Here is a 42,821-nt window from a genome sequence, read left to right as displayed (position 1 = left end):
GGGCTGATCACGGATGCGGTGGTCGCGGCATCGCTGGATCAGGCGCGGCGTATCTGGGCCCTGCGCGAACGCACCCCCGAGGCGCAGAAACGCGCGGGCGGTTCGATCAAGCACGACATCTCGGTCCCCGTCAGCCGCCTTCCCGATTTCATCGCCAAGGCGACCGCAGCGGTCACGGCCTATATGCCCGGCATCCACATGTGCGCCTTTGGTCATGTCGGCGACGGCAATGTGCATTTCAATTTCACCCAGCCTGACGGCATGGAGCGGCAGGAATTCCTGTCTCATTGGGACGCGATCAACGATCTGGTCCACCCGATCGCGCTGCGGATGGCCGGTTCCATCAGCGCCGAGCACGGGCTGGGATTGCTGAAAGCCGAAAAGATCGCTGTGCACAGATCCGACAGTGAAAACGCGCTGAACATGGCACTGAAACGGGCGCTGGATCCCCGAGGGCTGATGAACCCCGGTAAATTCATCGCCGTGCCGGATCGCCGCTTCTGACAGGCCACGCCGCCCCAAGCGGGCGTATCTGGTCATGCGGGATTTTTATCTGAAAACCGGTGCCCACATTTCAGGAATCCTGCCTAACCCGCCAGCGCGGCCAGCAATTGCCCGTGCAGCGAGGGGCTGGCGACGATCAGGCCGTCAACCATCGCGCGCGGGCTGTTAAAGCGCATCCTTTGTCCGTGGCGATCCGAGACTTTTGCCCCGGCACGCTCGGCGATCAGGCTGCCGGCGGCGATGTCCCATTCCCAGGCCCCGCGCAGAGAAAGAGCGGCATTGAACCGGCCCTGCGCGGCAAGGCACAGCCGCCAGGCCAATGATGGCCGGAATTCGCGGCGAAAGCCCGGAACATGGCCGCCGCGCCAATGGCCCGGCTCGGTCGCGGCGCGATAGGTCAGGACGGTCGCGCCGCTGATATCGGCGGGCGCTGGTGCGATGGGTTCTCCGTTCAGTTGCGCCGGGCCGTCGGCAAAGGCGGTATAGGTCAGCTTGCGGACCGGCAGATGCACCACCGCCGCCACGACACGGTCGCCCCGCGACACGGCCAGCGAATGCGAGAACCCCTCTTGCCCGTCGATAAAGGCGCGGGTGCCGTCAATCGGGTCCAGGATAAAGCAATGCCCGGCATTGAGGCGCGAGGGGTCGGCCTCGCTTTCCTCGGACAACCAGCCATAGTCGGGACGCGCGGCACGCAGCATCGCCTGCAATTCCTCGTTCACGGCAAGATCGGCCTCGGTCACGGGACCGGCACCGTCACCCTTGTCCCAGCTTCGCGGAGCATTGCGCCAGTATTCCAGTGCAATCTGCCCGGCACGCAGCGCAGCGTCCTTCAGCAAGGCCAGGTCGTCCTCAGGCACCGGCAACGGTCATCCCCTCGACCAGCAGGCCGGGAACCTCGGTCGCGCGCCATGGCAGGGCATCATTTGCGGCGCGCAGCGTCATCAGCATGTCGCGCAGATTGCCCGCGATGGTGCATTCATTGACCGGCCAGGCGATCTGGCCGTTTTCCACCCAGAACCCCGACGCACCGCGCGAATAATCGCCCGTCGTCGCGTTGATCGACGCCCCCAGCATCGAGGTCACGATCAACCCCCTGCCCATATCGGCCATCAGGTCATCAAGGCTCTGATCGCCGGGACACAGGATGACGTTGCTATACGCAGGCGAGGGGCCCGACGCCACCCCGCGCCATGCCGAACCGGTGCTGTCCATCCCCAGCTTGCGCCCTGTCGCCATATCCAGCGCCCAACCCTGCAACACGCCCTTGTCCACGATCTTGCGACGGGACTGCGCCAGCCCTTCGGCATCGAAGGGGCGCGAATAGGGAAAGCGCGGACGCAAGGGATCTTCGATCAGGGTCATGCCTGCTGGCAGAACCTGCTGGCCCAGGGCATCGCGCAACCAGCTTGCGCCGCGCGCGACCGCCGCCCCGTTCACCGCCGCCAGCAAATGCGAGATCAGGCTGGCCGACACGCGCCGGTCAAAGATGATTGGAAAGGCGCCGGTGGGCGGCTTTTTCGATCCGGCGCGGGCCAGAGTCCGCTCGGCGGCGAGGGCACCGATTTCCTCGGGGGCGGGCAGATCGGCAGCCCATGCGCGGGCCTCTCCGGCATAGTCGCGTTCCATCCCCAGCCCCTCGCCGGTAATGGCGACGGCAGAAATGCTGTGGGTGCTGCGTTCAAAGCCGCCGGAAAACCCGTTCGAGGCCGCCAGCCATGTCGCCCGGCGGCTGAAACCTGCGGCGGCAGCCTCGACCTGAGCTATGCCTTTGGCAGCCAGCGCGGCAGCCTCGGCACGCAAGGCCATATCCTGAAGAGCCTCGGGCGTCGGGTCGGGGCCCTCATCGTCCAGTTCCAGCCCGACCGCATCGCGTTGCCGGCCCAGCAGCCGCGGTTCCGCCAGACCCAGCGAGTCATCGACCGGCGCCTCGCGGGCCATGGCCACGGCGCGTTCGGCCATCCGGGCAATCGCCGCCGCGCCGTGATCCGAGGATGACACGCAGGCCTGCCGCCCCCCGATCAGCACCCGCAGCCCGATCTCGACCCCTTCAGCGCGTTCGGCCAGTTCCAGACTGCCGCCGCGAACATCGATACTGACCGAGCGACCGTTGACGGCCAAGGCATCCGCCTGATCGGCCCCCGCCGCACGCGCGGCATCGACCATCGCCTCGGCCAGCGTCTTCAAATCCGTTTCCGCGCGTCCGCCACTCATGCCCGCCTCGTTTGTCTTTTGTTGCTTGTCCTGCACAGCCGCCCGCCGTGCAAATGAAAAGGGCCGGATGCGGTGCCCGGCCCTGTCCCTGTTACAGTCAGCCCTATTTCATTTGCTGACCATTGGCAAAGATGGAACCGTCTTCCTTGAATTCCAGCGTCGTGCTGAGATTGTCAGGATCGCCCTCGGCCGGTTTGGCGAACATCGACATCATCATGCGTACGGGCATCAACTGATCCTGCGGAAGCAAGCCAACCGTGACCAGCTTGTCCAGCAGCGCGTTCACACCGACAAGGCTGCCCTGCACGGTCCCGACCGGCTGTTCCGCGCCTTCGGGCAGGGTCAGATCGCCGCTGAAATCCGCCGAGGCACCGACCGCATCCAGCGCAACCCGGTTGATCTTGATGGTCTGCGGGATAAAGGGCGTCGCGGGCTTCGCGGGGGCTTCGCCAGGCTCGGTGGCCCCGTTCGCAGTCGCTTGTGACAACTTCTCGGCAAGGTCCGGATCGAGCAGATCGTGGCTCAGCATCGCGTCACCCTCGACATCGACGGACAGCGAGACGGGATCGCGAGACAGAACCTTTTGGGGATCGAGCATGTTCCAGATGCCGTCATCCAGCGTCAGCCCGGCCAGCGAATAGGTCAGCTTATAGGGCTGCGCGGCATCCGAGGCCGCAATCGGGAACAGCAATTGCGCCGAGGCATCCTCTAGCGCATAGCTGACCGGAAAGGGCAGGCTGTCTGCAGTCAACGAAGCGTTGATGCCCTTGACCGAACCGCCATAGGAAAGCCCGTCTTTCGACATCGAAAACTCGACCGCCAGCGCGCCGGACGTATAGTCCGCCTTGCCGGTCTGGGGCGCGCCCTGCGCATCGATGCCTGCAAAGGTCATACCGCCGGTGATGGCCCCGACCGTCACATTGCCGCTGCCGTTCAGGCCATTGTTCAGCGCCAGATCCAGACGCGAGGCTGCGTCAAATCCGCCTTCGGGAACGATCACCGTGCCCGAGGTCGCGATACCCTCGACATGGGCGTTCATGGTCATCTGCACGGCGTCAGTGGCACCGTCTGCACTGGCGGGCTGGCTGACTTCGGACGACATGTCCATGCTTGCAGCCGTGGCGCTATAGGTCGTTTCGATCTGCCCCGCCGTAACCTGATGATACTGCATCTTCACGTCGTTCATTGTGACCGTCGCCGGAACCTCGACTGCGTCGTCCCCCTCTTCGATGATGCGCAGGTCCATCGTCACGGTCGGATAGGTAAAGTCATGGGTCATGTCCGCAGCCGAACCCGAGGACAGGATCTCGTTCTCGGGCATGGCCAAATCCAGAGTGATCGAGGTGCTCGGCATGTCCTGCACTTCGTTGACCACGTTGAAATGCGCGTTCCCTTCAATCGTGGTGCGGACCCTGGCGTCGCCGGTCTGCTGAAGGACGATCTTCGGGACGGTGATCGACGCCTTGGCGGTCGGGACTTCGGCGGTCAGCACCACATCGGTCAGGGTCAGGGTGTCACCTGCCTCGTCTCTGGCTCCGGTCGTGACGGCATATCCCATGCTGGAATAATAGCCGGACAGGTTTTCCCAGACCTCGTTCGGGGTGACATCTGCCATAACCGGCGATGCTGCGACGATCAGCGCCGTGGCCGAGCTTGCAAGTGAGCGGAACATGCGGATACCTTTCGTAATGCCAAACGTGTGCTGGTAGTGTCATAACGGCGCTGCAAGGGAAAGGGAACATTCCGTGATCCGATCAGAGTGCCGGGCTGGCGTCACCTTTCTGACCATCGACCGCCCTGACAAGGCGAATTCGCTGACCGGCAGGATGCTGCGCGATCTGATGGCCGCGCTGGACGATGCCGCCGCACATGACTGCCATGCGCTGGTCCTGACCGGCGCGGGCAAGGTGTTTTCCGCCGGGGCCGATCTGGCCGAGGCCAGGGCGGGGCTGGCGACTTCGGCCCTGTGGGAACAAGTGTCGTCGCGCATGGCCAGCATGCCCTGCCTGACCATTGCAGCGCTGAATGGCACGTTGGCGGGCGGTGCGTTCGGCGTGGTGCTGGCCTGTGACCTGCGGCTGGCCGTGCCCGAGGCCAAGTTGTTTTATCCGGTAATGAAGCTGGGTTTTCTGCCCCAACCCAGCGATCCGCGCCGTCTTGCCGCGCTGGTCGGTCCAGCCCGCGCCAAGATGATCCTGATGGCCGGTGCCAGGGTCGAGGCGACCGAAGCCCGCGACTGGGGTCTGATCGACTGGATCGTGCCCGCCGATGTATTGCTGGGTGCCGCGACCGAGCTGGCCGCGGACGCCATTTCAGCCTCGCCGGAACATGTTGCGGCGATCAAGGCAATGATCAATCAACCATAGACCGATTGCTTGCCGAAATGCCGGCACAGCATGTAATAAACCACCGGTCGGTACTTGCTTCGGTTCGCGCGGCCATATTTGTCGATGACGGCATCAATCGCCTCGGTCAGTTTGGGGCCGTCAGGAAGCCCAAGTTTTTTCATCAGATAGCTGGTGCGAATGCGGTCCAGTTCGGCCTTGTCGCTGGCCGCGACGGTTTCGGAATCGGCATTATAGATGGACGGCCCGCACCCGATGGTCACTTTGGTCAACAGGTCCATATCAGGCGTTTCGCCCAGCTTTTCGGTAATGTCTGCGGCATATTTCGCAATCAGTTCATCACGCTTGCTCATTATCCCTCCTATTATGCGATTGACCGGAACGGGGGCAGGATGCGGCGAAAGCGGCGATCTATCAACAGGTTCCTTAAAATTGCACGCAAAAATCCGCTGATGGCGCGCGATGTTTCCGCTAGCATCCGGTTGCGGGACTGTATCATAATCACCGCCTGACAGTGACCGGCAGAACGATAAGGAACCCTGCGATGGCGATGCTTTTGGGCGATGTGGGTGGCACGAATGCACGTCTGGCGATTGCCCGGAACGGCGCAATTGATCACCAGACGGTGACGCGGTTTCGCGGCGACGATTACGCGACCTTTGACGAGGTCGTGCGCCTCTTTCTGGCCGGACAGGGCAATCCCCGCATCTCGGCGGCTTGTGTCGCTGTGGCCGGGCCGGTCAGCGGCGGGCAGGCGACGCTGACCAACCGCGACTGGACCTTTTCCGAGGACGGGCTGGCGCGGCTGACCAATGCCGGTCATGTCCGTCTTTTCAATGACCTGACCGCCCTGGGCTATGCCACGCCCGCCCTGACGGGCGACGGCCTGACCGAATTGCGCGCAGCGCCGGAAAGCCGCGCGCGCAATGGTCAATCGCTGGTCGTGGGGCTGGGAACCGGGGTCAATGTCTGCGCCGTCCGGGTTCTGCCCGGCGGCACCATCACCGCGCTTGAGGCCGAACTGGGTCATACCTGCCTGCCCGCGAATATCTGGCAGCGGCTGGTCGATCTGCTGGGCCGGGTCGGCGCGGCGCCCTTTGATTCCGTCGAAGAGACCTTTGCCGGCCGTGGCCTGTCGCGCCTGCATGCCGCGCGCACCGGCACCCCGCCCATGCGCAGCGAGGCCATCGCCGAGGCGGTGCGGCAGGGCGATCCGTCGGCCATTGCCACCTATGATCTGTTCACCGATCTGGTCGGCCTGCTGCTGCGGGAACTGAGCCTGCAATTCATGCCCCTTGAGGGGCTGTTTCTGGCGGGCAGCGTCGGGCGCAGCATCGCGGACCGCGTGACCCGGCTTGAAACCGCGTTTCTGTCTGAACATTGCATGCGCCATATCCCGCAGAACACGCCGATCTATCTGATCCGCGACGACATGGCCGCGCTGCACGGCTGTCTGGCGGCGCTGTCCTGAACGGGATTTCCGGAAAACCACAAGGCGAAATTCGCTCAAAAGCCCGCAACTTCAACCAAAGTCGGGCTTGCAGCGGCGGCAAAGCCGCAGAATTTGGCCCGGACGCCACAGTTATCAAAGCCTTTGATAAATCATTGTGAGTGGCCCTTGATTTTCTGGATTCACGGGACGGTTTCAGGTCATATTGCGCCAAGAACGATAAACGGGGCGGTACGGAATGCGCGGATATCTGAGGGCTTTACTTCTGGCCAGCACGGCACTGGGCATCGGGGGGATGGCGCTGGCGCAGTCGTCATCGCCCTTTTCGGGTCTGTTTGGCGGTGGCAGCAAGGCGGAAAGCCCGGTCAAACTGGAATTCAGGATCAGCGGCGATGACGAGGGCGATCTTGAAAGCTCGATCACGAACAGTTCGCTGATTTCGGGCGCGCTGACCGAGGGCAGATATACCGGACAGGACATTCTGGCCGCCGCGCGCGGCGATTATGCCCGGATTCTGGGCGTGCTTTATGATCAGGCGTATTATTCGGCAGTGATCAATATCGCGCTTGACGGGGTCGAGGCGGCCGGGATCGCGCCTCTGGACGCCCCGGTCGAGGTGCGCAAGGTCACGATCACCGTCGATCCGGGCAAGCGGTTCAAATTCTCGCGCGCCGCGATTGCCCCTCTGGCACCCGCGACCGAGCTTCCCAAGGAATATGCCAAGGGCCAGCCAGCCGGGACCGGCACGATCAAATCGGCGGCGGTGGCAGGGGTCGAGGGCTGGCGCGACGCAGGCCACGCCAAGGCAGATGTCGGCGGGCAGGATATCATCGCCGACCACAATGAAAGCCGGGTGGACAGCCAGATCATGCTTGACCCCGGCCCCGCCGTCACCTTCGGCAAGCTGCATATCAGCGGCGAAGACCGGATGCGCCCCGACCGCCTGCGCGAGATCGCGGGCTTTCCCGAAGGCGAGGCGTTCAACCCCGAAAAACTGGAGGATGTACGCAAGCGCCTGCGCCGCACCGGGGTATTTTCGGCGATCACCCTGGACGAGGCCGCCGATCTTGGCCCGGCGAACACGATGGATGTGGACCTGACCGTGGTCGAGGAAAAGCCCCGCCGTATCGGAGCGGGCTTTCAGTTGTCGAACACCGATGGCGCGCTGCTGTCGGCCTATTGGATGCATCGCAACCTGTTCGGCGGCGGCGAGCGGCTGCGTTTTGACGTGCAGACCTCGGATATCGGGTCAACCACCAGCGAACGCGACGACCAAATCTCGGCCCGGCTGGAACGCCCCGCGACCATCACCGCCGACACGACCGCCTATGTCGAGACGTCGGTGGCGCGGATGCGGGAAGAGGATTACGATTCCGACGTCGCCAATTTTTCGGTGGGGTTCAACCGCTATTTCAGCGATCAGCTTACGGCGGATGCTGCGGTCGGCTATATGTTCTCGCGCGTGACGGACGATAACGGCAAGACCAATTTCAAGGCCGTCACGTTCCCGATGGACATCATCTGGGACAAGCGGGACGAGCCGACCAATGCCAAGCGCGGTTTTTACCTTGCCGGCTATGCGACGCCCTTCATCGGCATGGGTCAGGCCGATTCCGGCGCGATGCTGCAAGGCGACGGGCGCGGCTATTATTCGTTCGGCACCGATGACAAGTTCACGCTGGCCGGGCGGTCCTTGCTGGGCACTATTCTGGGCAGTGACATCGAACACACGCCGCGCGAGTATCTGTTCTTTTCGGGCGGGGGCGGCTCGGTTCGCGGGCAATCCTATCAATCGCTTGGGGTCTATGAAATCACCGGTCCCGACGGGCCGATCAAGACCGGCGGGAAGAGCGTAGTGAACCTGAACGCCGAGTTGCGCGGTCAGGTACGCGACAAGATCGGGCTGGCTGCGTTCAGCGACTCTGGCAAGCGGTGGACCGACAGCGGTTGGAGCGGTGACAGCAGTTGGCAGGCCGGGGCAGGCGTGGGAATCCGCTATGATACCCCGGTCGGCCCGTTGCGTTTCGACGTAGGCGCCCCGCTTGGCGGTGGCGCCACCAATGACGGCATGCAGGTTTATCTGGGACTGGGGCAGGCATTCTGATGCGCAAGATCGTATTCATCATTTTCGCCCTTTTGCTGCCTCTGGCCGTCATCGCCCAGAACGCGGCGGATGGCGATGACGACAAGGACTTTATCACCCGGCTGCTGGAAAAGAACCTGTCGGGCGAGGGCCGGACGGTACAGATTGACGGGTTCGAAGGCGCCCTGTCCTCGCGCGCGACGTTTCGGCAGATCACCATCGCCGATGCCGACGGACCATGGCTGACGCTGAGGGACGGCGCGATCCAGTGGACGCGCTCGGCCCTGTTGCGGGGGCGCGTGCAGATTGCGGAACTGTCCGCGCAGGAAATTCTGCTGCCCCGCCTGCCAGCCCCCTCGGGGCAGGATCAACCCACTGCGGAAACGGGCGAATTTGCCCTGCCCGATCTGCCGGTTTCGGTGAATATCGACAAGATTCAGGCCGGGCGCGTCGATCTGGGCCAGCCGGTCATGGGCCTGGCCGCAGTGATCGCCGTGGATGGCAGCATGAGCCTGGCCGATGGCGAGGGCAAGGCACATCTGAAGATCGACCGCGTGGACGGACCCCGCGGGGTGTTCGATCTGGACGCGGGCTATGCCGAGGATAGCAAGACCCTCAACCTCAGGTTGCTGCTGGACGAGGATGCCGACGGCCTGCTGGTCAATATGGTAAACCTGCATGGCAAGCCTGCCGTCAATGCCGAGATCAGCGGCGAGGGCCCGCTGGACGGGTTCGCCGCCAATCTGCGGCTGGCGACCGACGGACAGCCGCGCGTGACCGGTACGGCCTCGCTGACCGCGCAGGCCGATGCTGGCGGCAATCCGGGCCGGGCCTTCCGGCTGGAACTGGGCGGCGATGTGGGCGCACTGCTGCCCCCTGACGACCGCGCCTTTTTCGGCCCGCAGACACAGCTTGTCGCCGATGGCTGGCGCGGCGACGATGGGCGGCTGACCCTGCCGGAACTGAAAATCGACACGGACGGCCTGGATCTGGCGGGCTCGCTGTCGGTGGCGGCGACGGGCGCGCCAGAACAGGCCAACCTGCTGATCACCCTGGGATCCGACGCGGGCGCGACCGAATTGCCGGTCAGCCTGCCGCGCGCGGGCCAGAACTCGACCGTCGAATCCGGCAGGCTGGAGCTGCAATTCGACGCGGCGCAGGGTCAAGGCTGGACGCTGAAGGGCAATGTCGGGGAACTGGATCAGGACATGGTTCATATCGGCGATCTGACGCTGGACGGCGCGGGCTCGGTCCTGTTGTCGGATGACGGCGCATTGTCCGAGGTGAACGGCAAGCTGAATTTCGGCGGCAAGGGGCTGACCTTTGCCGATCCGGGCATCGGTCAGGCGGTGGGCGACGCGATCACCGGCGTGACGACATTCGCCTATGGCGGCGGCAAGCTGGAATTTGACGATCTGGCGATCAACGGCGCGGATTACGGGCTGTCGGGCTTTGCCATGCTGTCGGGGCTGACCGGCGGGCTGATCGCCTCGGTCGATCTTGCCGCCGATTATTCAGACCTGTCACGACTTTCGGCCGTCGCGGGCCGCCCCGTCAGCGGGCGGGCCGATGCGACGGTTCAGGGCTATTACACGGTCCTGACCAAAAGCTTTGACATCGACGCCGAAATCAAGGGGCAGGACATCACCGCCGGGCAGGACCAGCTTGACCGCCTGCTTGCCGGGGAATCGCAGATCAAACTGCTGGCGCGGCGCGACGATACCGGGATCGAACTGTCCGAATTTTCGGTGAATGCGCAGCAACTGACGGCGCAGGCGCAGGGTTATCTGAACAGCACGGACAGCGATCTGACGGCGCGGATCTCGATGCCATCGCTGTCCGGCCTGGATGCGCAATTCAACGGAGCCTTGCAGGCCGACGCCCGGCTGACCGGCCCGGCGGGGGCGCGGCAACTGTCCGTGACCGGCGATGCCAGCGACCTGAAGATCGGAATCGAGGCACTGGATGGGGCGTTGCAGGGGAAAACCGATCTGGCACTCAGCGCCGCCGAGGCTGCGGGCGGGTACGAGCTGCGGAATTTCCGGCTGGCAAATCCGCAACTGAATGCCGAGGCGCAGGGCAGTTTCATCGCGGGGGCGATGGACGCGACCGCGCGCTTTGCCGTGGCCGACATGTCGTCGATCATGGCGGGCTGGTCCGGCGGGTTTCAGGCGGATGCGCGGCTGACCGAAAAGGACGGCACGCGCTTTATCGACCTGACCGGCACCGGCCAGAACCTGTCGCTTGGCCAGCAGAATGTCGATGGCGCGCTGACCGGCACCACCGATCTGCGCGTTCTGGCCGAGGAAAATGGCGGCGTGATCACGCTGCGCGATGTCTTGCTGAAGAACGATCAGGTCGATGTCGCGGCGCAGGGGGTCTATGGCCCTGGCGTGACCGATCTGACGGCCAAGGTCGATATCGCCTCTTTCGCCTCGTTCGGGCCGGGCTGGCGCGGGTCGCTGAACGCCGATGCCAGTTTTCGCGAGGCGGGCGACAGTGTCCGGCGGCTGCAACTGACCGGCACCGGGCGCGATCTGGCGCTGGGGCAGGCGCAGGTCGATGGCGCGCTGGCGGGCGAGACGCGGCTGGCCGTGACCGGCACCGAAAAGGACGGCCTGTTCACAATCGAACAGGCGCAGATCGAAAACCCCCGCCTGAATGCCAGTGCGACCGGCAAGGTGGGTGCGGGTTCGACCGATATCAACGCAACGCTGCGCGCGGGCGATCTGCGGTTTCTGGGCAATGGCATCGGCGGCGCCATCAATGCCGAGGCCCATCTGACCGAGGCAAACGGCACCCGCCGCATCAGTGCTTCGGGAACGGCGAACGGGCTGTCTTTGGGTCAGGACCGGATCGATCCGGCGCTGCGCGGGCAGACCAGCTTTGACGTGGCGGCGACCCAGTCGCCAACGGGCATTTCCCTGCAACGCCTGTCGGTCGAGAACCCGCAACTGCGGGTCAGCGCCGACGGAGACCCTGCGCGTTCGCTGAATATCGACGCGCGGCTGTCCGATCTGGCGCTGATTCAGCAGAACATGCCGGGACCGGTTCAGGCGCGCGGAACGCTGCGTCAGACCGGCCAGAACTTTGTCATCGACCTGAACCTGGATGCGCCGGGCAATACCAGCCTGCGGCTGGCCGGAACGGCGGCGCAGAATTTCTCGAACACCGATCTGACGGTGACGGGCAGCACCGACGCGTCCCTGGCCAACGGCTTTATCCGCACCCGCAATGTCGAGGGGCCCATCGACCTGAATCTGCGCATTCAGGGCCGCCCGTCATTGCAGGCCCTGTCCGGGCGGGTTCAGCTTAGCAATGGCGTTCTGGCGGATCCGGGGCTGGGGCTGCGGCTGGAAAATCTGGGCGTGACGGCAGATTTTCAGAACGGCCGGATCAATCTGGACGGCGGCGCGAATGCCTCGGCCGGGGGGACGATTGCGATTGCCGGACCGGTGGATCTGCGTGCCGGGACGATTGACATCGGCGTCACGCTGGACGGGTTCGTCGCGCGCGATCCAACGCTGTATGAAACCAGCATTTCCGGCACGGTACGCATGTCGGGGCGGTTGGGGAACGGGCCGCTGATCGCCGGGCAGGTCAATCTGGGACCGACCGAGATTCGCATCCCCTCGACCGGTCTGGGCGGCGCGCATGCCATTCCCGACATCATGCATGTCGGCGACACGCGCCCGATGCGGTCCACCCGCGCCAAGGCCGGACTGGAGCCCTATCCCAGTGCGGCCGCGCGCGAGGCGGGTCTGGGCGGGCCTCCGGCGACGCCACCCGCCAACCCGCCACGGCTGGATCTGACGATCAACGCGCCCAATCAGGTGTTCATCCGTGGTCGCGGGGTCGATGCCGAACTGGGCGGCACGCTGCGCGTCACCGGGACCACGCGGAATGTGGTGCCGATCGGGCATCTTGGCCTGATCCGGGGCCGGGTCGATCTGCTGGGCAAGCGTTTCGATCTGAGCGAAGGTCTGGTCGAGTTGCAGGGCAGTCTGATCCCGATGATCAGGCTGGTGGCCGAAACCAGTCAGGATGGCGTTACAACCCGCATCATCATCGACGGAGAGGCGCGCGACCCCGAAATCAGCTTTGAATCCTCGCCGCAGATGCCCGAGGAAGAGGTTCTTTCGCAACTGCTGTTCGGGCGCGGGATCGACGCGATCAGCCCGTTGCAGGCGGCACAGCTTGCCAATTCGCTGGCGGTCCTGGCCGGTCGTGGTGGCGAGGGGATCGTGGGGCGGATGCGCAACCGGGTCGGGCTGGACGATCTTGACCTGCAAACCGATGCCGAGGGGAATGTTCAGGTCCGGGCGGGCAAGTATCTGACCGAAAAGATCTATACCGACGTTTCAGTGGGCGATAACGGTAAGACCTCGGTTAACCTGAACCTCGATATTTCCGACATGCTGCGCGCGCGCGGATCGGTCGATAGCGAGGGGCAAAGCACGCTGGGGCTGTTCTTCGAACGCGATTACTGACGCTTGGGGGCATGCGCCCCCTATTCCGCCCCCACCGCAGTGGCCAGTTCCGGCGTCTGATCCGGACCGATCGGAGGCAGGGCCGAGGCGGGCGCGTGAAAGCGCAGCATCTGATGAGCACCGCTGACGCGCGCGATGTTCCAGCCCAGCAACTGACCCTCGGGGCCCGAAATCGCGCCACTGTCACGCGCCTGATCGCCGCCCTTCAGCCGGTCGCGCAAGGCGTTGAACCCCGGCCCCGCATCGATCTGCCTTTCCCATCCGGCGATAGCCTCGGTCAGGGTGGTGCCGCAATCGCCCCACAGCTTGCGATAGGCCGAATTGGCAAGGACCAGCTTGCCGGTTGGCGCAAAGACGGCCAGCGCGTCCTCCAGCCCGTCGATCACCGTGTTTCCCAGCAGCAGATCGGCACGGAACTTGCGGGTCAGCGTCACCTCGGAGGTGATATCGTCGAACAGAAAGGCCACCGCACCGTCGGGGTGGGGCCGACCGGTCACGCGATAGGTGCGGCCACCCGGCAGGGACCAGGTCTCGCTGTGATGGCCGGTGGCGGCGGCACTTTCCAGATTGCTGATCTGCTGGCGCCAACTGCGGTAATCCTTGGGTTCGGGCACCATGCGCTGTTCACGCAACTGATCGAGGAAATCGAACAGTGACGGGCGCGCCGTCAGAAAGCCGGTCGGCAGCCCGGTCAGATCGATCAGCGCCGGGTTGAACAGTTGCAGCTTGCGTTCCCTGTCGAAAATCGCCAACCCGATTGGCAGGTCGGCAAAGGTCTTGGTCAGGGTCTGGACAAATTCGCGCAGGCTGCGTTCCGCCCGGACGGCAGCATCGGCGGGCAGGGCGAACATCATGGTCTGGTCGCCCACGCGATGACTGTGACAATCGTACCACGACACCATGCCATTGTTGTCCAGAGGCGCGCGGCGGGTCGAGGTTCCGGCCCCCGGCACGGGTTTGGGATGTTCCAGCAGACGCGGCAGCGGCCAACCCAGATCACCCTCGCCCTGCGATTCGGCCAGCCGAAAATAGGCGGCATTGGCCCATGATATGCGGTCGTCCGCGTCCTGACGCCAGACCAGCATCGGCGTCTGGTCCAGCGATTGCCGCAGCAGGTCAAGTTCCTCTTCCATCGCCAGAAGGGACATCGAATCGACGATGATGCCGGAATGTTCGCGTTCGGGATCGGTCAGCAGGACACGGCGCAGCCCCTTGCCCAAATCTTCGGCCACAAGACGCAGCCTTGCGGTTCCCGTGCCGCTATTGCCGGTCAGTTCGATGCGGCCCTGCCGATCAAGTTCGGTCCAGCGCGCCGCAATATCGGGAAAACGCGGGCCAAGCCAGGCGCGCAGGCGTTGCCACGAACAATCCTGCGGCGCGCCGATATGGTCCAGCAAGCCACGGGCCGTGCCGGTCGCGTCAATCAGCGCATCGTCGCGGAACAGGAAAACCAGTGGTTTCGGCCCATGATCCAGCAGATTGCGCATGGATCGCGGCCGGTAATCGCCCCGCCACCGGTCCCAAAACCGGATCAGCCAGATCGCCAGTATGACAGACAGCGTCCCGGCAACCAGCGCCAACCCCGCAACCCACAGCCCCTGAAAACTCACACCGCATCCTCCTGCCTTTTGCCCGACCTTAATCTCAAGAGCTTTAAGAATCGGTTAAGGCGAAACCGTGGAGATCCTGTTCCGGGTTTTGCCCCAGGGGCAAGCGGCTGTTGGCGCGCAAACGCTCTAACGGCCAGCAAACCGTCACCATGGCACCCGGTCCGCCATTCGCGAATTGCAGCCGCGCACCAGAACGTTCGAGCAGCGTCTTGGCGATGAACAGCCCAAGCCCCATCCCGTCATAGCCTTTGCGCTGCCGGCCATTGCGGCGGCTGGTCAGATAGGGATCACCGATCCGGGGCAGCAATGTCGGCGGAAAGCCTGGCCCGTCATCGCGGATGGTGATCGTCAGATTCTGTTCATCATGGGTCGCGTCGATCACCACGCGCCCCGCCGCGAAATCGACGGCGTTCTGAATCAGGTTGCGCAATGCGTGAATGATGGCCGGATCGCGACGGATTTCGGTGCCATCGGCGTTGATCTCGATACTGATGCCTCGATCCGCATGGGGATTGGCGGCGCTTTCGATGATGGTGCGCAAGGGTCCGATACGCATCAGCAGATCGTCTTTCCCCGCCCGCCCCATGTTCCGCAGGATGCCCGCGCAGCGGTCGGCGGCATCGCGCAGGCTGGTCAGGTCCGAATCAATATCGGGACGATCCTCCAGCTCATCCGCCAGTTCCGAGGAAATCAGCTTGATGGTGGCCAGAGGCGTGCCCATCTCATGCGCGGCGGCGGCAACGACTCCGCCAAGATGTTGCAGCCGGTGTTCGCGGGCCAGCGCCATCTGGGTGGCAAACAGCGCGTTTCTGGTGTCGGTCAGTTCCGAAGTCACACGATGCGCATAGCCCGAAAAGAAAAACACCCCGATGACCAGCGCAAGCCAGTGCCCCGCAGCCAGCAGGCGGTCCGGATCCAGCCGCGCACCGTCAGGGCCGGTCAGGGGCTGAGCCAGCAGGGCAGCCAGCGTGATCAGCGCCACGGTTGCGGCGCCAAGCGTCATGGTCTGCCGCGCGTTCAGGGCTGTCGCCGCAACCGTCACCGGTGCCAGCAGCAGCAGCGCAAAGGGGTTGGCCATGCCGCCCGTCAGCATCAGCAGCGCAGCAATCTGGGTCATGTCGAACAAAAGCTGATACAGCGTGCCGCGCGGGGAATTGGGCACAGCCCCCCGCAGCAGCAGCCAGACATTCATCACCGCCGCCGCCGCGATCAGCGTCAGAACGGGCTGAACGGCAAAGCCGATCCCCATGGCCCGCGCCGCAGCAATGGCGGTCAACTGGCCTCCTATTGCGATCCACCGCAGCAGAATCAGCGTTCGCGGCCGGATTGTGACCGGCAACGATGCTCCAAAACCTGTGAATGGTGCGGGCTGGATCATGGAAAGCCTTTGGTGCGACACTGCCTACCTTGATAGCGAGTGCCGGATAGGCGATCAATGTCGGCACGTTCTGGCGACAAAGGAAGGTTCCATGGCTGACCGCAAAATCCTGATGATCGGTGTCGGTGCCACGCTGACGCTGCTGGTCGCTGGCGGCGCTCTTATCGCGCTGCGCAGCAACGCAGACGTTTACGCACAATGCCGCGCCACCTCTGTCGCTGGCGGAATGGATGCTTTTGGCACCGCGTTCACGCTGACAAATGCCGATGGGCAACTCGTGACCGACCAGCAAGTGTTTAATAAACCGTCGCTGCTGTATTTTGGCTACACCTTTTGTCCGGATGTCTGCCCGCTGGATAATGCGCGCAATGCCGACGCGATTGCAGCCCTTAAAGATCGCGGTCTGGATGCGCAGGCGGTATTTATTACGGTTGATCCCCGGCGCGACACGCCCGAAGCGCTGAAAACTTTCACCGGCATTTTTTCCGATGACATGATCGGACTTACCGGTACCGAACAAGAGATTGCAGCCGTCAACAAGGGCTGGCGGAATTACTACAAAGCGAATGATCAGGACGATAAGGAATACTATCTGGTCGATCATATGACCAATACCTATCTGGTCATGCCGCAAAACCAGACGGTCGAATTTTTTGGCCGTGATGTCCCCCCGGAAGAGATGGCAGACCGCGTCGCCTGCTTTATCGACGCCGCAAGTTAAGGCATGCATCGCCGAACCGCTTGAAACCTAGTATCAGTCTTCGCAGATGAATATGAGGTATTAAGGGGGAAGCCATGTCAGATAATCTGTTGGAACGGATCGGCCGTGACCGATCGCTTTTGCTGGTCGATGACGATGAGATTTTTCTGAACCGGCTGGCGCGGGCGATGGACAAGCGCGGGTTTGAAACCCGCACCGCCCTGAGCGTGGCCGAGGCCCGCCAGCGCATCGCCGACAGCGCCCCGGCCTATGCAGTGGTCGATTTGCGACTGGAGGATGGCAGCGGGCTGGATGTGGTCGAGACGCTGCGCGACAACCGCGACGACACGCGCGTGATCATCCTGACCGGCTATGGTGCCATTGCGACGGCGGTTGCAGCGGTAAAAATGGGTGCGACGGATTATCTGGCAAAACCGGCCGACGCAAACGACGTCACCTCGGCATTGCTGTCGCTGGACGTGGTTTTACCGCCTCCGCCGGAAAATCCCATGTCTGCTGATCGCGTCAGGTGGGAACATATTCAGCGGGTTTATGAACAATGCGGTCGTAACGTAAGCGAAACTGCGCGACGTTTACACATGCATAGAAGGACACTACAGCGAATTCTTGCCAAACGCGGTCCAAAGTAGTGTATATTTGGGGTCTTGAAATTCCTTGTCATTAGTATAGATTATTATCGCAGAATACAAATGGACGGCCAATAAAATGAACATCGACTTTGAAACCATGTCGCTGAAAGAGATGCGCGATCTCAGATCAAAACTTGATCGTGCAATCAATTCTTATGAGGATCGCAAACGCCGTGAGGCGCTTGCAGCAGTTGAAGAAGCCGCAAGAAATCACGGTTTCAATCTGTCGGATCTGACTGGCGGAAAACCGAAACGGGCAGGCACTGTTCCGCCTAAATACGTTAATCCGGATGATCCGACGATGACCTGGACAGGTCGCGGTCGCAAGCCTCGTTGGGTCCAGCAAAGCCTTGAAAAAGGTCTGGAACTGGAAGAGCTTCTGATCTGATATGGCATGGGTCGCCCCTTGGGGCGGCCCCGTAACCTCGGTCAGTGTTTTTTGTCGATCTGAGACATTAGCAGCGAAAATCTGCCGATATAGTCATCTCGGACATCCGCAGGTGGCCTCAGTTTTATTTCCAGACCCGAAAGTTTGGTTTTTTCCGGAATCGGAAAAAGGTGGCGGGCTTCGGTTTCGCTGAAGCCTGCAATCTGCCTTGCTTCCAACCGCGCCGAAACGCGATCTGCGGTTTTTATCCGCTTTTTAATGGTTGCCGGCAGAGTTGCGGGTAGACCAAAGCGACGATGTATTGCGGTTGCAATTCTTTCATCCATTTCGCCGTACTCGATGCCAAGCGTCGCCTTCACCGGCGAAATCATATCGCCGATAACATACTCGGGCGCGTCATGCAGCAAAGCAGCAAGTCGCCAGATTGGTTCAATTCCGGGATTCAGGCGAAAAAAAATGCTTTCGACCAAAAGCGAATGCTCGGCCACCGAATAGGGCCAGTCACCCCGCGTCTGGCCATTCCAGCGCGCGACAAAGGCAAGCCCGTGGGCGATGTCCTCAATCTCGATGTCAAAAGGGGTCGGATCCAGCAGGTCCAGACGGCGGCCTGACAGCATGCGCTGCCAGGCGCGCCGGGGTTTGGCGGCCATTACAGGCGGACCGTCAGGACGGCTTCTGTTCCGCCACGTTTTCGGGGGTTTGCTGCTCAACGCGGCGGGCCAGCTCTTGACGGTACAGCGCCACGAAATCCACCGGTTCCATATTGAAGGGCGGAAAGCCGCCATCTCGCGTCACATCAAAAATGATCCGCCGCACAAACGGGAACAGCATGCGCGGGCATTCGATCATCAGGAACGGATGAAGCTGATCATCGGGCACGCCTTCGACGTGGAACACCCCGCCATAATCCAGTTCGGTCAGGAACAATGTCTGGCCGTCCGCCTTGTTCGAGGACGAAACACGGAACTTGGTAATCACCTCGTACTGGTGTTCAGTCCCGCGCTTGCGGGCGTCCAGACTGACCTGAACGCTGATCTCGGGCTGAACCTCTCCGGTCGGAGCGCCTTTCTGGGCGACCGCGTTTTCAAAGGACAGGTCGCGGATATACTGCGCCAGAATCTGCATCCGCACCTGCGGCTGCTGCGGGGGTTGTGCCTCAGGGGTGGCACCATTGGGTTGGCTGTCGTCGGCCATCTTCTACCTCGTTAAGTTCGGACTCGCCGAACCTTCTAGCAGGCTGGCCGCACCGCCTCAATGGCGCGTCCACCCCGATTTGCCGCGCGGGCCACGATCCGGGGGTGGCAGGTCGGGCGGCATGGGCCGGTCTGATCCCGGCTCGTCCTCGACGACATAGTCGCCGTCGATCACGCCATCGCCATAGGGCGGGCGGTGCGGCTCGGGGCGGGTGTCCGCGAACCCAAGATCGACGCGCGACACCTGGATGCGGCTGGCGATGCGCCGCATCAGCCAGTCACGGACGCCGGGAATCAGCAGCAACAACCCAATACTGTCGGTAAAGAAGCCGGGCGTCACCAGCAGCATCCCGGCAATGACGATCATCACGCCATGGGCCAGCGGACGGCTGGGATCGCTCATCTCGGCAAAGCTGCGCTGAACTTCAAGCCATGCGCTGGCCCCCTGGCTGCGCATCAGCGCGGTCCCCACAACTGCGGTCGTGACGACGATAGCCAGCGTCGGCCACAGGCCAATCAGCCCTCCGACCTGAATGAACAGCGCGATCTCGATGATCGGCACAATGATGAACAGCCAGACAAGCCACATGCGAATTCCCCTTCCCGGCCAAGGCGCGAACTGGACTTGCCCCGGTCCAGCCCCTACATAGTGAAACAATACAGATATACCAACCGACCCGCAGAGATTTGAGGTTGCCTGAATGAACAATTCGCTGATCCAGCTGCTGGTCCTTGCCGCGATTGCGATTTTCCTGATTCTCAGGCTTAGAAATGTGCTGGGTACGCGCGATGGTTTTGAACCGCCAAGGACTGATAACGCCAACGAAAGCCAGCGCCGCCGCCGTTTCGAAGTGATCGACGGCAACGCCGAGGAAGTGGATCACGACATCGGCGACCATGCCGAACCGGGCAGCCCGGCTGCCACCGCGCTGATGGCGATGAAGCGGACCGAGCCCTCCTTTGGCGTAGGCGATTTCCTGACCGGGGCCAAATCCGCGCATGAGATGATTCTGATGGCCTTTGAACGAGGCGATCTGTCCGAAATCCGACCGTTCCTGTCCGATCCGGTAGCCGAGGCATTTCAATCGGTGATCGATTCGCGCAAGGCCCATGGTCAGACCGTCGAGGCACAGTATCTGGGCACCCGCGAGGTCGCGCTGGAAGGGGCCGAATTCGACAACTCGAACGGTCTGGCCGAGGTATCAGTCCGGTTCGTGGCCGAACTGATCGTGGCCACGCGCGATGCTTCCGGTAATGTGGTCGAGGGCGACGCCAAGGCTTCGCGCAAGCAGCGCGATCTGTGGACCTTCGCGCGCCACATGGGCCAGGACGATCCCAACTGGCAGTTGATCGCGACCGGCTGATGGCGCGGCGACGACGGGGCCTGACGCCCGAGGAAGGGGAGTTGTGGTCCCGCATCGCCCGAACGGCAAAGCCGATGCATCCTGCGGGCCCGCAACCCGTCCCCAGGCCGCTGCCCGAACCCCTTTGGCCCACTGCCCCGTCCGGGCACAGGCCGACCCCCCCCGTCTCTGGGCCCGCCGTGTCTGGGCCGGAAATCGACATCGGCCGGATGGCGGCGATGCCACCTGCGTCACGCTTTGCTCATGCCCCCACCCCGGCCGAGCGTCTGGCCTCGGTCGCGCTTCGAATGGATCACAAGACCCACAAACGCATGACGAAAGGCAAGCTTCGCCCCGAGGCGCGGCTGGATCTGCACGGTATGACGCTGGCTGCCGCGCATCCCGAGCTGATCGCCTTTATCCTTTCCTGCCACGCTGCCGGCCGGCGCCTTGTGCTTGTCATCACCGGAAAAGGCCGGGGCGATCACGGCCCCCTGCCCACCCGACCCGGCGCGCTGCGCCATCAGGTGCCCGTCTGGCTGCACCAGCCGCCCCTGGCGGCTGTCGTCCAGCAAGTGACCGCCGCGCATTATCGTCATGGCGGCGAGGGAGCCTATTACGTCTATCTGCGGAAGCGGGCCGGTTAGGGCAAAGGCTGTCCGGCACCATGGCGGCGCAAGGCGCATACACCACCCTCGAACATGACCGGGATCCGTGGCGCGACGTCACCGCCGGAGAATTTGCGCCCCGCAGTGGCCAAGGGAGCTATGCGCCCCCCCCTCCGGACCCCCTGCAAGTGCCTGCAACAGTGATCGGCGTAGCGGTTGGTCTGGGCTGGCGATACCGCTTCACCACGGTGGATGTTCACCCGGCTCAGTCCCTCAATGCAGCAAGAAACCCGTCCCAGCTTTCTGCAATGGGATGGATTGAAGCTTCTCCGTCATCGGGCGCATTTTCCAGATCCAAATACACTACTGCCGGAAACTTGCCGTTTCGATAATCAAAGGCAAATATCCCATTACCCGTATCCGATGAGAAGGGGACCATGCTTTGTACGACATTTTCATCGTAGTAATTATCCAACGCGCGAAACCAGTACCAGACATTCATCGACCTTCCGGTACCTTTGAAATCTTCTTTGGAAAAAAAGAGCGGGCCAACTGGCACGCCCCCCCAGCTGATCGCTACCACATTCGGAACAGGTGTTTCACCGCAGTGGATCTTGACTGTATTCCGATAGCCTTCAGGCAAGATCACGCCTCGCCGTTTTTGTACCAAGTCCAAATCCGTGTCGCTGACAGATGGCAGTTCGGTTTCGCATCTTTCCCACGTGATGTTCATATCATAAGCCTTGAGCTTGGTCAGCATTCTATAGCGAAAAATCTTGGGAATTACAACGCTATTTCTCGAAGAAAGGCCGCATTTTTACTATGATTTACCCCATATCGACATACCCCCGAGATGGCCAAAATCCGCGTGAATGTCTTTATCCACTAACTGCATTTTTCCAGTATCCTGATGGTGATGCCAAGTCAAACCTGGCGGCGACGAAGATTTTGCAGAACCCTCCATCAGCCAATCATACTGCTGATCTGTCAGTCCCATTTTTTCCTTCAAACCGGGGTCTTTCGTTAGTTCTTCCCGCAACGCCTCGTTCGAGGCCTTGAAATGTGCACTTTTACTGCCCGTGCCGATATGCTGGGCATCCAAAAATATATCTGCCTTAGAGTCAAATACCGGGAAGCCGTCGGCATCATAGGTAAGGGTCTCGCCAGTCGTTTTGGTGTAGGTCGCAGAGCCGTCAGCATGTGTCACAGTCTTGGTGGAATCAATGTCCGTTCTAGGCTCATTTATCTTGCCGGTTGTACCGTTTGCCTTCGTCACCTCAAGACTACCATCCGGCCTGCGGTTGACAGTTGGAGAATCGCCGACCTTGATCACGCGTCCATCGGGCAGCTGTTTCGCCGAACCGACCGCGTCATCAACCACCAATGGCGCGCGCCGGGCCCCGGCCGCAATTGCGTCGTCAAGCTTGCTGATCATCCCCTGGATCGCGTCCTGCGCCGATTTTGGCAGCTTGCCGAGGACGGATTCGGGGATGGCTTTCAGGGCCTTTTGCAAACCCTCCAGCATCGGGCGGACCTTGTCCATGAATTTGGCGCTGCGGCCCGCCAGATCGACGACGTTTTCTATCGTCTTGACCCATTTCTCAAGCTTGCCGACCTTGGCCAGATCGCCCAGATAGGGGACCATTCCGGCAGCCGAGATCAGCGCGTCGCCAATCTTCCCCCGGAACAACGAAATCAGCGCATTTGCCCCGTCCGACACCGGCGTCGGATCGACGATACCGGATACATCCAGCGCCATCTGCGCCAGATCGGCATAGACCTCGCCCTCGGACGGCTGACCGCCGCTGGCTGCGGCACCGGGATTGCCCGGAGCATTCGCCAGCGCCGGAGCTTCCAGTCCGTCATATTGTCTGGCGTCAAGGCGGACATCACCCCTTGCGACCTCGTTCAGGGCCCAGAGGCGCGAACCCGTGGTGGCATCGGAAGAAAGCAGCATGTCGCGGCCACCTTCGGTCTCCATCACGTCGGCGATGTTCGACGCCATGACATCGCGGGCCATCTTGTCCTGAGGGCTGTCGCCCGGCTGTCGCGCCAGTGCGATTGCCTCGGCCATCTTGCGCCGATACTCTGGCGAGGCACCCGCCCCTCCTTTGTCGGCAAAGAAAAGCGAAGTCGCCAGCGCCTGTTGACTTTGTTCGGTCAGCCGCCCCGGATCTGCTGCCAGCGACCAGGCGTTTTGCCGTGTGTTCTGATCGGTATTTGCAAGTCGCCTGGAAAGCGCGGTCTCGTTGCCCTGATAGCTTTGCGCGACTGCGCCGATATCCAGCTTTGCCGCAGCATCGAACATTTCGCCATGCCGCTGTGTCGTGCCTTCGGCAGTAATGATTGCGCCTGCCGTACGGATTGCGTCGTCTTCACCAAGCGCGGGTGCCGCCAACGCCCTGGCAAGAGTGCGGCTGGCAGCTGAATCGCCGCGCACCGCATCCACCGCTTCGTCGATATTTTCGCGCCGGCCACCATTGTCGTCGGTCTGACCGTCCCATGCCTTGACAGATTCTTCGGCCAGATAGGTGCGTTCCGCTGGGGTAAGCCTGCCTAATGACGAATCGCCGCGCAGAGCCTCGCCTACCCGCTCTCCGCCATTACTGTCCAGGCGAATTGGCCCGACCTTGGTTTGGTGTCTGGCATTTTCAGTGACAAAACGGTCTATTTCTGCCTGCCGTTCGGGGGCGGGTTTCGCCGCAGGAGCACTGCCCCTGGCGTGCGGTTCTGGCAGCGAAGGCCCGAATGTCGGCGCGCTGGCCGGAGGGCTGGTCGGTGGCTGAGCAGGCTTGTTCGCCGGCAGAGACGGCAGAAGTTTCTGAGGTGCCAGAGGGGTCGGACGGGCGGACGGTTTGCGGACAGGATCAATTCCCATGACCGTAATTCCTTGCGATTTAAAACAGATAAATTACGGCACAAAACTAGGCCGCACGGAAAAAAGGGCTGATTTGTGGCCAGTGTAGCCCAGCAATGGTCCCCTGAGAATAAACCAGCCGTTTGTCAGCGAACATTCGCCGGTTTTTATAAATAGTGACGTAAATACAAAAATATATGCAGAAAAATCATGCGCCTTTGCTGTATCGGGAACGCCTGACGCTTCGGTAACACCCCGCTACATCCGCGCGGAATTCACCAGATCCTCGTTGATCTCGATGCCCAATCCCGGCCCGGTCGGCAGGTTCACATAGCCTTCGCCGTGCCAGACCGGCCTGTCCACCAGATCCTTCTGTGCGGGGCCATAGACGGGTTGCAGTTCCAGCAGGGTGCAGGCGGGACAGGCGAAGCTGAGGGCCTGGCTGGCCGCGCCGACGATCGCGGTCGAGAAGTTGTGCGCATTCGCCTGCCGGCGGTTCAGGGCGCAGATATCGGCGGCCTTGCGAAAGCCGGTAATGCCTTCGACGCGGCCGGGATCCAGACCGATGACATCCACGGTTCCGGTGCCGACGATCCGTTGCACCCCCCGCGCGTTCCATTCCCTTTCGCCATAGGCGATGCGGATGCCTGACGCGGCGCGCAGCGCGGCATAGCCCTGCGGGTCGTCATGGCCCAACGGTTCCTCAAGCCAGGCGACGCCGCGTTCCTCGAAGGCGCGGGCGCGGCGGATGGCGGTGGGTACATCCCAGAAGTTTCGGACGCCAAGGTCGATCATCAGATTCTTGCCCGGCCCCATTGCCGCCTGCACCTTGTCCACAAATTCCAGATCGCGCGCCTCGTCAAAGCCCAGATGCGCATCGCCCGCCTTGCCGAACCCCACCTTGGCCCCATGCAGGCCGGTATCGGTATGCGCGGCGATTTCGGCGGCCATCTCATCGATGCTGGCCTTTGTGCCATGCAGGCTGGCGATGGCGGGCAGGCGGTCGCGGACCGGGCCGCCCAGAAGGTCCAGCACGCTGACCCCCAGTTGCTTGCCCTTCAGATCCCACAGCGCAATGTCAATGCCGGATATGGCCAGCGACGCGATGCCCGATCCGGTGCCATACCACCAGCTTTGATCTTTCAGTTTCAGCCAGATCGCTTCGGTATGCAGCGGGTTTTGCCCGATCACCAGCGGGGCCATGCCCTCGACGATCTTCGCGGCGGCCAGCGTCGCCTCGGGAAAGAAGGCACAGGCCTCGCCCCAGCCGGTGCGGCCATCGCTATCGGTGATCCTGACCAGACAGACCGAGCGGAACCGGTTGTGATCGGTCGGTTCCTGGTACGAGACCGGAATCGCCTCGACGCTGTGGACTTTCATCGGATGCCCTTTCCTCAGGATCGCGTCATCATCTTGCGAAAGAATTCGTCGCGGACGTCAAGCAGGATTTCGTCGTGCACGCGCGCATCGGGGCCACACAGCCATGCCATGATGCTGGCCGGAACCTCGGGACGGACCAGATCTCCTTGCGCGATCTTGCTGACCGGGTTCAGCCCGGCGGTGCGGATTTCTGCCTGCATGCCGGTATCGGTGGGTGGGATGCCGACAAAGCGAAAGGCGACCTCGCCTCGGTCCAGATCCTTGGCGAACATCAGCGTCAGCATCCGCGCGCCCGCCTTCGAGGCGCAATAGGCGGCCCATCCCTCCATCGGGGTTGTCGCGGCCCCGGTTCCCGCATTGATCACGATCCCCCGCGATGCCCGCAACAGCGGCAGGGCGGCGCAGGTCATACGGTGCAGGCCCAGTACATTCACCTCATGCGCATTGCGCAGGGATTCGGTGGGCAGGGTATCCACATGGCCGATAGGCGCGATGGTTCCGGCGTTGTTGACCAGCGCATCAAGGGTGCCCGCCTCGGCCCGGATCCGGGTGATGACCGACGCGACAGAGGCGGCGTCGGTCACGTCCAGATCAACCGTTGTGCAGCGTTCAGGCTGGTCCGAAAGCGTGGGGTCCGCCTCGCGGTAAATGCCCGCATAGACGCGCGCGCCCTTTGCCGCCAGCATTCCGGCGAGGGTCGCCCCGATGCCACGACCGGCACCGGTGACAAGGATGGTCCGGCCCGACAGGTCGGGAACGTCGATCGGGGACAGGTCGAACATCGGTCGTGATTTCCTTCTTGACAGATGAATTGGTAAGGCCAATTAATTGGTAATGTGACCGAGCCCGCAAGTCAAAGCCTATCTGGCCGGTCCGCAGCGAGGAGGGGCGCCATGCGCAAAACACGTTTCGGGCTGACAAGGCCGGACGTCGCGGATATTTGCAAAAGCGGGTTTTCGACACCCTGGGATGCGCCCATGGTGCCCCCCTTTCCGTTCGAGTTCCGCAATGCGGAAGTGCTGACCGTTTATTGGCGCACCGACCCCGAGGCGATGGCGTTCCTGCTGCCTCCGCCGCTGGAACCGGTCGGCGACGTCGTCTGCGCGCATATCTACCGGATGAACGATACCGACTGGATCGGCCCCTATGCCGAGGCGAATGTGATGTTCGCCGCGCGTCTGGGCGACCGGGTCGGGGCCTATTCGCCCTATCTGGTGCTGTCTTCGGATATTGGCGTGGCCCATGGTCGAGAGGTGCATGGTCAGCCGAAAAAGCTGGGCCAGCCGGGGCTGGAGTTTCGCGGCGATCTGATCGTCGGGCAGGTCGAACGCAACGGAATCGATGTGATCACCGCCACCATGCCCTACAAACAGCGCCGCATCGGCGCGGACGGGCTGAAGCCGCATTTCGATTTTGCGACCAATATCAACCTCAAGGCGGTTGATCATATCAACGGCCACCCGGCCATCAGGCAACTGACCAGCCGTCGGCTGGACAATGTCCGCGTTCACGAGGCCTGGACCGGGCCGGCGACCGTCGAATTGCGCCCCAACGCCCAACTTCCGGTGTTTCGCCTGCCGGTTCTGGAACCGCTGGAGGGTATTTTCTGGCGGGCGGATTTCACGCTGGTCGCCGGTGAAATCGTTCACGATTACCTTGAGGACAGTGCATGAACCGTAAAGTCGTCGTCACCGACCACACCTTTCCCGACCTCGCCGCAGAACAGGCCGCCGCCCGCGAGGCCGGTGCAGATTTCGCGGCGTATCAGTGCAAGACCGATGCCGAAGTGGCCGAGGCCGTCGCCGGGGCGGATGCCGTCGCCGTACAGTTCGCGGCCTTTGGCCCGCTGGCCGCCGCCTCGGTCAAGCCCGGCGCGACGGTGATCCGCTATGGCGTGGGCTACGACAATATCGACCTTGCCGCCGCCCGCGCGGCCGGGCTGAAGGTCGGATATGTGCCCGATTACTGCGCCGACGAGGTGGCCGACCACACAGCCGCCGCGATCCTGACGCTTCTTCGCAGGCTGGCGGGGCTGGATCGTTCGGTCCGGGCGGGGGAATGGGCTGCTGTGCGGGTGGCCAGTCCGCTGAAACCGTCCAGCGAAACTGTCATCGGCTTTTTCGGCATGGGTCAGATCGGCCGCGCGGTGAGAGCGCGGCTGGCGGGCTTTGGCTTTCGCTTCATCGCCGCTGATCCGGGGCTGACGCCTGACCTTGCCAAAGCCGCCGGTGTAACACTGGTGGACAATGGCGGGCTGCTGGCACAGGCGGACCTGATTTCGCTGCACGCGCCCGCAACGGCGGAAACCACCGGCTTTTTCAACGCCGAAAGGCTGGCCCGGATGCAGCCCCATGCGATGATCGTCAATTCCGCGCGCGGCCTTCTGATCGACGAGGATGATCTGGCCGCCGCGCTGGTTGCGGGCACCATTGGCGGCGCGGCGCTGGATGTGTTCCGAACCGAGCCGCTGCCCGCCGCATCGCCGCTGCGCAGCGCGCCGAACTGTCTGCTGACGCCCCATGCCGCCTGGTATTCCGACGCGGCCATAGGCCGGTTGCAGGGGCTGGTAGCCGGGGATCTGGCCCGTGCGCTGCGAGGCGAGCCGCCGCGCAAGCCCGTTCCCAACCCATAAGAACCGAACGATTTCAACAGAGGAGGAAACCATGAGATTACCCCGGACCCTTGGCCTTGCGGCCGCTCTGACCGTCGGCGCGGCAGGCATCGCCAGCGCGCAAACCGCCATCGAGGGCGGCAAGGATGTGAACATGGTGCTGCTGCCCAAATTCCTTGGCATCCTTGTTTTCGATCAGGCCAACGAAGGCGCGACCGAGGCGCATCAGGAACTGGCCAATCCCGGCAAGCTGCTGTTCGTCGGGCCAACGCCTGAAAACTCGGTCGCAGGGCAGATCGAGATCATGACGACCTCGGCCACGCAGGGGCAGGGCGCGGTGATGCTGTCGAACAACGCGGGCGACCAGATCGCCCCCGCCGCGCAGGCCGCGCAAAAGGCCGGCACCCGCGTCGTGACCTGGGACAGCCCGATCCCCGGCGGTCAGGGCGAGGATGTGTTTGTCGCGCAGGTCGATTTCGGGTCGATCGGCACGGTGATGGCTGACATGGCCCATTCGATCCTGGGCGGAAAGGGTCAGATGGCGGTGCTGTCGGCAACGCCCGACGCCGCCAATCAGAACGCCTGGATCGCCTCGATGCAAGAGGCGCTGAAGGACGAGAAATATGCCGGGATCGAGCTGGTGGACATTGTCTATGGCGACGATCAGGCCGAAGTCAGCTATAACCGCGCGCTGTCTCTGGTCGATCAGTACCCGGATCTGGGTGTGATCATGTCGCCCACGACCGTCGGCATTCAGGCCGCCGCCAAGGCGATGCAGGACGAGGGGCTGTGCGACAAGGTCAAGGTCTCGGGGCTGGGTCTGCCGTCGGAAATGCTGTCCTACACGATGAACGGCTGCGCGCCGGAATTTACCCTGTGGGATTTCCGCGACCTTGGCTATCTGACCTATTACACCGCCTACGGGCTGGCGACCGGCCAGTTGAAAGGCGAGGTCGGCGAAAGCTTTACCGCAGGCCGGATGGGCGACTACACCATCGAAGAGGATCCGGGCCGCCCCGGCGCGAAACGCATCCTGATGGGACCGTTCACCGTCTATAACAGCGAAAACGTCGAAGCCGCGGCCAAATAGGCGAAAGGCCCGCGACCGTGCGCCGGTCGCGGGCCCGTCAGGAGAAGCACATGGCCCAGCCAATCATGCAGTTGCGCGGCGTGTCCAAGTCCTTTGGCATGACGCACGCGCTGACCGACCTGTCGCTTGATCTTTACCCCGGCGAGGTTCACGCCCTTGTCGGCGAGAACGGCGCCGGAAAATCGACCATGATCAAGATCATGACCGGCATCCACCAGCCCGACAGGGGCGAGGTTCTTGTCGATGGCACCCAGCAGCGGATCATGGGTCCGCAGGCGGCGGGTGTCCTTGGCATCGCCGCGATCTATCAGGAACCGATGGTCTTTCCCGATCTGGACGTGACCGAGAACATCTTTATCAGCGCCCGCAGCGAGGGCCTGTTGCGGCGTCCCGCCCGGCAGGCCCGCAAGGCACGCGACCTGATCGCGCGGATCGGTATCGACATGGATGTGGATCAGGTGGCCAGCGGCCTGACCCTTGCCGAACAGCAAGCGGTCGAAATCGCGCGCGCCCTGTCCGAGGACGTGCGCGTCCTGATCATGGACGAACCCACCGCGTCGCTTTCCGCACACGAAGCCGCGCGGCTGCGCCGTATCGCCACTGCGCTGGCGGCTGACGGGGTCGCGGTGGTCTATATCTCGCACCGGCTGGAAGAGATCTTTGAAATCGCCGACCGGGTAACGGTGATCCGCGACGGCACCCATATTTCAACCCGCCCCATCGCCGAAGTCACCTCTGACGGGATGATCGCCGAGATGGTCGGTCGCGAGGTGGGAAATTATCTGGACAAGGCACCGGGCACCGCGACGGATGAGGTCGCGCTGGAGGTCAGGGGGCTGTCGCTGGCCGGCGTGTTCGAGGATATCGGTTTTGACCTGCACCGGGGCGAGGTGATCTGCATGGCCGGTCTGGTCGGCGCGCGGCGCACCGATGTGGCGCTGTCGCTGTTCGGCGTGACGCCCGCGACCGGCGGCACCATTCGCATCCGGGGCCGCGAACAGCGCATCACCCGACCGCGTCAGGCGATGGAGGCGGGCATCGCCTATGTCTCCGAGGATCGCCGCAAGCTGGGCCTGTCCATGCCGATGCCGATCCGCGCCAATATCAGCGTCGCGACTCTGGCCGGGTTTCTGGACCGCTGGGGCCTGCTGAATGTCGAACAGGAACGCAACGTCGCCGAAACCTATCGCCAGCGGCTGAACATCCGTACGCCGGATGTGGAAATCGCGGTCGGCACGTTGTCGGGCGGCAATCAGCAAAAGGTCATGCTGGCCAAGTGGCTGAACATGCAGCCCGACATCCTGATCTTTGACGAACCGACGCGCGGCATCGATGTCGGCGCCAAGGCCGAGGTGCATGACCTGATCCGCGAATTTGCTGCCGCCGGAGGCGCGGCCATCGTGATTTCATCCGACCTGCCCGAGGTACTGGCCCTTGGCGACCGCATCCTTGTCATGCGCGAGGGGCGACAAATGGGCATGCTGGACGCCGCCGGGGCGACACAGGAACGGATCATGGTTCTGGCCACCGGTCAGGCCGCAATGCAGGAGGCGTCGTGATGATGCGCGTCATCGACAGGCTGAATCCGCAGACGCTGCGCATCCTTGCGCTGCTGGTCGTGGTCGGGCTGGTGCTGTTGTTCTTTTCGCTGGTGGTGCCGAATTACCTGAACGGGCGGCTGTTCAACCGCATCTCCAGTTCCGTGGCAATCATGGCGCTGATTGCCACGGCGCAGACGCTGGTGATCATCACCCGCAATATCGACCTGTCCATCGGGTCCGTGGTCGGCTTTGTCGCCTTTGCAACCGGCAGCCTTGTCAGCAACAACCCCGATATCGGGCCGGTCGCCCTTGTCGCCTATGCGATGGTACTGGGGGCGATGTTCGGCGCGATCAACGGTGCGCTGGTTGCCTTTGCGCGTGTGCCCTCGATCATCGTGACACTGGGGACGATGGCTCTGTTCCGGTCGGCGCTGGTCGAATATTCGGGATCGACCTCGATTTCGACGGCGAATCTGCCGCAATGGCTGGTTTCGTTTCCGAACGCGGTTCTGTGGCAATGGGGCGGGATGCAGTTCCGCGCCGGATTCGTTGCCGCCGTGGCCGTGGTGTTGCTGGTCCATGTCGCGCTGACCCGGCTGCGCGCGGCCCGCAGGCTTTATGCCATCGGCTCGAACCCCGAAGCGGCGGCGATGGCGGGCATCGACACCGGCAGGACCGTGTTCGTGGCCTTTGTCCTTGCGGGCGCTCTGGCCGGGCTTGGCGGCTTCATGTTTCTTGCGCGCTTCGGCACGATCACCGTTGTCGCTGGCCTTGGGTTCGAGCTGAAATCCGTCGCCGCGTCGGTCGTGGGCGGGGTCAATATCTTTGGCGGATCGGGCACGGTCATCGGTGCACTGATCGGGGCGATCCTTGTCGATCTGATTGATTCCAGCCTGGTGCGGTGGGCGCTGGTCAGCGAATTCTGGCGCGAGGCGGTTCTGGGCGTGCTGATCCTGCTGTCGGTCGCGACCGACGCGCTGCTGATGCGCCGCCTGATGGCCGCACGTCAGGCCCGCGAACACCGCAAGGCCGAGGACAGGATTGCCGCAGAACTGGCGGCACAACAGGGGGCAAAGGCATGAACGGGCTTTCAAGGCTGAAAAGCTGGGAGGGGTTCCTGCTGGCCGCTCTTGTCGTCATTGTCATCGCGAACACGATGCTGGCGCCGCAGTTCCTGACGCTGTCCAACCAGATCAACATGTTTCAGTTGTCGATCGAAAAGATCATCGTCGCGCTTGTCATGACGCTGATCATCATCAATGGCGAGATTGACCTGTCCGTCGGCTCGATGATGGGGCTGGCGGCCTGTGCCTTCGGGTGGATGTTCGCCAACGGAATGCCCGCCGGGCTGGCTTGCGTGATCGTCCTGCTGATCGGCGTGGCGGGGGGCGCGCTGAACGGCTGGTTCATCGCGCGGATCGGCCTTCCTTCGCTGGTCGTGACGTTGGCCACGCTGATCGGGTTCAGGGGGCTGGCGCGGGTGCTGGTCGAGGATCGCGGCATCACCGGCTTTCCCGACTGGTTCGACGCCCTTGGCCAGCGCGGCCTGATCGGGCCGGTGCCACTGTCGATCATCCTGTTCGCGACGCTGTTTCTGGTCTTTTATGTCGTGCTTCAGCGCAGCGGCTTTGGGCGCAAAACCTATCTGATCGGCAACAGCCGCGAGGTCGCGACCTATGCCGGCATCGACACGGCGCGTCACAAGCTGATCCTGTTCATGGCCTCGGGCGCGGTCTCGGCGCTGGCGGGCCTGTTGTTCGCCGCGCGTGTGGGCGCGGTCCGCGGCGATGTCGCCAACGGGTTCGAACTGGACATCATAACCATGGTCCTTCTGGGCGGGATCAGCATCTTTGGCGGCTCGGGCAGCCTGTGGGGCACGCTGCTGGCGGTGCTGATCGTGCTGAACCTGCGCAACGGGATGGCGCTGCTGAACATCACCGGGCATATCCAGACCGGCATCATCGGCATCCTGCTGATCGGCTCGGTCATCGCGCCCCGGATCAGGCTGGGCGCAATATTCGCAAGACCTGCCAAACCGGCAGGAGAAGGATCATGATCATGGGGGATAAACCTTCCATATTCCTGCAAGAGGCACCCATCGCCCGGCAATCCGTGGCCGAGATGGTGGCCAAACGTATCCTTGAGATGGTGACATCGCGTTCGCTGCAACCCGGCGACCAGCTTCCGCCCGAACGCGAACTGGCCGAGATGCTGGACGTGTCGCGACCGTCGGTCCGCGAGGCGATCCGGGGCCTGTCGATCCTTGGCGTGGTCAAGGTCCGGCAGGGCGGCGGTGCCTTCATCAGCCGGCTGGACGCCGACGCGCTGCTGGGACCGATCCGCTTTTTCCTGTCGCTTGAGGATATGAACCTGCGCGAGCTTTACGATGCCCGCGCCCTGATCGAGGGCGATGTGGCGCGGCGCGCGGCGCTGGCCATGTCAGATACCGCCATCGACGCGCTGCAGCGGCTGCTGGATGAACAGCCCGGCACGATTTCCGATCCCAAGGCGTTCCGCGTGGCCGATCTGCGTTTCCACGAGGCGATCTGGGCAGGCTGCGGCAACGCTTTCCTCAAGCGTATCGGCGAAAGCCTGAACTCGCTTGGCCTGGAATTTCGCCGCCGGGCATCCGAGAATCCGAAGGTTCTGGAACAAAGCCTCAAGGATCACCGCCGCCTGTTCGAGGCGATTCGGGCGCGCGACCCTTCGGGCGCGGCGCTGGCGGCGGAACAGCATATGCAGAACGTCTATAACTCGACGGTCGCGCAGGATTCTCAGGGAGGGGGAACATGACGGCAAGAATTGGCGTGGTCGGCATCGGCTGGTGGGCGACCGTGAACCACATCCCGACAATCCGGGACTGCCCCGAGGCCGAAATCGTGGCGATCTGCGATCTGGACGCGGGGCGGCTGAAGGCTGCGGGCGACAAGTTCGGCATTGCCGCGCGTTATCAGGATCTGGATCAGATGCTGGCCCGCGAAAGGCTGGACGGGGTGATGGTCTCGACCCCGCACACCGCCCATGCCGCGCCCGCCATTGCCGCGCTGCGGGCGGGCTGTCATGTGCTGGTGGAAAAGCCCATGGCAACGACCGGGGCCGATGGCCGCGCCATTGCCGACGCGGCCAGGGCCGCCGGAAAAGAGGTCATAATCCCGACCGCGATCAACTTTACCCGCTTTACCGCGCAGGCGGTGGACTGGGTGCGCGCGGGCCGGATCGGCAGGCTGCGTCATGCCGTCTGCCAGATGGGCTCGGCGCTTGATGACCTGTTCGCGGGCCAGCCAATGCTGGAAACCGAGGGCGATCTGTTCCGCCCCCCGGCCTCGACCTGGGCCGATCCGGCGCGCGCGGGTGGCTATGGCTGGGGTCAGATGTCGCATTCGCTGGCATGGCTGACCCATGTCGGCGATCTGGCATTTGACTGCGTCTGTTGCATGGATGGCAAGTCGGCATCGGGGGTGGATTATTATGATGCCGCCTGCGCGCGGACGACAAGCGGGGCCACCGTCGCGCTGTCGGGATCGGCAACCATGCCCAAGCACAAGGGCCTGCATGTCGATATCCGCCTTTACGGATCCGAGGGGGTGATCATGTTCGACACCGAACGCGCGCGCCTGACGCTAAGCCGTCTGGATAGCACCGAAGAGGCATTCGACATCACCCCGGCCGAGGCGCATTATGACGGCACGCTGCCGGTGCGGGCCTTTGCGCGGCTTTGCGCGGGCGAGGATGTGGTCAACGCGTCCGACGCCGAATGCGGTGCCCGCGTGACCGAGGCGTTGGAGGCAATGTACCGGTCCGCCGCGACCGGGCAACTGACCCGGATCGGAGGCTGACATGTATCTTTCGCTGACCGCCTGGTCGCTGCCATCCTGCACCCTGCAAGAGGCCGCAGATATTTCCCGCGCAGTTGGGATCGCGGCGCTGGATGTGGGGCTGTTCTATCGTTCGGCGCTGGACAAGACGCGGATCCTGTCCGACCCAAAGGGGGCCGCCGAATGTCTGGCGGGCCTGGGGGTCCGCTTGCCGAATTACTATCACCTGTTCGGCGACGGGCTGGACGGGCGCAATCTGGCCCTGCCCGGCACGATGGATGACAACCTGCGCGATCTGGCACAGGTGCTGACCTTTGCCGACGCCGCCGGAATCGGGACAGTGTTCATCCTGCCCGGCGTGGTCAATCCGGGCCAGAGCCGCGAACAGGCCGCAGCGGCCTCTGCCGCGTCGCTGCGCGAGATGGTGGCGCTGGCGCAGGGGTACAAAGCCACGCTGTGCATCGAACCGCATGTTCATTCCTTCGCCGAATCCCCCTCGGTCGTGCGGCGTCTGGTGGACGAAACCGGCATTCGTCTGGCGCTGGATTATGCGCATTTTGCCTGTCTGGGTTATCGGCAAGAGGAAATCGACCCGCTGGCCCCCTTTGCCGCGCATGTGCATCTGAGGCAGGCGCGGATGGGCGCGCTGCAAACCAAATTCGCCCAAGGCACGCTGAACTTCCCTGCCATGTTCGGCACGCTGCGGGACGCCGGCTATCAGGGCGCGCTGGCGATCGAGCCGGTTCATCAGGATTACATGGATACGCTTTATGATGATGTCCTGACCGAAATCATCGCCTTGCGCGATTGTTATACTGCCTGGAAGGAGGGCGCGTGATGGCTTCTTACGCATGGGTTCTTGAGGTCCGTCCCGGATACGAGGACGAATACCGCAAACGCCACGATGAAATCTGGCCCGAAATGCTGGAAACGCTGCGCAAGGCGGGCATTTCGAATTACAACATCTTCCGCCACGGGCTGACGCTGTTCGGCTATTTCGAGACCGACAATCTTGACGCTGCGATCCGTCATCTGGCCGATTGCCCGGTCAACCGGAAATGGGGCGAATGGATGGGCCCGATCATGAAGATCGAGGCCGACCCGACGACCAGTTTTCCCTATCTGCTGCCGCTTCAGTTCCAGATGAAGTAACCCGGCATCCACATCTTCGCGCAGCGAGGATTTGCGGGGCAGCGCCGAACTTGCCCCGATAGATATTTATTAAATACTGATCTGTGCAGTTAATACTCGACACCGGCTTTTGTCCGGTCCAGACAGGGTGTGTTGACGCCGGATCACGGTTCGACAGCCTCGCGGGTATTCACGGTTCGCACCGCCGAGAGGTTCAGTTGAGTTGTCAGTGGTAGGGAAAACGCGGGCATGCACATGCGCTGCGCGGTTTTCGGCGCTCTTGGGGCAAATCGTATCGCATCGCTGCCGTTTTTGGCGAATTTTACATTGGAGGGTATCAAAATGGTGCCAAAATCAATCGCAATTATCGGCGGCGGAATCTCGGGGTTATCTGTCGCCTATACGTTGATCACCAGCCAATACACAGGGGCGATCACCGTCTTTGAGGCCAAGCCGACACTGGGCGGCAATGCCGATACGGTCGAACTGCTGCTTGGAACCGATTATCGCGGTGCGGCACCAAAGCCGTTCACGCGGATTGCCGATCTGGGCGTGAATGACATCAACCTGTCCTCTTACAAGCGGGTGGCGCAGGCGATGACGACCATCAATTATTGTCAGCCCGGCTTTCCCGACGACGGGGCACTGCGCCCGCTGGAGGATTCGGCCTGCTTCTTCACGCCGGACGGGCGCGAAATCTGGACGATGGATCAGTACCTGATCGAAAAGTCATCCCCTCACAGCGGCGTGGTGGATCTGCGCTTTTCGCTGGACAACCCGGATAACCCGCACAGCGTAAGGTTGAAGGACGCCGAACAGAAATTCATGCAGCGGGCGGCGCAGGATTTCGGCCCCGACCAGAATCCCGGCGAACAGCCGGAATATTGGACCTATTCGGTTCGCAGATATGTCGAATATTTCCGCAATACCTATCTGACCGGGCCTGCGCCCCTGTTCGATCCGGCCATGCTGGACGAAGTGGCGCGCCTGTTTCTGATGCCGCGCATTGCCGCGATGTATTTCGCCGCAGATACCGGCCCCGAGGACATGCCGTTCCGCGGCGTGATGAACTATTACCGCCTGCAAGAGGGGTACGGCACGGGCAAAGCGCCCGACCGGCGCTATTTCACCCACGGCTCGCAGGACTGGATCAACGCGCTTGCTAACTGGCTGCAAGGCCGGGGTGTGACCATTGTGCAGGGCTTTCGCGCGCAGGTGGCCAGCACCGAGGCAAACGGCGCACCTGCGGTCATCATCCGCGACGCGGAAAACCAACATCCCCCGCATGTTGTCGATGCGGTGGTGATGGCGGCCCATGCCGATGACCAGCTTAACGCCTTTTCGCGCGGAGACACGCTGCTGGACGAGGGGATGGCATCGGATCTGGGCCGCATTCAGCACGCCGTCAGCCGCGCAGTCGCCCATACCTGGGCCGAGGTGCTGCCTTCGAATGTGGGATGTTGGCGCAGTTATAACGTGACAATCCGGTCGGGACAGGGCCTGATGCCCTATCAGATGACCTATGTCGAGAACCGGCATCGCAACGACGCGCTGAGTCCCGAATATGACCGCTTTGGCCTGCCCACCTATTTCGTGACGCTGAATCCGGCCCCGCCAATTCCCGATGCCCATGTCCTGCGGCTGAAGCCGGATACCGTCAAGGGGCGCCTGGGACGCAGGCCCGGCTTTCACCCGCCGGATCATGCGGGCGACGCACATGCCGACAAGGCGGTGATCTGGTTCCGGCACACCGTGATGACGCCGACATTGCTGGACATTCAGGACAGATTGCCGCAGCGTCAAGGCATGTCGGACGGTCGGGTCTTTTTCGCGGGCTGCTGGACGAACGGCGCCGGCCTGCATGAACAGTGCTTCGAACAGGCCGAAAGGGTCGTCGCGGCAATGGGCGTCACTCAGGACACCTGATGGAACTTGACGACGTACTGGAACGGATCAGCCTGACGGACTATCGGCGTCTGTTCCAGAGTCATGACATCGACCTGACGCTTGCCCAAAAGCTGAGCGACGGCGACCTGAGGGAAATCGGGATCGCATCGCTTGGCCACCGGCGCAAGCTTCTGGCCGCCTTCGCCGCTGTCAAGGACGACCCGCCGGCAATAGCCCGGCGCAGCGTCGTGGTGCTGTTCGCCGATCTGGTGGATTCGACGCTAATCACGCGCGGGCTGGACCCCGAACAGGCCTTTGACCTGATATCATCCTTTTTCGCGATCCTCGATGACGAGACTGCGCGCGAAGGCGGTACGGTCGAGCGTCATCTGGGCGATGCGCTGATGGCGGTGTTCGGTGCCCCGAACGCGCGCGGGGACGAGGCGTTGCGGGCCGCGCGGCTGGGGCTGGGGCTGCATCACAAGCTTGCCAGGCTGGGGCAGTCACGCGGGCTGGATCTGAAGCTGCGGATCGGTATCGCCGCGGGCGAGGCCGTCGTGCGCAACGCCAGCGCAGGGGGGCTGTCGGTGGTCGGTGCCTCGGTCAATCTTGCCGCGCGGCTGGCCAGTTCGGCCGAGCCGGGCGAAACGCTTGTGACCGACCAGATCCGCGCGGCCTGTGGTGCCGCTGTGCGCATCGGCGATTCCTCCAGTCACAGGTTCAAGGGATTCGAAGGCAAGATCCGGTGCTGGCAGGTTCTGGGCCTTGCCGATGAGGGAAGCTGGGTTCCCGTGGGAAGATCCGACGAACGGCAGCGGTTCGACACGGTGCTAAGCGATCTGGACCAGAACCGGACCGGGCAGTTGATCATCCTGCGCGGCGAGGCCGGGATCGGCAAGACCTCGCTTCTGTCGTTGTGGCTTGGCGCGGCGCGGGGCAAGGGGTTTCAGACCCATGTGATCAGGGTGCTGGATTTCGGCGGCGCTCAGGGCGCGGCGGTCATTGCCGACATCACCGACGCGCTGTCTCCGCTTGCCAATCTGCCTGAAATGACGCAGGCGTGGCTGGACGCCATGGCAGGCAAGGCGATGCCTTCCGACAAGGCCGCCATGATCGAGGCCGCCGCGCCCGAAATGCGGACGGCAAGGCAGTTCGAGGCGCTTGAGGCCCTGTTCCGCAGCGCTGCGGCCGCCTCGGCCCTGCTGATCGCCGTCGAGGATACGCATTGGGCCGACCAGACCACCCTGTCGCTGCTGTCCCGCCTGTGCCGACTTGCGGGCGAGATACCGCTGATCGTGGTGGCAACGACGCGGCTTGAGGGCGATCAACTGGGGCCTGACTGGCGCGCCGGTCTGGACAGGACTCCGATCTGGACGGTCGAGCTGGGTCCGCTCACCCCGACTGAATGTCAGCTTCTGGCGCGGGCCATCATCAGCGCCGGAGACCTGACGCAGCGCGCCATTACCGTATCGGGTGGACATCCCCTGTATCTGGAACAACTTTTGCGGCACGGGATCGAGGATTTCTCGTCCGGGGTTCCGCCGTCGATCCAGACGCTGATTCAGGCACGCGTGGACATGCTGGACCGGGATAATCGCCGCGCGGTGCAGGCGGCGGCGGTTCTGGGGCAGAAATTCACGCGACAGGCGCTGCGGGCATTGCTGGGATGGCGGGGCTATGATCCCTCTCCGCTGGTCGAACGGCGCATCCTGCATCGCGACGGCGACGGCGACGGGCTGGCCTTTCACCACGCGCTGATCCGCGACTGCGTCTATGCCAGCCTGCTGACCGCCGAACGGATCGCCTTTCACCGGGCCGCCGCCGACTGGCACGGCCCACTTGATCCCGCGCTGCGGGCCGAACATCTGGCGATGATCGGCGCAACCGAGACGGCGCAGGCCTATCTTGAGGCCGCCGAAGCTGCGGCGGGCACGATGAACCATGCCGACGCGATGCGCCTTGCCGGGACGGGGCGGACCTGCGCGAAGGACAGCGCCACCGAACTGAAGCTGTTGATGCGGCAGGCCCATTCTGCGCACGAGGCCAACCGCCCGCAGGAAGCCATTGCCCTGTTCGACGAGGTCGAGGCTCATCCTGCCCACGACCCGGTGATCCGGATCCAGGCGCAGATCGGCAAGATCATCACCATGCGCCTGATCGATTGGGGCGCACAGGCGGCCGAGACCTGCGACAAGGCCGAAAAGGCCGCCCGCGCCGCAAATCTGAGCCCGGAACTGTCCGAAATCCTGTATCTGCGCGGATCGCTGCGCTTTCCCACTGGTGATTTCAAAGGCTCGCTTGCCGCGCATGCCGAGGCGCTGACGCTGGCGTCGGAACTGAACAGCCCCCGGCTGATGGCGGCGGCCCTGTCCGGTCGCGGTGATGCGCTTTATGCGCAGGGGCGAATGCGCTCGGCCCGCGCGGCCTTTGACGATTGCCTGCTGCTGTGTGAAACGCATGGGCTAAGCCGGATCAAGGCCGCGAACCTGTTCATGCGCGGCACCACGCGGATCTATACGCTGGACTGGCAGGGTGCGCTGGACGACGCGTACGCCTCGGTCGAACTGGCGCAGGCCATGGGACATTCCCGCGCCGAGATCGTCTCGCGGCTGACGGCGGGATGGGTGCTGGCGTGGTCCGGCGCATGGAACGCAGCCGAGCAAGAGGTGAATCGCGGGCTGGCGCTGGTCGAGGCCACAGGTGCCCGCAGGTTCCGTCCCTTCCTTGCCGAAACTCTGGGTCATGTCGCCCACCTGCGGGGCGACAGCGCCCGCGCCGTCGCGATTCTGGATGAGGCACTGGGCGAACTGCGCCAGCTTGGGATCCAGCAGTTCATCGGGCCGTGGGTCGTGGGCTCGCTGGCACTGGCGCTTGGCGCGGGGGACAGGCAGAACGCGCTGCTGGCCGAGGGCGAAACGCTGCTGGCGACGGGCGCGATCGGGCATAATCACTATCAGTTCCGCCGCCTCGCCATCGAGGCCGCCATCGCCCGCAAAGATCCCGCCACCGCCCGCCACCACGCCGCAGCACTGGCGGATTTTGTCAGCGACGAGCCGACGGAATACAGTCAGGCCCTGCACGATATGGCACATGGAGACACCGCCGAATGGCCGTCAACCGACGCCGCCCGAAACCACCACGCCCGATATAGCTGACGGAAGCCAATTTGATCATCAAATTGGCGCAGCATCAGCGTCAAATCAAATGGTTATAGCCTGACAACATAATGAGAAGAAAGTCGTCAGGCTATAGACCGGCGGGGCATCGGACAAATTTCGCGCCGACGGCCGGGAACAACCGCATCGTCACCCGGCGCGGCGAAACAGCGCTTTCCCGGTCTTTTCGGATCAATCTTGCCGGGCGTCACCCTGCTTCGTTACCCGGTTGTCAAGGAAGGATGCACCCGCGATGCCTCGCGGTGTCACATTTCTGACAGGACAGGCATGTAAGCAAGCGGCGTATTTTGACTTCGCCACTGTGAACAAGCCAGGGAAACCGGATTATGGACATGAAATCGACCGTCAATCTGTCATGGGACGAATTTGACGAATTGCGCGACCCGCGACCCGCCACAAGCGATTTCGACCGCGTTGTCGATCATGCCATGTCGCGGCGCGGGTTTCTGGGCAGCGTGCTGGCCTTCGGATCGGGCGCAATGGTCTTTGGCGCCGGGGTTCCCGGCGCGGCACGCGCGGCCAGCGCGCAACCATCCGCTTTTCCCTTTGCTCCCATCGGCATCGCCACCGATTTCGACATTCATCTGCCCGAGGGGTATCGCTGGAAGCCGCTGGTCAAATGGGGTCAGCCGCTGTTCGCCGATGCCGAGGGCGTATATTCCCCCGAAACCGGCGTGCCGGTCGCGTTGTCAGACCGCGTCTTTGGTGAAAATACCGACGGGATGGAACTGTTCGTAATCGACGGCAGGCAGGTGATCGCCGTCAATTCCGAATATGCCAACCCGGAAATCAACCTGCCCGCCAGATCGGGGGGCATGGCGGCAAGCGCCGATGAAGCGACCTTGCTGAAGAACATTCAGGGCGTCACCGTGATAGAGATTGCCGATACCGGCAAGGGTTACGAGGTGGTCCTTGACAGCCCCTTCAACCGCCGCATCACCCATGACACGCCAATGACCATGGACGGCCCCGCCGCCGGGTCCGGGCTGGTCCGCACCAATGCCGATGCCGAAGGAATGTCGCCCCGTGGCACGATGAACAACTGCGGATCGGGCAAGACGCTTTGGGGCACCTTTCTGACCTGCGAGGAAAACTTCAACGGCTATTTCGGCACCTCCGACAGCAGCGAGGCCGGCCAGCAGCGCAGCGACGGCGAGAACCGCTATGGCATCGGTAATGAAAGCCGCTATGCCTATGAGAAATTCGATCCGCGCTTTGACCTGAGCAAAGAGCCGAACGAACCCAACCGCCACGGCTGGATCACCGAAATCGACCCCTCGGACGCGGCAGGCACGCCAGTCAAGCATACCGCCCTTGGCCGGTTCAAGCACGAAAATGCCGAGATGGTGCAGGCCGCCGATGGCCGGATCGTGGTCTATATGGGCGATGATGAGCGCGGCGAGTTCATCTATCGTTACGTCTCGGACAGCACCTGGGCAGAGGGTCAGCCGACCGATACCTTGTTGTCCGACGGCACGCTATATGTGGCGCGTTTCCACGACGACCAAACCGGCGAATGGATCGCGCTGACCCCCGAGGCAACCGGCATGTCGCAGGCCGAGATCCTGGTCTTTGCGCGCATGGCGGGGTCACGGGTCGGGGCGACCACGATGGACCGCCCGGAATGGATCGCCTGCCACCCGCTGCGGCCCGAGGCCTATTGCGCATTGACCAACAACTCGAAACGCGGGATCGAACCGAATGCAGGGGGCGATGCGACTCCGGTGGGCGGACCGAACCCGCGTCAGGCCAATGAATACGGCCAAGTCCTGCGCTGGAGGCCCGAAGGCGGCGATCACGGCGCGGACGGGTTCGAATGGGATTTGTTCGTGATGGCGGGCAATCCTTCCGTGCATGAGGACGCCTATGGGGGATCGGCGAATGTAACAGCGGGCAACATGTTCAACTCGCCCGACGGGATGGCCTTTGACAGCACCGGCTTGCTGTGGATCCAGACCGATGGCAATGACAGCAATGCTGACAACTTCGCCGGCATGGGCAATAACCAGATGCTGATCGGCAACCCTGACAGCGGCGAGATCGCCCGCTTTCTGACCGCGCCAAACGGTGCCGAAGTCACCGGCCTGTGCTGGTCTGCGGACCGCAGGACAGCCTTTGTCGGCATCCAGCATCCGGGCGGATCCTGGCCCGACGGCGTGGGCAAGCCGCGTTCTTCGGTCATCGCCATCTGGCGCGAGGATGGCGCGACGCTGGGCTGACGGTCATTGCCGAAGGCCGGGGATGGGTGCGCTGATCTGGTCTCTGGCGGGTGTTTTCGGCGGGGCGCGAAATCCCATGCAAATGCGGGGCTTTGTGCTGCTTGCTGCTTGCACAGGGGCGGCGCAGGATATGAACAGCCTGCACCCCGCCGCCGCGC

The 42,821-nt window shown here is 63.1% G+C and carries 36 protein-coding genes; 23 read left to right on the top strand and 13 right to left on the bottom strand.

Translation table 11 applies throughout. The features are described from left to right. The coding region (locus ACK5L9_RS13590) for an FAD-binding oxidoreductase (RefSeq protein WP_416912005.1) at window positions 1-504 on the top strand (504 nt) is incomplete at its 5' end. Window positions 505-587: 83 nt separating this feature from the next. On the opposite strand, the gene ACK5L9_RS13585 is transcribed toward ACK5L9_RS13590, so the two are convergent. From ACK5L9_RS13585 to ACK5L9_RS13575, 3 genes are all read right to left on the bottom strand, one after another. After that, window positions 588-1,364, bottom strand: coding sequence for an inositol monophosphatase family protein (locus tag ACK5L9_RS13585; RefSeq protein WP_416912004.1), 777 nt, complete (start codon window positions 1,362-1,364; stop codon window positions 588-590). After that, window positions 1,357-2,718, bottom strand: coding sequence for a TldD/PmbA family protein (locus tag ACK5L9_RS13580; protein WP_416912003.1), 1,362 nt, complete (start codon window positions 2,716-2,718; stop codon window positions 1,357-1,359). The genes ACK5L9_RS13585 and ACK5L9_RS13580 overlap by 8 nt, the downstream gene beginning before the upstream one ends. A gap of 103 nt (window positions 2,719-2,821) precedes the next feature. Next, window positions 2,822-4,390, bottom strand: a complete 1,569-nt coding sequence (locus ACK5L9_RS13575; RefSeq protein WP_416912002.1) for a DUF2125 domain-containing protein — start codon at window positions 4,388-4,390, stop codon at window positions 2,822-2,824. Window positions 4,391-4,463: 73 nt separating this feature from the next. Between ACK5L9_RS13575 and ACK5L9_RS13570 the strand changes: the two genes are divergently transcribed. Continuing rightward, window positions 4,464-5,084, top strand: coding sequence for an enoyl-CoA hydratase/isomerase family protein (locus ACK5L9_RS13570; protein WP_416912001.1), 621 nt, complete (start codon window positions 4,464-4,466; stop codon window positions 5,082-5,084). Here ACK5L9_RS13570 and ACK5L9_RS13565 read toward each other — a convergent pair. Next, window positions 5,075-5,416 carry a DUF2853 family protein gene (locus ACK5L9_RS13565; RefSeq protein ID WP_416912000.1) on the bottom strand — a complete coding sequence of 114 codons (342 nt, stop codon included), beginning with the start codon at window positions 5,414-5,416 and terminating at the stop codon, window positions 5,075-5,077. The two genes, ACK5L9_RS13570 and ACK5L9_RS13565, sit on opposite strands and share 10 nt — an antisense overlap. Window positions 5,417-5,607: 191 nt before the next feature. Between ACK5L9_RS13565 and ACK5L9_RS13560 the strand changes: the two genes are divergently transcribed. From ACK5L9_RS13560 to ACK5L9_RS13550, 3 genes are all read left to right on the top strand, one after another. Then, on the top strand, window positions 5,608-6,534 hold the full coding sequence (locus ACK5L9_RS13560) for a glucokinase (protein ID WP_416911999.1): 927 nt from the start codon (window positions 5,608-5,610) through the stop codon (window positions 6,532-6,534). Between the two features lie 217 nt (window positions 6,535-6,751). Beyond that, on the top strand, window positions 6,752-8,617 hold the full coding sequence (locus tag ACK5L9_RS13555) for an autotransporter assembly complex protein TamA (RefSeq protein WP_416911998.1): 1,866 nt from the start codon (window positions 6,752-6,754) through the stop codon (window positions 8,615-8,617). Beyond that, a complete protein-coding gene (locus ACK5L9_RS13550; RefSeq protein WP_416911997.1) occupies window positions 8,617-13,086 on the top strand; it encodes a translocation/assembly module TamB domain-containing protein in 4,470 nt (1,489 codons plus the stop codon). Before ACK5L9_RS13555 ends, ACK5L9_RS13550 begins: the two co-directional genes overlap by 1 nt. Before the next feature lie 20 nt (window positions 13,087-13,106). Here the strand turns inward: ACK5L9_RS13550 and ACK5L9_RS13545 are convergent, their stop codons facing one another. Continuing rightward, window positions 13,107-14,696 (bottom strand): PAS-domain containing protein, encoded by a 1,590-nt coding sequence (locus tag ACK5L9_RS13545; protein WP_416911996.1) that lies wholly within the window; start codon window positions 14,694-14,696, stop codon window positions 13,107-13,109. Window positions 14,697-14,739: 43 nt separating this feature from the next. Further along, the gene (locus ACK5L9_RS13540) at window positions 14,740-15,972 is read right to left on the bottom strand and encodes an ActS/PrrB/RegB family redox-sensitive histidine kinase (RefSeq protein ID WP_416911995.1); all 1,233 of its coding nucleotides are present in this window, start codon (window positions 15,970-15,972) and stop codon (window positions 14,740-14,742) included. On the opposite strand from ACK5L9_RS13540, the gene ACK5L9_RS13535 reads away from it, so the two are divergent. The 3 genes from ACK5L9_RS13535 to ACK5L9_RS13525 all read left to right on the top strand — a co-directional run bounded on the left by ACK5L9_RS13535 (window position 15,944) and on the right by ACK5L9_RS13525 (window position 17,812). Beyond that, window positions 15,944-16,795, top strand: a complete 852-nt coding sequence (locus ACK5L9_RS13535) for an SCO family protein (protein WP_416911994.1) — start codon at window positions 15,944-15,946, stop codon at window positions 16,793-16,795. The genes ACK5L9_RS13540 and ACK5L9_RS13535 overlap by 29 nt on opposite strands. A gap of 74 nt (window positions 16,796-16,869) precedes the next feature. Beyond that, window positions 16,870-17,424, top strand: a complete 555-nt coding sequence (locus ACK5L9_RS13530; protein ID WP_416911993.1) for an ActR/PrrA/RegA family redox response regulator transcription factor — start codon at window positions 16,870-16,872, stop codon at window positions 17,422-17,424. 76 nt (window positions 17,425-17,500) lie between these two features. Next, the gene (locus ACK5L9_RS13525; protein ID WP_416911992.1) at window positions 17,501-17,812 is read left to right on the top strand and encodes an H-NS family nucleoid-associated regulatory protein; all 312 of its coding nucleotides are present in this window, start codon (window positions 17,501-17,503) and stop codon (window positions 17,810-17,812) included. A 41-nt stretch (window positions 17,813-17,853) separates the two neighbouring features. Here ACK5L9_RS13525 and ACK5L9_RS13520 read toward each other — a convergent pair whose 3' ends face one another. From ACK5L9_RS13520 to ACK5L9_RS13510, 3 genes are read right to left on the bottom strand one after another with little or no spacing between them, the layout of a single operon-like run. Then, window positions 17,854-18,462 (bottom strand): HD domain-containing protein, encoded by a 609-nt coding sequence (locus tag ACK5L9_RS13520; RefSeq protein ID WP_416911991.1) that lies wholly within the window; start codon window positions 18,460-18,462, stop codon window positions 17,854-17,856. A gap of 13 nt (window positions 18,463-18,475) precedes the next feature. Next, complete coding sequence (gene secB / locus ACK5L9_RS13515; RefSeq protein WP_416911990.1) at window positions 18,476-19,006, bottom strand: protein-export chaperone SecB; 531 nt, start codon at window positions 19,004-19,006, stop codon at window positions 18,476-18,478. A gap of 57 nt (window positions 19,007-19,063) precedes the next feature. Then, on the bottom strand, window positions 19,064-19,594 hold the full coding sequence (locus ACK5L9_RS13510) for an FxsA family protein (RefSeq protein ID WP_416911989.1): 531 nt from the start codon (window positions 19,592-19,594) through the stop codon (window positions 19,064-19,066). Window positions 19,595-19,706: 112 nt separating this feature from the next. Here ACK5L9_RS13510 and ACK5L9_RS13505 point away from each other — a divergent pair, with 112 nt between their 5' ends. After that, complete coding sequence (locus tag ACK5L9_RS13505; RefSeq protein WP_416911988.1) at window positions 19,707-20,369, top strand: Tim44/TimA family putative adaptor protein; 663 nt, start codon at window positions 19,707-19,709, stop codon at window positions 20,367-20,369. Beyond that, complete coding sequence (locus ACK5L9_RS13500) at window positions 20,369-20,995, top strand: Smr/MutS family protein (protein ID WP_416911987.1); 627 nt, start codon at window positions 20,369-20,371, stop codon at window positions 20,993-20,995. Before ACK5L9_RS13505 ends, ACK5L9_RS13500 begins: the two co-directional genes overlap by 1 nt. A 226-nt stretch (window positions 20,996-21,221) precedes the next feature. On the opposite strand, the gene ACK5L9_RS13495 is transcribed toward ACK5L9_RS13500, so the two are convergent. The 4 genes from ACK5L9_RS13495 to ACK5L9_RS13480 form a co-directional block, all read right to left on the bottom strand. Further along, window positions 21,222-21,689, bottom strand: a complete 468-nt coding sequence (locus tag ACK5L9_RS13495; protein WP_416911986.1) for an SMI1/KNR4 family protein — start codon at window positions 21,687-21,689, stop codon at window positions 21,222-21,224. 87 nt (window positions 21,690-21,776) lie between these two features. Next, window positions 21,777-23,834 carry an HNH endonuclease gene (locus tag ACK5L9_RS13490; RefSeq protein ID WP_416911985.1) on the bottom strand — a complete coding sequence of 686 codons (2,058 nt, stop codon included), beginning with the start codon at window positions 23,832-23,834 and terminating at the stop codon, window positions 21,777-21,779. Between the two features lie 237 nt (window positions 23,835-24,071). Continuing rightward, window positions 24,072-25,193: a mandelate racemase/muconate lactonizing enzyme family protein gene (locus ACK5L9_RS13485; RefSeq protein ID WP_416911984.1), complete on the bottom strand. Its 1,122-nt coding sequence runs from the start codon at window positions 25,191-25,193 to the stop codon at window positions 24,072-24,074. Window positions 25,194-25,207: 14 nt separating this feature from the next. Next, window positions 25,208-25,975: an SDR family oxidoreductase gene (locus tag ACK5L9_RS13480; protein WP_416911983.1), complete on the bottom strand. Its 768-nt coding sequence runs from the start codon at window positions 25,973-25,975 to the stop codon at window positions 25,208-25,210. 111 nt (window positions 25,976-26,086) lie between these two features. Between ACK5L9_RS13480 and ACK5L9_RS13475 the strand changes: the two genes are divergently transcribed. The 13 genes from ACK5L9_RS13475 to ACK5L9_RS13415 all read left to right on the top strand — a co-directional run bounded on the left by ACK5L9_RS13475 (window position 26,087) and on the right by ACK5L9_RS13415 (window position 42,663). Further along, the gene (locus ACK5L9_RS13475; RefSeq protein WP_416911982.1) at window positions 26,087-26,866 is read left to right on the top strand and encodes an acetoacetate decarboxylase; all 780 of its coding nucleotides are present in this window, start codon (window positions 26,087-26,089) and stop codon (window positions 26,864-26,866) included. Further along, a complete protein-coding gene (locus tag ACK5L9_RS13470) occupies window positions 26,863-27,825 on the top strand; it encodes a C-terminal binding protein (protein WP_416911981.1) in 963 nt (320 codons plus the stop codon). The genes ACK5L9_RS13475 and ACK5L9_RS13470 overlap by 4 nt, the downstream gene beginning before the upstream one ends. 31 nt (window positions 27,826-27,856) lie before the next feature. Then, window positions 27,857-28,894 carry a rhamnose ABC transporter substrate-binding protein gene (locus ACK5L9_RS13465; RefSeq protein ID WP_416911980.1) on the top strand — a complete coding sequence of 346 codons (1,038 nt, stop codon included), beginning with the start codon at window positions 27,857-27,859 and terminating at the stop codon, window positions 28,892-28,894. A gap of 50 nt (window positions 28,895-28,944) precedes the next feature. After that, window positions 28,945-30,453, top strand: coding sequence for a sugar ABC transporter ATP-binding protein (locus ACK5L9_RS13460; protein WP_416911979.1), 1,509 nt, complete (start codon window positions 28,945-28,947; stop codon window positions 30,451-30,453). Continuing rightward, complete coding sequence (locus ACK5L9_RS13455) at window positions 30,453-31,517, top strand: ABC transporter permease (RefSeq protein ID WP_416911978.1); 1,065 nt, start codon at window positions 30,453-30,455, stop codon at window positions 31,515-31,517. The genes ACK5L9_RS13460 and ACK5L9_RS13455 overlap by 1 nt, the downstream gene beginning before the upstream one ends. Further along, entirely contained in the window at window positions 31,514-32,491 is a 978-nt protein-coding gene (locus ACK5L9_RS13450) for an ABC transporter permease (RefSeq protein WP_416911977.1), read from the top strand. The genes ACK5L9_RS13455 and ACK5L9_RS13450 overlap by 4 nt, the downstream gene beginning before the upstream one ends. A gap of 2 nt (window positions 32,492-32,493) precedes the next feature. Continuing rightward, on the top strand, window positions 32,494-33,228 hold the full coding sequence (locus tag ACK5L9_RS13445; RefSeq protein ID WP_416911976.1) for a FadR/GntR family transcriptional regulator: 735 nt from the start codon (window positions 32,494-32,496) through the stop codon (window positions 33,226-33,228). Beyond that, window positions 33,225-34,271 (top strand): Gfo/Idh/MocA family protein, encoded by a 1,047-nt coding sequence (locus ACK5L9_RS13440; protein WP_416911975.1) that lies wholly within the window; start codon window positions 33,225-33,227, stop codon window positions 34,269-34,271. Before ACK5L9_RS13445 ends, ACK5L9_RS13440 begins: the two co-directional genes overlap by 4 nt. 1 nt (window position 34,272) lies before the next feature. Beyond that, window positions 34,273-35,088 carry a sugar phosphate isomerase/epimerase family protein gene (locus ACK5L9_RS13435; RefSeq protein ID WP_416911974.1) on the top strand — a complete coding sequence of 272 codons (816 nt, stop codon included), beginning with the start codon at window positions 34,273-34,275 and terminating at the stop codon, window positions 35,086-35,088. Then, a complete protein-coding gene (locus ACK5L9_RS13430; protein WP_416911973.1) occupies window positions 35,088-35,402 on the top strand; it encodes an L-rhamnose mutarotase in 315 nt (104 codons plus the stop codon). The genes ACK5L9_RS13435 and ACK5L9_RS13430 overlap by 1 nt, the downstream gene beginning before the upstream one ends. Window positions 35,403-35,723: 321 nt before the next feature. Then, window positions 35,724-37,307 carry an NAD(P)-binding protein gene (locus ACK5L9_RS13425; RefSeq protein ID WP_416911972.1) on the top strand — a complete coding sequence of 528 codons (1,584 nt, stop codon included), beginning with the start codon at window positions 35,724-35,726 and terminating at the stop codon, window positions 37,305-37,307. Continuing rightward, a complete protein-coding gene (locus ACK5L9_RS13420) occupies window positions 37,307-40,423 on the top strand; it encodes an AAA family ATPase (protein WP_416911971.1) in 3,117 nt (1,038 codons plus the stop codon). Before ACK5L9_RS13425 ends, ACK5L9_RS13420 begins: the two co-directional genes overlap by 1 nt. Before the next feature lie 347 nt (window positions 40,424-40,770). Further along, window positions 40,771-42,663 (top strand): PhoX family protein, encoded by a 1,893-nt coding sequence (locus tag ACK5L9_RS13415; RefSeq protein WP_416911970.1) that lies wholly within the window; start codon window positions 40,771-40,773, stop codon window positions 42,661-42,663. The last annotated feature ends 158 nt before the right edge of the window (window positions 42,664-42,821 follow it).

The sequence above is a fragment of the Paracoccus sp. (in: a-proteobacteria) genome, from assembly GCF_047973135.1.
Taxonomy (GTDB): Bacteria; Pseudomonadota; Alphaproteobacteria; order Rhodobacterales; family Rhodobacteraceae; genus Paracoccus.
The sequence above is the reverse complement of the archived record's forward strand: the minus strand, read 5'-3'. Positions and strand labels throughout refer to the sequence as shown.

Bases quoted from the DNA above. Each gene is read 5' to 3' on its own strand.
- ACK5L9_RS13580 (WP_416912003.1), bottom strand. From the start codon at position 2,718: ATGAGTGGCGGACGCGCGGAAACGGATTTGAAGACGCTGGCCGAGGCG.
- ACK5L9_RS13575 (WP_416912002.1), bottom strand. From the start codon at position 4,390: ATGTTCCGCTCACTTGCAAGCTCGGCCACGGCGCTGATCGTCGCAGCA.
- ACK5L9_RS13565 (WP_416912000.1), bottom strand. From the start codon at position 5,416: ATGAGCAAGCGTGATGAACTGATTGCGAAATATGCCGCAGACATTACC.
- ACK5L9_RS13560 (WP_416911999.1), top strand. From the start codon at position 5,608: ATGGCGATGCTTTTGGGCGATGTGGGTGGCACGAATGCACGTCTGGCG.
- ACK5L9_RS13555 (WP_416911998.1), top strand. From the start codon at position 6,752: ATGCGCGGATATCTGAGGGCTTTACTTCTGGCCAGCACGGCACTGGGC.
- ACK5L9_RS13550 (WP_416911997.1), top strand. From the start codon at position 8,617: ATGCGCAAGATCGTATTCATCATTTTCGCCCTTTTGCTGCCTCTGGCC.
- ACK5L9_RS13535 (WP_416911994.1), top strand. From the start codon at position 15,944: ATGGCCCGCGCCGCAGCAATGGCGGTCAACTGGCCTCCTATTGCGATC.
- ACK5L9_RS13530 (WP_416911993.1), top strand. From the start codon at position 16,870: ATGTCAGATAATCTGTTGGAACGGATCGGCCGTGACCGATCGCTTTTG.
- ACK5L9_RS13525 (WP_416911992.1), top strand. From the start codon at position 17,501: ATGAACATCGACTTTGAAACCATGTCGCTGAAAGAGATGCGCGATCTC.
- ACK5L9_RS13520 (WP_416911991.1), bottom strand. From the start codon at position 18,462: ATGGCCGCCAAACCCCGGCGCGCCTGGCAGCGCATGCTGTCAGGCCGC.
- secB (WP_416911990.1), bottom strand. From the start codon at position 19,006: ATGGCCGACGACAGCCAACCCAATGGTGCCACCCCTGAGGCACAACCC.
- ACK5L9_RS13510 (WP_416911989.1), bottom strand. From the start codon at position 19,594: ATGTGGCTTGTCTGGCTGTTCATCATTGTGCCGATCATCGAGATCGCG.
- ACK5L9_RS13505 (WP_416911988.1), top strand. From the start codon at position 19,707: ATGAACAATTCGCTGATCCAGCTGCTGGTCCTTGCCGCGATTGCGATT.
- ACK5L9_RS13500 (WP_416911987.1), top strand. From the start codon at position 20,369: ATGGCGCGGCGACGACGGGGCCTGACGCCCGAGGAAGGGGAGTTGTGG.
- ACK5L9_RS13495 (WP_416911986.1), bottom strand. From the start codon at position 21,689: ATGAACATCACGTGGGAAAGATGCGAAACCGAACTGCCATCTGTCAGC.
- ACK5L9_RS13490 (WP_416911985.1), bottom strand. From the start codon at position 23,834: ATGGGAATTGATCCTGTCCGCAAACCGTCCGCCCGTCCGACCCCTCTG.
- ACK5L9_RS13485 (WP_416911984.1), bottom strand. From the start codon at position 25,193: ATGAAAGTCCACAGCGTCGAGGCGATTCCGGTCTCGTACCAGGAACCG.
- ACK5L9_RS13480 (WP_416911983.1), bottom strand. From the start codon at position 25,975: ATGTTCGACCTGTCCCCGATCGACGTTCCCGACCTGTCGGGCCGGACC.
- ACK5L9_RS13475 (WP_416911982.1), top strand. From the start codon at position 26,087: ATGCGCAAAACACGTTTCGGGCTGACAAGGCCGGACGTCGCGGATATT.
- ACK5L9_RS13470 (WP_416911981.1), top strand. From the start codon at position 26,863: ATGAACCGTAAAGTCGTCGTCACCGACCACACCTTTCCCGACCTCGCC.
- ACK5L9_RS13465 (WP_416911980.1), top strand. From the start codon at position 27,857: ATGAGATTACCCCGGACCCTTGGCCTTGCGGCCGCTCTGACCGTCGGC.
- ACK5L9_RS13460 (WP_416911979.1), top strand. From the start codon at position 28,945: ATGGCCCAGCCAATCATGCAGTTGCGCGGCGTGTCCAAGTCCTTTGGC.
- ACK5L9_RS13455 (WP_416911978.1), top strand. From the start codon at position 30,453: ATGATGCGCGTCATCGACAGGCTGAATCCGCAGACGCTGCGCATCCTT.
- ACK5L9_RS13450 (WP_416911977.1), top strand. From the start codon at position 31,514: ATGAACGGGCTTTCAAGGCTGAAAAGCTGGGAGGGGTTCCTGCTGGCC.
- ACK5L9_RS13445 (WP_416911976.1), top strand. From the start codon at position 32,494: ATGGGGGATAAACCTTCCATATTCCTGCAAGAGGCACCCATCGCCCGG.
- ACK5L9_RS13440 (WP_416911975.1), top strand. From the start codon at position 33,225: ATGACGGCAAGAATTGGCGTGGTCGGCATCGGCTGGTGGGCGACCGTG.
- ACK5L9_RS13435 (WP_416911974.1), top strand. From the start codon at position 34,273: ATGTATCTTTCGCTGACCGCCTGGTCGCTGCCATCCTGCACCCTGCAA.
- ACK5L9_RS13430 (WP_416911973.1), top strand. From the start codon at position 35,088: ATGGCTTCTTACGCATGGGTTCTTGAGGTCCGTCCCGGATACGAGGAC.
- ACK5L9_RS13425 (WP_416911972.1), top strand. From the start codon at position 35,724: ATGGTGCCAAAATCAATCGCAATTATCGGCGGCGGAATCTCGGGGTTA.
- ACK5L9_RS13420 (WP_416911971.1), top strand. From the start codon at position 37,307: ATGGAACTTGACGACGTACTGGAACGGATCAGCCTGACGGACTATCGG.
- ACK5L9_RS13415 (WP_416911970.1), top strand. From the start codon at position 40,771: ATGGACATGAAATCGACCGTCAATCTGTCATGGGACGAATTTGACGAA.